Below are 57,671 nucleotides of genomic sequence, written 5' to 3'. Positions count from 1 at the left end.
GTTCAATTTTTCCAGTCGGCAGAGGATTATTACCAGCGTGCTGACATCAGTACGTTGCTGCGTATGCTGCGCTTCTTTTCTTTTTTTATCGCTATGCTTGCGCCAGCAGTATATATTGCGGTAACTACCTTTCATCAAGAGATGATTCCTACAAACTTATTGGTCAGTCTCGCTGCACAAAGAGAAGGCGTACCGTTTCCGGCTTTTGTCGAGGCGATGCTCATGGAAATAACTTATGAAATTTTGCGTGAAGCAGGAGTTCGAATTCCGAAGACCGTCGGGCAAGCCGTATCCATTGTAGGTACACTGGTCATTGGACAAGCAGCCGTGGATGCAGGAGTGGTCTCGGCGGCTATGGTTATTGTTGTATCAATCACAGCGATCTCCAGCTATGTTATTCCGGAAAACGGTCTTTCCATTGCGGTTCGTATTGTTCGCTTCGCCTTAATGATGCTAGCGGCAGCCTTTGGACTTCTGGGAATATTGATGGGGTTAATCGTACTTTTGTTGCACTTAACCAGTCTGCGATCGTTCGGAGTATCTTATATGAGCCCGTTTGGTCCCTATGTGGAAAGCGATATAAAAGATACGCTGTTTCGCCTACCTTGGCCTCGCATGAAGACACGGCCTCAATCCATCTCTATCCAAAATACAATTCGTCAAAAAACGAAAAAAAGACGGATTGGCAATAAATCGAAAACCAGAAGGGATCAGCCATGAAACAGACCATACATTTGTTCTTCGTCTGGGGACTGATTGCATTACTATTAGGTGGTTGCTGGGATCGTAAAGAATTAAACGAGCTGGGCATCGCTATTGGGATCGGAGTGGATATGGAAGGTGACCAGTATCAGGTGACGGCTCAGGTGGTCATTCCTTCGGCAGTAGCTTCCAAATCTTCACCAAGTGCAGGCTCGCCCGTCGTTACTTATGAGGCTACTGCGCCCACAATTCAAGAGGCTATTCAAAAAATGACGGATACAAGCCCGCGAATCATCTATTTATCTCATATTCGTATGCTGATTTTAGGTGAAGAGTATGCGAGAAGAGGAATTTCTGATGCGATTGAAGCCTTGATGCGGGAGCCTTTTACCAGAAGTGACTTTTATATTGCGATAGCCAAAAATAACAAGGCTTCCACGATGTTAAAGATCCCCACTCCACTGGAAAAGTTACCGGCCAATAAAATGTTTGCTTCATTGGATACGTTAACTAAAACATGGGCTCCTGCCACCAAAGTAACCATGGATCAACTGCTGAGCGACTTGGCTAATCCTGACATCCAGCCCACTCTGCCCGCATTGGAAGCTTTGGGAGATACAGAATCGTCCAATGAAAAAGGTGTGGATGACATTAAAAGCATATCTCCTGGAACCACACTGAGGTTCTCCGGTATCGGTGTATTAAAAAAAGACCGCTTGCTGGGCTGGATCAATGAACAAGACAGCAAAGGGTTCAATTACATTCGAAATACAGTGGAATCAACTACAGGACACGTCGACTGTCAGGGAGGAGGTAATATCGCCTTATTAACCTTGAACAGCGAAACCCAAAGAAAAGTGATCATTCGCGATGGAGAACCTGTTATCTCCATATCCGTTACCAACGACAGCACAATACGAGAGGTCAACTGCCAGCATATGAAGTTAAGCAGTATGGCTGACATCAAAGAAATTGAAGCTGCAAGCAATGAAAAAATCGTTGAAATTTTGAGGCATTCTGTAGAGACTGTCCGACGTGAGTTTAAGTCAGACATTTTCGGCTTTGGTCAGCTGATCCACCAGTCCAAACCTGAACTTTGGAAACGACTAAAAGAAGAAAAAGAAAATCCATTTATGGACTTACAAATTGAATATAAAGCAAAGACCACGATCAAAAAAATTGGTTCCTTGTTTGAATCGTTCCAAAAAGAAATGAAGGAGTGAGCTTGGTGGAGGAGAAAGGGCGTATCAGCATTACAAATATAGCCGTACTCGTATTTTTGAGTATTATCGGAGACTGTGTATTGGTATATCCCTCCCTCATTACTAGCATATCCAAACAGGATGCCTGGATCAGCTCATTCCTAAGCATCCCTGCAGGACTGGCTGTACTACTGCTATTCCTGCGGGTACATCAGCTATATCCTGATCTCACCTTTGTTCAGCTATGCGAGCGAATTTTGGGTCCGTGGCTAGGCGCCCTCATTTCAATATGGTATTTGTTCCATTTAATGATGAATTCAGCGATTTATTTAAGAGAAGTCGGAGATTTTATGAACAGCCAAACCTATGTGATGACGCCTCTTCCCGTGATCAATTTACTTTTAATCCTTGTGCTAATGTGGGGCATGTATATGGGATTGGAACCCATTGCGCGTACGGCTCAAATCTTATTTCCATTTTGCTTGGCTTTTGCTTTGTTTTTAATCCTATGCTTGCTTCCCCAATGTGACAGTCAGCAGCTTAAGCCCATTATGGAGCAAGGTATTCCTAAAATTATGGAGGGCAGCCTATTTGCGCTCTCCTACCCATTCGGTGAACTAGCCTTTTTACTCATGATTTTTCCCTATGTGAACAAACAACCGGGTCTAAAAAAATCGGTTTTACTTTCCGGACTTGCTGCCAGCATTCTGTTAAGCGTACTACTCCTAGTTTCTCTCCTGGTGCTGGGCCCTTTTGTAACCGAACATAGCGTGTACACCTCTTATATGCTATCTAAAAAGATCAATATAGGGAATTTCTTACAGAGAATTGAATCCATGATGAGTACTGCCTGGATTATCACTACCTTTGTTAAAACCATTTTACACTTCTATGCCTTTACCTTAGGAATGACTCAGCTACTGCGATTAAATAATGTTCGGACCTTTCTTGGTCCTAGCTTCATGATCCTGTTTGGTCTGATTATCGTGTCGGCGCCTAATATTACTTATTATCTGGATACGATCGTCCACGCCTGGATTTATTGGGATTTGACGGATTCCATTGTCCTTCCTTCGCTGCTGCTTATCGTATACAAGTTAAGATCGAAAGGCCGCCACAGCCTGGGACCCAGTTGATCCACACCCTTAACGGAAGGAGCCTTCACTGTGCTGATCACCACTGTTATTATCTGTATCGGTCTAGCCATTGCTGCCAAAGATTTGCCAGGCTTGTATCGAAAACATCGCTTTAAAGATATGTTCGTGTACATCATTATGCTCGGAATAGGCACATGGCTTAGTGTCCTTGCCGCCAAGTCAGAGGTTACGCCAAGCCCGTTGGTACTGATTGAAATCATCTACAACCCTGTTAACGCTTTTGTGTCACATATATTTGGTTTTTAGAAAGGAGACAGCCACATGTCAAAAAAAGCACGTATTAGCGTTCGGCAAGTGACTGTCCTGATGTTTATGAGCTTAATCGGGGATATGCTCTTAATCTATCCGACTATGATTACACATATTGCTCTTCAGGATGCCTGGATCAGCTCCATACTGTCCATCCCGCTGGGCTTAATTATTATTTACGTGCTTATTCGTGTTCATGAACTCCACCCAAATCTTACACTTATTGAAGCGATTCGCAAAATTATGGGACCCGTGTTAGGAACCGTTGTCTCCTGCTGGTATCTGTTTTATTTTTTAATGAACACCGCTCTTATTGCGAGAGAGGTAGGCGATTTTCTGACTACACAGTTATTAGTACACACCCCTCTGCGTGTTCTACTCGCTATGGGAATATTCTTAATGGTGCTTACTGCGCTAATGGGAATTGAAGCTTTCGGTCGGGTTAGTGAAATGCTATTACCAGCATATATATTAATTTTCTCTGGTCTGATCCTTGCACTCCTGCCACAAGTTCAGCTTTCTAATATACGGCCTGTTTTGGAAAATGGGCTGGCTCCTGTTGCTAAAGGAATGGTTCCAGGCGTGGCAATGCCTTTTGCCGGAATGTCCATTATGCTTATGGTTTTTCCTTATGTAAACAAGAAAGCCCATTTTAAAAAGGACATGTTGCTCGCTTCCCTTATAGGCGGAATCGTGATTAGTCTGTTTCTGCTGCTCTCTCTTCTTGTGATTGGACCCTTTGTGACTAATTACAGTCCATACATTTCTTCTGTACTCACGACAAAAATTAATGAACTGAATTATATTACACGCGTTGAATCGCTTGTTGCTTTAACCTGGGCACTGGCTGCCTATTTCAAGGGAGTTCTTTTCTTCTACGCCTTCACTTTTGGAACCCCCCAGTTGTTCCGAATTTCTAATAGTCGTCCATTCGTCATACCCGCAGGAGCGATTGTGTTTGGTATGACCATTTTGATAACCCCAAATGTGTTTTATTATGTAAGAACTCTTGTTTATCCGATGGCTGCCTGGCATTATACGAACGGCTTGTTCATTCCGCTTCTTTTATGGGTTGTTTACCTCTGTCGGCGAAAGTGGAAGCAGCGGCAAAACATATCTACACATTAACAAAAAACCTTTTGAAACCGAGCTTAAAAAGCATAGCCCGATTCCAAAAGGTTTTTTTCATAACTTATGCCATGTCCTGAATGTATGCCAGTGCTGCATCAATATGCCCTTTTACTCTTAAACCGCGCCATTCATGAACTAAAATGCCATTCTCATCAATAAGGAACGTAGAGCGAACAATGCCCATGTACTGCTTGCCGTACATCTGTTTTTGCTGCCATACACCATATGTTTCAGCCACCTGATGCTCTTCATCAGATAACAACTGAAAAGGTAGACCGTACTTGGCAATAAACTTGTCATGCTGCTTAAGTGGATCGGGGCTTATGCCCAGAATCACGGTGTTCAAACCTTCAAACTCCGCATGTTTATCCCGAAAATCACAAGCCTGGGTCGAGCAGCTAGAGGTTAAGTCCTTGGGATAAAAATACAACAATACTCTACTGCCGCGATAATCCGACAGCTTGACACTCTTGCCCTCACTACCAGGCAATTCAAAGTCTGGTGCAGCTTGTCCAATAACGGTCAATGTCGTGGACATCTTATCATCTCCTATCTTGTAGGGGTTCTTCTATCATCCACCCTATGAGCCAGCCCCCCGGTAACGCCGAATCCCCCAGTTCCAAGCCAGTAAGCCCAATGTCAGAAAAACAATTCCCATCACAGGAGTTAAGAGCGCCATATGGCGCATGTCCTCTCGTTGAAGGAACAGAGAAGCCGGATATACGCCAACAAAAGCAAATGGCAGTATCCAAGTCAGCACAACCTGAATAGCACGGTTATAGATCGTCACCGGATAACGTCCGTAACCCTGAATATTGTACATGAGCGGAATAATTCCTGTGGGCGCATCCGAAAAGAATGAAAGAGAAGTCAATATGGTGTATATACCCGTATAGATCGCCACGGCACTTAGACTCAAAACGATCAGCGCTGGTACGAACCACCACTCCATAGCCAAATCCATCTGTGCGCCGCTGATCCCCATAATAATCAGGCCGATCACTGAGCCGACCAGCGCGGGCGGGTCCACATTTTCAAGGAAAATCTGGAACAGATTATACGCAGGACGGGTCATTACCCGGTCGAGTTCACCTTTTACAATATAACGCTCGCTAAAGTTCCAAAGGTTAACGAAACAACTGAACAGTCCATAAGGAACCATAAAAAATCCGTAAACGAACACAACTTCGCTTTCACTCCAGCCACCCAAGCTGTTCGTATGCATAAAAATAACTAAAATAAAAATAAGATTCGTGGCCTGAAAGAGCAGATCCGAAATGACTTCTACCCAAAAATCGGCACGATAGGTGAGCCGTGATTTCATGTAATTTTTCAAATATTCGCTAATGAGACCCAAATAGTACATCATCGGCTTACCCTCCCTGCACGAACAGACGTCTGCGCGCCAGCCGCCAAATGATGATCATCGGCACGAGCAGAACGACCAGCCAAATGATTTGGATACCCAGCACATTCCATATGCCAACGCCTTTTACACGTCCCGTAAATACAGAGCCCGGCAAATAAGTAATTGCCTGAAACGGCATCCATTGGGAAACTGTCGCCAGCCAGCCCGGAAACAAACTGATTGGCAAGATCAACCCCGAGAACAGGTCTACGACTACGCGCTTCATGCGCATCATGCCCTCATTATTTTCAATAAAAAAGGCCGTCAATCCTGTAATAATATTAATCTGAGTATTAATCAGAAAGCTGAAAAACAGCATGACCAGAAAACCAATCCAGGCTACCGGGTCACTAGGAAGCTTCACGGGAAACAGCAGCATCGCAATCGCCATGCCCGGAATCATAAACAAGAGGAAGCGAAACATCCCCTCACCGAGTCCCTGCATAAACTTAACAAGTACATAGTTATAAGGTCGGATCATCTGAATAGCAATGCTTCCATCCCGAATGTCCGTCGATATTTCGCGATCCAGATTGTTAAAATAAAAGGCTCTCGCCATCCACGATACGGCTACATAGGTTGTCATCTGAGCAGCAGTAAAGCCTCCAATACTACCCGCATCGCCATATATCGCTTTGTATGTGAAATAATACACGCCAATATTCATGGAATAAATAAGTATGCCTGAATAATAGTTCACACGATAAGCAAGCATGGTGAGAAATCGAATACGAATAAAATCGGTATATACGCTAAGCATGAACTTTGGCCTCCACTATCGGATTGCCCTGGCGTTCTGCCGAGCCAGACTGATAGATACTGCGGACGATATCATCCGTGTTGGTTTCAATGATTTTGATATCCGTAATGTCCGTGCGGCCAACTACGTTAGCCAGCACATCCGATACATTAATATGAAGAGGAATCCACACCTTGGCAGCCAAATCGTTATCCATGGTCCACGTCAGCGGCATATCGGCTGTCCATGCCTGCAATTGCTCAAGCTGTGTCGTCGTACCAAATTGAAACCGTACTTCCCTTCCTGTCCCCCAACGATCCTTGAGATCATCCAGTCCACCATCATAAATGATATTCCCATCATCCAACATAATGACGCGCGAGCACAGCGCTTCAATATCCTGCAAATCATGGGTTGTCAGCAAAATAGTGGTCCCGTGTTCACGGTTCATGTCCTTCAAAAACTCGCGAATTTCGGACTTCACCATAATATCAAGTCCAATGGTCGGCTCGTCTAGAAAAACAATGGACGGATTGTGCAGCAAAGCAGCTACCAACTCACAACGCATCCGTTGTCCAAGGCTAAGCTTGCGTACCGGGCGACTTAGCAGATCCTGCAATTGCAGCCTCTCTACCAGCTCATCCAGCCTACGTTTGAAGTCTGTGGCCGGAACCTGATATACTTTGCGCAGCAGTTGAAAAGACTCGATCACACCGATGTCCCACCAAAGCTGGCTGCGCTGACCGAAAACAACGCCAATGTTACCTACAAATTTCTCGCGATCCTCATAAGGGACATATCCTCCCACCTTGAGATGTCCCGATGTCGGCACGAGAATACCTGTCAACATCTTAATCGTGGTGGACTTTCCGGCACCGTTCTCACCAATATAACCGCATATTTCCCCTTGCGGAATACGGAAGGATATATCTTTGACCGCAGCCACCTCGTTGTATTCGCGGGCGAATAAATCAAGGAAGGCACCTTTTAAGCCCTCGCGGTTTTTTTGAACCTTAAATGTTTTGCGCAGATCCTGCACATCAATTGCTAGCATGCTATACCTCTCAATCAGGATTTGTAAAATCCATAGTTAAATTGATTGTGCTCCAAAAAGAAATTATAATGTAATGAACTGAAAAGCGAAAGGGAGAGCATCCATGACAAGCAGAACCAAAAGGACGATATGGTCGGTTCTAGCCGTGGTAATCGTCGCGATTGTCGGCTTTGCCGTGTACTATTTTACATCCATTTATAATCAGCTGGATAATCTGCATAAAGAGGGTGCTAACTCCCCCTTCAAAAATGTAAAGCAGGTCGATCAGGTTCGTACACCAGAACCGCCCAAGTGGGAAGGTACCGATATGGTCAACATTTTGCTGATGGGTGTCGATGGCCGTGGCATCCAGAAAGGGGAAGTCCCCCGATCGGATAGCATGATGGTCGTATCACTGGACCCCGTGAAGAAAAAAATCCACTTGTTCTCTATTTTGCGTGATACGTACGTGGATATTCCCGGCTACGGAAAAAATCGAATCAATACTGCCATTACTCATGGCCCCAATACGGCCATGAAGACGGCTGGCGATCTATTGGGCATCCCAGTGCAATATTATGTGTATACGGATTTCCAAGGCTTTATCAAACTGGTGGACGCTGTAGGCGGCATTGATTTTGAAGTGGAAAAGGATATGCATTATACAAGTAATGCGGATAAGCATGAATACGATATTGATTTGAAAAAGGGTATGCAGCATCTGGACGGCAACACGGCGCTTCAATATGTGCGGTTCCGCCATGATGCCATGTCCGACTTCTCCCGTTCCGGACGGCAACGGGCGTTTTTGGAGGCCGTAGCCCAGAAAATGCAGACCACAACTTCCATTGCTAATCTGCCAAGCATTTTAGAGCAGGTTAACCCGTACATTGATACGAATCTCAGTGTTAACGATATGTGGAAGCTGGCGAATGTAGGGTACCAAAGCAGCTTTGCAGGCAGCGAACAGGTTCCACCGATGAAGCTGCTTGGAGAAGAAAATGTGGGCGGCGCGGCAGTTCTTACCGTCCGTGATCCCGAAGAACTGAAATCATATGTACAGGATATATTTAATAATCCTCCCACACAAACACAGGAACAAATTAAGGATCAGAACGAAACGAAACAGCCAGATAGTGCATCGTCTTCCAAGACGGATAAAGCCTCCTTTACAGGGGGCAGTAAAACCAGTAATGAGGATGCTTCCACACAATCAACAACAAAGACAGGACAAAAAGAGCTATAATGATGTATGCAGGGGCAGCCGTGAACGCTGCCCTTTGGCGTGTGTATACCCTATTTTAATGAACGGAAAGGAAGTTTTGATGATGAAACGGGATAACTCCGAAGCACTATATAAAGAAGCCCTGGAGCATATTGTCGGGGGCGTTAACAGCCCTTCACGCTCCTTTAAAGCTGTAGGCGGCGGCGCTCCAGTATTTATGAAACGCGCCCAAGGTGCTCATTTCTGGGACGAGGATGGCAATAAGTATATAGACTATTTGGCGGCCTACGGCCCTATTATTACCGGACATGCTCACCCCCATATTACCAAGGCCATCAGCGAAGCGGCTGCGAATGGCGTATTGTATGGAACCTCGACGGCATTGGAAATCAAACTGGCCAAGATGCTAAAAGAGGCCATTCCTTCTATGGATAAAGTTCGGTTTGTGAATTCCGGCACAGAAGCGGTCATGACGACGATTCGTGTGGCACGGGCCTATACTGGGCGGAACAAGATCATCAAATTTGCCGGTTGCTACCACGGTCACTCGGATCTGGTACTTGTAGCCGCAGGCTCCGGCCCTTCCACACTGGGCATACCTGACAGCGCAGGCATTACAACCAACATTGCGAGCGAGGTCATTACTGTGCCATTCAATGACCTTGACGCGTTGCGCCAAGCTTTGGAGCGCTGGAGCGACGATGTAGCGGCAGTCATGGTAGAGCCGATTGTCGGTAATTTCGGCATGGTGATGCCGCAGCCGGCTTATCTGGAAGGGCTGTGCTCGATGGCGCGGTCGAATGGCTCCCTCGTCATTTATGACGAGGTCATTACCGCCTTCCGTTTCCACTACGGCTCAACCCAAACGTATGCAGGTTTGGACAACCATGATGCGATTCAGCCGGATTTGACCGCACTGGGCAAAATCATGGGCGGTGGTCTGCCGATTGGTGCCTACGGCGGCAGCAAGCAGATCATGGAGCAGGTTGCCCCCCTCGGCCCAGCCTATCAGGCAGGTACAATGGCGGGCAACCCGGCTTCGATCTCGTCAGGCATCGCCTGTCTTGAAGTTCTTCAAGGGGAAGGCGTGTATGAAGAGATGGAACGTCTGGCTGTGAGACTGACGGACGGTATTCAGTCTTCCGCTGATCGTTATGGCGTGCCATTGACGATCAACCGCATTCGTGGAGCGTTCTCGACGCATTTCTGTGATCATCCGATCACGAATTACGCGCAGGCGCAGGATACGGATAGCGAAGCGTTCGCATCCTTCTTCCGCCACATGCTGGATCGCGGTATTCATCTGGCTCCGTCCAAGTTCGAAGCCTGGTTCCTCACAACAGCGCATACGGACGAAGATGTGGATGCCACGCTGGAAGCGGCGGACGATTCGTTCCGTGCGATGTCACAAGGTAAATAAGCAGAGCAGTAAGGGATAAAATATGAATAGGATGAGAGCTGGAAGTAATCTTAGGGACGGGTATCCGACCTCTGCGACTGCGTTCTGGCTCTTTTTCATTTCATAACTGTACCCGTACAGTTGCAGATTTTATGAATTGTATATGGTTATGCTATCCGGTTATATTGAGAGAACCACAAGTTGAGATCATGATTACGGAGGTTTATTATGCACAGTCGTTCCAGAAATGGGGTCGCCTATCTGGCAGCTCTCAGCTATGCAGCTATACTTGGCTTTTCATTTTTATTTGTAAAATTGACGGTGACAGAGGCAAGCCCGCTGGATGTGATCGCCCACCGCTTTGCGTTGTCATTGATCGCTCTGACCATTCCAGTACTGCTTGGTTGGATCAAAATCAATATCAAGTTGCGTGATATGCTGCGCATTTTACCATTGGCGCTGCTTTCACCTTTACTGTTTTTCCCCTTGCAAGCGTTCGGGCTGATGAGTACTTCTTCATCGGAGGGCGGAATTATTCAAGCTACCGTTCCAATCTTTACGCTTCTGCTAGCCTCCTATTTTCTTAAAGAGCGCACAACAGTGCTTCAAAAGATATCCTTACTGCTATCTGTCTTTGGTGTGGTTTTTATATTTGTGATGAAGAGCGGAGCACCGTTAGCTTCCAATAGCTTTGGCGGTATTTTTCTGCTCGTGCTCTCTGCTATATGCCTATCTGGCTATAACGTGCTGGCTCGTCCATTAACACAAAAGTACAGTCCAATGGAACTGACCTACGTTACCTCCATTTTGGGATGTATCGTTTTTAACTTGGCGGCCTTGGGGTATCATGCCATAGACGGTTCCATGAGTGCTTATACCGTGCCGCTGGTAAAGCCTGATTATTGGATGGCACTGGCTTATCTCGGCATACTATCTACCCTTGTCACCTCGCTGTTGTCCAGCTTTGCCTTGAAGTGGATCGAAGCCTCCAAAATGAGTGTGATTGGTAATTTATCCACCCTTATTTCCATGATGGCAGGTGCTTATATTTTGAATGAACAGCTTGCCTACTATCACATTATTGGTGCTGTGGTGATCATTATCGGTGTGGTGGGCACCAATTTCGGGGGAAGAAAAAGCTTCACGCCGATCAAAACAACATCGGCTAAATCACAATAATGGGCTAAAAGCAGACAGGTGTTAATTTGCCTTCAAAAAAAGAAAACTCCAAGCTGGGTCATTCCAGCCTGGAGTTTTTAACTTCATCGTTTTCGTCGATTAGACTGGGTACGCCATAACACTCATTAACGCCAGCTCGGGCTGTGTCGTGTCCAGTCTGCTATATTGTACAATGATAGGCGCATCGCTAGTGACCGTAATTGCGTAAGGAATACCTGGCGGAATCCGTTCGCCGGACTTTTCCAGCGAGGCTGTTCGGATATGACGGGTTCGTCTTCCTTCCACCACCTCGATCAATCCCTCCAACGGCTCACGGTCTTCAAAATAAATGTCTATGCTCAGCTTTGCCGCACGGTTTCCACAGTTCAGCACGCATATACTCTCATGACTAAGCAGCTCTCCCCGGCTTTCCGGTGGAATATATCCGTCGGGGATGACCCAAAATAGACCGCCTCGCGGCTGATTAGCCACCTTTTCCTGAGAAAGTTCAGGTTCTCCCATGTCATTAGCCTCCTTTCACCTATGTTTACCTCCATACCTCTAGCGCCTTTTTTACCCGTATGGATTCTCCTTGGTACGCAGCAGTTGAGCCAGAAAAGCAAGCGCCAATCCCTGGCCCCATCCCTGAATGCGTTTGTAGGGTACGTTGCGATAGCCATCTATATCGTTCATTACAGCAGTTCCAGCGGATACGCCAGTCACTGTGCCATCCTCTTTAATGCGGGAAAGGATGCCGTCGATCGCCTTTTGCGTATATTTGTTAAACAATCGGCCCTGCATAAGCAAAGCAGTCGCAATCCCTGCAGAGCCGGAGGTTTCCAGATAAGAGGTATCATCATTCAGCACTGTATGCCATAGTCCTTCTGGGGATTGCAGCCGCACTAGTGCATTGAGCTGGTCACGCAGCGAGCCGTCGATGATCATATAGGATGGATGCTGGACCTCCACACATTTCAGCGCCTTGGCCATCGTGAGGGCTGCCCATGAATTGCCGCGCGCCCAGTATATTCCTGACATACGGCTTTGGTTTGCATGATCCCAGCCGTGATAATACAAATTTGTATCCGGGTCCTGCAAAAATTCTTCATGCCCGTGATATTGCCGGATTCCATCCTCCCAATATGTCTTGATGCCCAGCAAATGCCCGATCCGCAGTAAATAATAACCGGCCATAAACATCGTATCCACCCATGCTTGCTGCGGAAATACATCATGTAGTGAATTCACGGTGTGCTGGAAAATGCCGTCGGCAAACCGCTCAGCCTTTTTGACCAAAAATTCTGCCATCTCGATGGCGATATCCAGGTATTTTTGCTCACCTGTAGCCTGATGTAGTGTCAACAAACAATGTCCAACAGAAACGCCGTTTACCGACAGAGGCGGAAGTCCATCCTCGATATTCTCGTCAACCCATTCTTTCAGCTTGGTCAAATACTTTTCATTGCCTGTTGCTTCATAGGCCTCGCATACTCCATAAAAGGCTACTCCACCCGGCCAATCCCAGCTATAGTGCATTTGAAACGTGCGTTCCACTACCCGGTCAATCACCTGTTTAATCTGTTTCTCATCAAAACTCAATGCGGGCATTGCTACGTCTCCTCCTTTGGTAAGCTTCACGTTAGTTGCCCTCCTTGCCACCTGTTCCAAAAAAGGTCATCCGTCAACGTAAGTACATGCGCAGCGGTTGCAAATCCAGTTCCTTCACAGCCGCCGTCACCATATTTGCAATCCGGATCGCACCATTCTCATGAAAATGCGTATTATCCTCCAGGCCGCCGGAAAAGTTCATGTATTCCCCAGGCAGCAGCCACATAAAAAGCTCCTTGCTTTCTTCAGGGCCCAGCTCTTCATATAACTCCTGCGTGCGGGCAGACAAATCAATGAGCGGCACGTTCACTTCTTCCGCCAACTCGCGAACCGCCATTATATAGTCGCCATGTGTATCGGACAGCGTACCATCCTCGTTAAAATAGCGACGATGTACAGGCGTAATCAGCACCGGGGTGCCGCCCTTGCTTCTCGCTCCGTCGATATATAGGCGCAGATGCTCCTTGTAGGTCGTAAAAGGCTCCGTGGCCCGCTGCGGATCAGGCTTCTGATCATTATGACCGAACTGGATGAACAGGAAGTCTCCTGTCTTCATTTCTCCCAAAATAGCATCCAGACGTCCCTCGTCCACGAAGCTTTTGGAGCTTCGTCCCGATACAGCGTGATTATCCACGCAGACATCATGCTTGAACAGGGCTGGCAAAGCCTGACCCCAGCCTGTATAAGGATAGCCGGTCAGCCCTTGATCCGTAACCGTAGAGTCTCCGGCTAGGAATAGCCGGAGACTCTGCAGTGCGGGTGCAATTTCCAGAGCATTGAGCCGTGGCGCAGTGCCAGATACGGTGAGGCGCAATCTGCCGCCTCGGACAGGCACCGTAAACATCGCTTCCGTGAACTGGCCCGGCAGCGTGTGTACCGGGGGCAGCATATGCTTGCCCTCGCCAGCCTGGAATCGCGTGAGCGTTTCCGCCAGTGGATCGCCGACCAGTATAGTGACGAGATACAGCCCGTCTGGCACATCTGCAATAAACGAAGCGTTCAGTGGAATACAAAAGCTGTTTCGCAGCCGTGTGCGTGCATCCTTGGCTGGATTCTGCCTTTGTCGCCCGTACACATGCTCTGTAGTCTCGAAGCCATAGCCCTGTTCAGCTGTATATATGCAATCCGGGGACACTGCCTTGTAGCCATCCGCAGGCTCTCCCGGACCAAAGTCAAATTTCCACATTTTACTCACTCCTCGGTCTTAACCCTTCAGGCCACTCGTGCTCATTCCTTCTACAATTTGCTTTTGGAAAGCGAAGAATACAGCGATAACAGGTAGCAGGCTTAAGATGGACATCGCGAACATTCCTCCCCAGTTGGAGGCTGACTCGCTATCGAGGAACATTTTGAGTGCAATCGATACGGTATATTTCTCTGGAGAGTTCAGATACAATACCGGACCTAACAGATCCTCCCACTTCCAGTAGAAAGAGAAGATGGCCGCCGTTGCTAGCGAGGATTTGAGCAAGGGTAAAATAATTCGAAAATACAACCGGAACTTGCCACATCCATCAATCGTCGCCGCTTCATCCAACTCTGCTGGAATCGTGCGTATAAACTGCACCATCAGGAAGATGAAGAACGGCATCCCGAAAAAGGATGGTACTACCAACGGTAAGATTGTATTGATCCATCCAAGCTTGGTAAAAATGATATATTGCGGTACCAGCACTACATCCCCTGGCAGCATCAGCGTCACCATCATCAGAGCAAACCACAAGTTACGCCCTTTGAATTTTAAGCGTGCGAAGCCAAATGCGATCAATGAGGAGGAAAGCACAGCGCCAATCGTGGAAATCACTACGATCGTGAGCGAATTTAGAATATATGTGCCGAAGTTATAACCCGTCGTGCCTTTCCAGCCTGTTACATAGTTTTTCCAAATCCATTCTGTAGGGAAAAGTGAGGAGGCTGTGACGAATATCGTCCGACTTTCTTTAAATGAGCTGAACAGCATCCAGAACACGGGATACAGCATTAGGAGCGCTAGTGCAGCAACCAGAATGTGATAAATTGGCCATTTGAACGTTTTCCATGCCATTGGTATCAGCGCCCCTTTTCCGTTTCATAGAATACCCAAAATTTGGATGTTATAAATAAAATCGCAGTCAGTATCGCAATCATAATAAGCATGACCCAAGCCATAGCCGCCGCATATCCCATATTGCTGAACATAAACGCCTGCCGGAACAGATACAGTGAATGCAGCATCGTTCCATCCATTGGGCCGCCCTCACCCTTGGAGATAACATAGGCCGGGACGAAGGTCATAAAAGCACTGATCGTCTGCATAATCAAGTTAAATAAAATGATCGGACTTAGCAGCGGCAGCGTAATACTGAAAAATTTCCGTACTGGCGTAGCGCCATCTACACTGGATGCCTCGTACATTTCATGCGGGATGTTTTTCAGTCCTGCCAGAAAAATAAGCATGGATGAACCAAATTGCCATACAGACAAGGTGATTAGCATCATTAGCGAAGCATTCGGATCTCCAAACCATTTCACCGGGGTTGCCCCCAAGGCCGAAAGCAAGCTGTTAACAATGCCCTCATTACTGAAAATATTGCGCCACATGATGGATACTGCAACGCTCCCCCCGATAATAGAAGGCAGATAGTACATCGTCCGATAGGTGCCCACCATGCGTGACTTGGTATTCAAAATCATCGCCACAAACAACGCGAAAATCAGCCGCAATGGTACACCGACCAATACATACGTAAACGTGACTCGGATCGAATTCCAGTATTTAGGATCGCCTGTGAACATTTTTTCGAAGTTACCCAGACCAATCCATTTGGGCGGGGTGAACAGATTGTAGCTGGTAAAGGATAGATACAGCGAAATAAACATTGGAATTAATGTAAATGCCAGAAAGCCCACAATAAACGGGCTGATAAACGCATATCCGGTCATATTGGCTTTCAAGCTCTGATGATTTCGCAAGCTCATCAAGCCTCCCTTCTGTTGCATTTTAAAAATTAGCAAATTTAAATATATATCAATCGTTGTTATGTGAATTTTGTTGCGATATCTACAAAGGTTGCCTCTACGATGGGTTCGTCGGATCAACCGTGCGCAATCATGCTTGGCCCTACGCACGGTTAACCTAACGAAACGTTCCTTCAACCCTGCATTATTACTGCTTGTTATTCGCAAGGATGGTATTCGCATCAGCCCGGAATTTGACCGCTGCGTCTTCAGGCGTCATCTGTCCGAAATTGACTTGCTCAATATAATCGGTCAGAGTAGCAATCACTTCCGGCGATCCAACCGGCGGCGGCGGGCTCATTGGAGAAGCCTTAGGCTCCATGGAAGCCACAAATTCAAACACCTGCTTCGTTGCCTCGCTCAACTCCGGCGCTACAGCTTCTTTGATTTTGGCAGAAATCGGTACGCCGCGTTCGCCTTTGATTAATTTATTCGCTTCTACATCATTCATCCAGAAATCAATAAACTTGGCGGCCTCATCCTTCACCTGTGAACGGGAAGCCACTGCCCAGTACATTGTAGGCTGCATATACACGCCTTTTTCCATATTCGGTCCAAACATCGGAGCAAGCGCCATTGGCCGATTAACGACCTGTTGTAAGCCTACATATTGATTGGACCACTGCCAAATGCCGATGCCTGTTCCTTTAACGATATCCGATTCCTCAAGAATTCCCTTGGTTTGGTTCATGACTTCAGGAGTCGGTGTCGCTCCCTTTTTAATTAGCTCAGCTAAACCGCCGAAGAAATCAACAAACAACTTATCGTCGTCATACCCCAATCCTGTTCCTTCCGTATTGTAGAGAGACTTTCCATGTGTCCGCAAATAGTAGTGGAAGAAAATATCCGCAGCCATTGAGCTGTCAAAGTAAACTTTATTAGAGGCTGCCTTCAAAGCCAGCTCTTTGTATTGATCCCATGTCCAGTCGTCAGGAATTTTGTCTATGCCCGCTTTTTTGAGCAATGCCGGATCATATTGGAAGCCCAACACATTGACACCTGTTGGAATACCATATTGCTTTCCGGCAATGATCCCGGTTTTGAGTACATTTTCGTTCACATCAGCGACTTGGATTTTCTGATTCAAGTAAGGCGCCATATCCTCCAGTTGGCCGTTCTTCGCATATTGGCTAATATACGAAATGTCCATCTGTACGATATCCGGCAGTTGGTTTGCTGCCGCCTGCGGGGCGAGCTTCTTCCAGTAGTCATCAAAAGAGGCATATTCCACATCAATCGTCACATTCGGATTTTTTTGCTTATACAAATCGATAACCTTCTGCGTATATTCGTGGCGCGTATCCGATCCCCACCAAGCGATCCGCAACTTTACTTTCCCGTCTGCACTTGTGCCCGAATTGCCTCCACCGTCTGCTCCACTACATGCCGTCGTCAAAACGAGCAGCATCGCTATGATCAGAAACCATCCCTTTTTGCCCACCTATCTCTCCCCTTTTCGCTGTTCTAGAAAGGAGCCTTATTACAAGTAACAATGTACTTACGCAAATTTGATAGCGTTTACATTTGCTCCTGTAGTTATTTTCCCAAATGCAGAGAAACATTGGAATACACAAATCCGATTTCAAAGGTTCAAAAAACAGAGGGACTCAGCAGCTCATCCCCGTTCGTATGATTTAATGTACTCGGACGGTGTCATACCTGCCCATTTTTTGAACACCTGGCTAAAATATTGCGCATTCCCGCCGAAGCCGAACCATTCTGCCAGCTCAAACACCTTTACGTCTCCCGTCTCCCGAATATGCTCAGCCGCACGTTCGATCCGGTAACGATTGACGTAATGCGAAAAGTTTTCACCCGTCACTTTTTTGAAAATTTTCCCTAAGTAGTCGGAATTCATATAGAGCATTTGCCCCGCCACTCCGTTCAGTGAAAAATCGGATTTTCTATAGTTTTGCTCAATAATTGTGATCATTTTATCCACCGTGGAAGATTGGCGGTATACATTGCTTTTATAATAAATTGCGGTCATTCGTTCGGCAGCTTCCTGTACAAAAGATTTGAGACATGCCAGTGTTTTTTGCTCTGCCAGCACGACCATTCGGCTCGTGAACGCCGCACGCTCTTCTTCAGGACATATACGGATCATGGCAGCATAGAGCTGTAGCACATAGGAACGGGTTACGGAGATTTCCAGCTTCATACGGGACAAGATTCCGAACAGCCGATCCACTTCCTGCGCAACCTCCTCCCTATTTCCAGCCTTGATCAGCAGACCGAACTTCTCCTCGTCCAGCTCCAAATCTGCCATCTCCCGGGTGTCCTCAGCCGCCAAATCCTCCTTCGTAATGAGACTCCCCTCCCCGGTGTAAAAGCGGTGATTCATACAATGCAATGTCTCCCGGTACATCCCCCGCGAATGCTGCATGCTATCCGACTCGCTAACTGCGACGGTCACCTCCAGCTTATAAAAGCGGTGAAATGTCGTACGTACCGCTTCAATCTGTTTCATAAATCGAGATGTGTCATCCTCACTTTCCAGCACAATTAGCAGCTGCCCTTGCACAGTCGTACTGAGCAAGACATGATCCATTAAATCCCCTGCTATATTTTGCAAAGCAAACAAATGCTCCGGCTCGTGGGACTCCTCCACCCGCAGCAGCAGCATTCGAACCTGCTTATCTTGCAACTCCAGACCGAACAAACGCTCATAAAAAGCGATATCACGGCTGCCGTAAGTTTTATAGGAAATAAACTCCTTCAAAAAATGCTCCTTTACATGCGGCAACATACGCTGAAAATCAAGCTTCATCCGGTTCACAAACTGCTTGCGTTCTTCCTGTTCCTCTCGCTCCTGTCCCAACTCTGTCAGAGCGTCATGAATTTGCCGCTCGTTGCAGGGCTTCAACAAGTAGTGCTTCACCCCGTATTGCATAGCCCGACAGGCATAGTCAAAATCTTTGTAACCTGACAACAGAATAAACCGAACGTCTGGAAAATGCTCCGTCGTTTTGGCAACGAGTCCGATACCGTCCAGTCCTGGCATAGAAATATCGCTGATCACAAAATCAGGCGGACTCGCCTGGATCTGATCGTATGCCTCAATCCCATTACGCGCCGTACCTACCAGTTGTGTTCCTGCCTTGCCCCAATCGACCACCTGTGAAATGCCTTCCAAAATCATACGCTCATCATCAACCAGTAGCACCTTGTACACGACCCTGATCCCCTTTCACATATGGAATACAGACATGAATTGACGTTCCTGCTCCTGACTCGCTATGCAGCTCTATCCCCCAAGGTGTACCAAATGTCAGGTTAATCCGTTCTTGAATATTCGCAAGTCCAATACCCCGCCCACGGGTTGTGATCTGTCCGCTCCGCAGCTTTTCCAAGAAATCCGGGGTCATTCCAGGTCCGTCATCTTCAACCCTCAGGAACAGCGCCCCCTCGTTTTCTCTGACCACAATTGTGATCCGACACGGTTCAATACGCGGCTCCAGCGCATAATGGATCGCATTCTCCACCAAGGGCTGAAGTGTTAGCTTCGGAATTTGCGCGTCCATCAATTCTTTCGGGACATCGAGATGGAAAACGAGACGTTCATCAAAACGTGTTTTTTGGATCGTTACGTAGCTTCTCACGATATCCAGCTCTTTTTGAAGCGGAATCAGCTGCTCTTCAAAACTGACCGCGCTGCGTAGTAGAAAAGCAAGGGCTTCCACCATTTCTGAAATCCGGTCCTGCTTGTTGGCCTTGGCGAGCCAGTTCACAGACTCTAATGTATTGTATAGAAAATGTGGATTTATCTGTGCCTGAAGCGCCTTTAGCTCTGTTTCCCGCAGCAGTAGCTGCTTGGCAACATTCTCATTAATAAGCTCACGGATCCGGCGGATCATCTTCTTATACGTCCGATGCAGTAAGCCTACCTCATCCTGTGTGGAAAGGGGGACCGCTCCAAGCGCTTCCTCTTCCAGACGGTCGAGATCACCTTTTTCTATTTTACGCATGTTCTGAATCAACTGAACGATCGGTTGGGTAATGCTGCCCGATAACCTAGCGCCCAGCGCCAGTGCAATAAGCAGCATAATTACAAAAATTGCGCTTACAATTTCTTTGATTATCGTAATACTGCGAAACATATCATCAAAGGGAGTCATATGTAAATACGTCCAGCCCGTATAAGAGGATTTGATTTGAGCAGCAAAAAAGGTCCCGCCTGTATAGGTCGCGATCCCGTAAGGCTGCTTCCGCCCAAGCTCTGCCTGAATATCGCTCTCACTCAAAAGCGGTGTTTCGGGATAAATCATCCGTCTTCCGTCTGTAATCATCAACTGTCCGTCACGGCCGGAGGTCTGCACACGATCCGCTACAATCCGGTCAATTCGCACACGAATCGCAAGCGTTCCGAGCCCGTTCAGCGTAAAATTGGAATCGGTAAAAGATTTGAATTGCCGTGCTGCCAGCAAGGAGGAATGGCCTGCCGCATACCATGCATGGGAGCCGTCATATTCGTCTGCCAACTCCGACAGGGTGGATCGAAGCTCTTGGGGGATACCTTCGCGGTTGCCCGCACTCATCACCTGTCCCTCTTTGTCGATTACCATCATAGAATAGACATAGGTTTCAGAGCCGGCAAAGGCAATAAGCCTATTCGTTATTTTTTTGCGCAGTACCATTTTGACATAAGGTGACGTTTCCTTTTCCAACTGGAGCAAATAACGCTGAAGCTGCTCGTCCGTTATTACCTTAAAAGTAACCTTTTCAACATCCTTCAGTTCATTTTCAATGCCGATTGAAGAAATATTGAGTACCTCGGATGTCTTTTTGTACATTTGATTATCATAAATATGAAATACGTATTTAAGTATGACTGCAACAACCGCAAAATTAACCAGCATGAGCACCGTAATCAGCAGTACCATCTTATGATGGATTCCAGCATTTTTGTAAGCGCTCTTAAAATAGGTAATCAGTACATGTCGCCTCCTTCGCTCATCCTGCCCGGTCCAGCCCAAAATGGAGAAAACTCTATATATTATACAAAATACCCCATGCCTTGGTCATTCGGCAAGAGGTATTTGGGTTTGCTTAGCGTTGATCGTTTGCTTTCGATTTGTCCGCCTTGCTCATATATTCGTCATATCGGTCATCAAGTTCACGTGCCATACTCCGGTATTTTCGCGTCTCTTCGACAATAGGGTCCATTTGAGTCTGAACCCGCACCTCATATTTGGGGCTGAGTCGTTCCCGTTTTTTGGCCTCATTCTCACGAATTTCGCCTTCCGTCAGCAGTTCACTGAGCTGGCGTTCCAATTCTTCGGATTGGCTCATCGCGATTTCCTCCTTCAGGATGATGGTTACGTAGTATTATAACCCGGTTGCGTCCGCTTCTTTCAGCACTTGAATAAGTTGAGAATGAATAGCTGTATTCGTAGCTACAACATGCCGTACACTCAGGTCATAAGGTTGGCCTAATGTGTTCGTAATGGTGCCTCCTGATTCCTGTACCAACAAAGCACCCGCGGCCACATCCCAGGCATTCAAACCGATTTCGCAATAAGCGGACAAACGTCCCGACGCCACATAAGCCAAATGCAAGGCTGCCGAGCCGAGCGCCCGAATGCCCCGTACCTGAGGTGTAAGAACCTGCGTAATTTTCATATTCAACGGTTGTGCATACGTACGATCCGGCGGGAAGCCGATGCACACCAGACTATCTCCCAGCGTTTCTTCTTTCGATGCTTGCATACGATTTCCGTGGACGTATGCGCCTTTTCCCTTTTCCGCTACAAACATTTCATCGCGGGACGGATCATAAATTACACCGACAATTACCTCTCCACGATGAGCCAAGGCAATAGACACACTGTAGTACGGCAGACTGTGCACGAAATTGGTAGTGCCGTCTACCGGATCAATGATCCATAAATATTCCTCTTCACGGGCAGCCTCTAATGCTCGGGCTGAAGCTTCAGCTCCCGGCTCTACCCCTTCTTCACCCAAAATGGCATGATCGGGAAAATGGGTGAGGATGAGTCTGCGAATCATCTGTTCTGCACCTTTATCTACCTCGGTTACTAGATCGGTCGAAGATTGCTTGGTATTCAATTGTTCAACAGTGCCCAGTCTGCTCTTAATCCATTCCCCGGCTTTGGATGCCGCATTAATAGCCACGGCCGTATAGCTTTTTCCTGATACGATATAGGGAACCTTTTCGTTTTCATGTTCGTTCAACGTGTTCACTCTACTTTCTATATCATTGTTACGTGGTTTACGAATCTGCCCTGCAGACAGTCTCTTAACCATCTCTGTTTCAGTACAAGTTTGCTAGTTTACACATTCTAGTATACACAATAAGCTTCATAAAGTTTCTCCATATGGAAGCTTTATCCGCAAAATACTACTTTTTAAGGCGTAATTTCTATGGAAGCCCCATCCAACACTTTGACCCCGTTATCTTCCTGAAGACGCAGTTCATTCATTAATCTGAACAATGCTTCATCCTTAAGTTTGGCTTCAAGCATGACATCAATCCGATCCGTATATCCAGCAATATTACGCAGAAAGGTCAGCAACGGCTCCACCAGAACACCATCTGCATGACCACGAGGGTCTTTTTCACTTTTGGGACTGGAGGCATGAATTTTGGGCGGCAATGGATGATCAGTAGAAGATCCGGCTTGAGCCAATTCCCCTTTCCAGGTATCCAATATATCCGGCCATAGCTCCCACGGCTTTTCCCCCTCGTTATTGACCCATTGATGATGAATATCGAGAACCATCGGCAAGCCCGTTATTTTGCAAGCTTCCAGTGTTTCCACCGCATTGAACGTTTTATCATCATTTTCCAATGTTAACCGTTGTCTTAATGAAAGATCCAGGGCATTCACTTGCTCTACAAAACGCTGACCTGAGGTCACCTTATCTCCGTAGGCACCACCAATATGAATGTTGTTCTTGGCTTCGGCACCAAGTCCCATGGCCTCCAGCATCGCCACGTGGTACTTCAGATCATTAATGGAGCTCTGCAACACTTCAGGACGGGGAGTGCTGAGCACTGTAAAATGATCGGGGTGAAACGATACCCTCATCTTATTCGCCTTGACATAGTCCCCCACCTCTGCAAAATCAGCGGCAAGCGCCTCAAACGGGTCCCAGTCCCACAGATCCTGATGGGTCGCAAGCGGAATCAGCTTGGATGAGAAACGATAGACCTGAATATCACTCGCACGATTATGACGCAGTAGCCTCAATGTATTATGGAGATTTTCGGCTGCAATCCGTTCTAGCTTGCGGATCGCCGCTTCTCGGTCTCCGATCTTGTTAAAGCTGGCCATGGTCATAGTTTTAGAAGGGGATGCATTTTGCACGGTGACTGACATGGCAACATATCCGAACCTTACGATCATAGATGTCCTTCCTTTCAGCAGTTTGCAGTAGATGGCAAGGCCGCCTTCATTCTGTGACCTAAACCCCTTTTCTACTGATCATACCCGGAAAAGCACCTGCTGATTCGGTGTATTGCACAAAACTGTAAGAAACAAACAGCTAGGATTGCTGCTGTGCTCCAAAAAACATTTCATCCGCCAATGCGGTCTGAATTCTTGATTCCTCTTCATTCAGCTTACGAATGAGAGTCATTTCTACCTCGGTCACTTCGTCACCTTGGAAATTGATTTCGGCGATACAGCCCACAATCTGAACGATGGCTACTGCCACGTTGTCCACGCTGTATGCGATGACCTTCTGTCCTGTCGGAAAAACGCGCAGTCCGGATTTAACCATTTTGCCACGTCCATATTCCAGCAGTTCATAAAGTTCTTGTTCGCTCTTGAATTTGCACACCGAGTTAAATTCAGTTTGAAAGCCCATGTCTAGCCGCCACCTTTCATATTTAAGGGTTTGGTAAAATGCTCAAGTACATCAATATATATGAACAAAAAGGAGAGTGATCAGCTCTCCTTCATTTTTTTCGTTTATGAGTTCTCATAGTGCAGTGCCGACCGGCGCTCATAACGCTCCAGTGCAAGAGCAATCATGCGATCCAGTAGACTTACATAGGATACGCCGGTTTCTCTCCACAACAATGGATACATGCTGAACGGTGTAAAGCCAGGCATCGTATTCACTTCATTAATAAGGATATGTCCATCTGAGCGTCTGACGAAGAAATCTGCACGGGAAATCCCACAACCTTCCAGAGCGCGGAAAGCTTGCAATGCGGCTTCACGGATACGATCTGCCACTTCCTCGTCCAGTGGTGCCGGAATGAGCATTTCCGATTGACCATCGGTATATTTGGCAGCATAGTCGTAGTAATCACTCGACGACACAATTTCACCCGGTACCGAGGCAATCGGCTCATCATTACCAAGTACGCTGACCTCAATCTCACGGGCATCGACGTACTCTTCCACGATCACCTTCAGATCAAATTGCAAAGCCAGATCTACAGCCTTTTCCAGTTCTTCTCGGTTACTCGCTTTGGAAATACCGACACTTGATCCCAGATTGGCTGGTTTGACAAAGCAAGGATAACCTAGCTCAGTTTCTATGTTACGCACCAAGTCATGACCGGTTTGTGCCCACTGTGTACTATTAAAATAGCAGTATTTCACTTGCGGCAATCCTGCATGCTCAAACAGCTTCTTCATGACGCCTTTATCCATACCTGCTGCCGAAGCCAGCACTCCTGCCCCGACATAGGGCATATCCGCCATTTCGAACAGACCCTGAATCGTTCCGTCCTCGCCAAAGGTGCCGTGCAGCAGCGGAAACAGTACATCCAGTGTCTGATCTCCATACAGCTTGCCGAACAACGTATCTAATGCCGCCTTGGTGCCGCCCTCAGCATGCTCCAGCTTCAATTGCTCTACAGTAGTCAGAGGCGCATTTAACAGCGTCCCTCTACGCCAATCGCCAGCCTTCGTAATATAAAAAGGAATAATCTCGTATTTCTCATAGTTAAAAGCGTTCATTACCGCATACGCCGTTTGCAGCGATACCTCATGTTCGCCCGATTTACCACCGTACACCAGCCCTACGGTCAATTTTTGATTTGCCATGCCTATCCTCCGCTTTCTTGCTTTCGTCATTGTGCCTGATTTGCTTCACTGTACCTGTTATCCATCATCTCATTTAAAAATAGTCGGCGATGTGATAAAAGCGATATACCGTATTGTCCGTCCACGCATACGAATTTTTATAGTCCCAATAACGATGTCTGGAGCTTACCGTATGTGCATTGACTAGCGGCATGCCGCCAGCATCAAAGGCCGTTACCACCGTGCTGTGCTGGAAAGTTCCGTCACCATCCCAATCATAAAAAATGACGTCCCCCAGCATGAGCTGCTCCGGTCGACTCACCTGCTCTGCGGTCAAACCCCAGGAACTGGAACCCAAATACCGTTCCAGACTGTTGGAAACCGCCCAGCTATAGCTCCACAGCTCACGTCCGGCGACCCGTCCTTTATACCACCAGCCCGATTCTCTTTTACCAGTATAGTGGATCGGTGCACCACCTGCAAAGAGGCACTGCGAGATATAATTGGTGCAATCCACATCAAAAGCCTCAAACTCCGGGTTAAAACTATCCCACCACTGATCTGCATAGGCCGCTGCTTCTTCACGGCGATATCGACTGGGGCGTGCTGATGAACCGAAGCCCAGCACACCACGATTTAGCAGCGGCAGACTTCCTCCCTGATTAAACGACGCTTGTTCGAAAGGAACCTCTCCTCCCGCTGGCTTTCTTTCTGCCGGATCACGCTCAATCCTCGTCACCTGCCAGGCTTCACCCTCGCGTGTAAACGTCAGGCGCTCCCGTTCAATCCGATCCTCCCGGTGAGTCATTCCGCCCTTCTCATAAAAGAGCCGCACATGCAGTTGTACATCGACCACTGCCTCATCCGGAGTATCCTGCACTATTCGTATCGGCTTGGCGCGTGTCTCGCTGCGTAGGGGAACAGCGTCCCGTTCGCTGTACCACTGCTCCAACCTGGCCGCACGTGCTGCCCGCTCCATTCGCTGGCCCACCTCCAGGTACTCATCCGGCTGTGGTACACCATTTACCTCACTGCGATTGTACTGATTCACGTAAGCAAAAAGGGCCTGTTTCCATTCCCGCTCCCCCATCCCTATCCCTCCATTTTTCGTCTTGCTATCCTTATTCGGGGATAACCTCGCCGATATATAACTTCCTTTCTTTCCTCTCTGGTCTGATATGCTCTCTATCTATAAGTATGAATCTCTAAAGCTTGGTATGAACATCGAAAAACGCGGGGGAACGGAACGTTTTATTTTCCAGTCTGACACGCATAATTTAGGTCAAAAAAACTTTACGGAACCGTCTGAAAACGGTATACTTAATCCAAAAGCAATCATTTTGAAATCATGTTTCATCTAATGAAACGAATTACATTCATCTCAACCTCTTAACTTACGATGAACCACTGAAGATGAAATTGAGAACGCAACCAATTAAAACCAAATGTGCAAGACGTCGAAAAAAGACATCCCTATTTTCCCGCAAGCATCCACTTCAAGGAGGTAATACTTATGTCAGGAAAAGATCAATTCTCCATTGCCCGTAGCTTGGAAGTTAACGGGAAGCCTTATCGCTACTACAGTCTTAAGGCACTGGAGGAACAAGGAAAAAGCGGTGTTGCCAAGCTGCCTTTCTCCATTAAAGTGTTGCTGGAAGCTGCGGTTCGCCAGTTTGACGGACGCGCCATTACTGAGGAACATGTGCAGCAACTGACAGGCTGGGCTGAGGATCGTGACACCAACAAGGAAATCCCGTTCATTCCTGCACGTATCGTGCTTCAGGATTTTACAGGCGTCCCGGTGGTTGTCGATTTGGCGGCCATGCGTGATACGGTGAAAAAAGCGGGCGGCGATCCGAAACAAATCAACCCGCTCGTTCCCGTCGATCTCGTAATCGACCACTCGGTTATGGTTGATGCATTCGGTACCAGTGACGCGCTGGACTACAATATTAATGTAGAGTTTGAACGCAACGAAGAACGGTATCGTTTTCTGCGCTGGGCGCAAACGGCATTCAATAACTTCCGTGCGGTGCCGCCGTCCACTGGTATCGTTCATCAGGTTAATCTAGAGTATCTCGCCTCCGTAGCCGCGACCAAAACCATCGACGACGAAACCGTGGTCTTCCCAGATTCCCTCGTGGGAACGGACTCCCATACGACGATGATTAACGGGCTGGGTGTTGTGGGCTGGGGTGTCGGCGGGATTGAGGCAGAGGCCGGTATGCTGGGGCAGCCGTTGTATTTTGTCACTCCCGATGTGATCGGCTTCAAACTGACAGGCAGTCTGTCAGAAGGTGCTACCGCTACGGACCTGGCGCTAACAGTTACGCAAATGCTGCGTAAAAAAGGCGTGGTCGGGAAATTCGTAGAATTTTACGGCCCAGGTCTGGCCAACATCAGCTTGGCTGACCGTGCGACTGTGGCCAACATGGCACCGGAATACGGCGCAACGATCGGCTTTTTCCCGGTTGATGCCGAAACGCTGGCTTACCTGCGCAGCACCGGACGTTCCGATGAGCAAGTCAGCCTCGTAGAGGAATATTACAAAGCTCAAGGCATGTTCCGCACAGCCGATACCCCAGACCCTGTGTTCAGCGATACGATTGAGCTGGATCTGGCTTCGGTTGTACCGAGTCTCGCCGGACCCAAACGTCCGCAGGACCGTGTTGAGCTCAGCCGCATGAAAGAAACCTTCGAAGGCATTATCCGTACCCCGGTAGACAAAGGCGGCTATGGACTGAGCGATGAAAAGATCGCACAGAAGGTTCCACTGACCCATCCAGACGGCTCCACCAGCGAGCTGGGCACTGGCTCAGTCGTGATTGCAGCGATTACAAGCTGCACGAACACCTCCAACCCAAGCGTTATGCTAGGCGCGGGCTTGCTCGCCAAAAAGGCAGTACAACGCGGGCTCAAAAAGCCAGGCTATGTTAAAACAAGCTTGACACCAGGTTCCCTTGTCGTAACAGAATACCTGCAAAAAGCCGGGCTGATCGAACCACTCGAAGCCCTCGGCTTCCATGTTGCAGGCTACGGCTGCGCGACCTGTATCGGTAACTCCGGTCCACTTCCTGACGAAGTGAGCCAGGCCATTACAGACCATGATCTGACCGTCGGCGCAGTCATTTCCGGTAACCGGAACTTTGAAGGACGTGTGCATGCGCAGGTCAAAGCCAACTATCTTGGTTCGCCGCCACTGGTTGTCGCTTACGCGCTGGCAGGTACGGTGAACATTGATTTGGTGAACGATCCACTCGGTTACGATCAGGACAATCAGCCTGTCTACCTGAAAGATATCTGGCCTTCTTCCGAAGAAATTAAAGAAGCGATCAGCCTGTCTCTCAGCCCGGATATGTTCCGCCGCAAATACGAAAATGTATTTACAGCCAACGAGAAATGGAATTCCATTCCGGTTCCTGAAGGCGAATTGTATGAATGGGATGAAAACTCAACTTATATTCAAAATCCGCCGTTCTTTGAAGGACTTCAAGATGGTGTACAGGATATCAAGGAAATCCGTAATGCCCGTGTACTTGCCCTGCTGAATGATTCGGTCACGACTGACCACATCTCGCCAGCAGGCAACATCGCCCCTTCCAGCCCGGCAGGACTGTACTTGAAGGAGCATGGTGTAGAGCGTAAGGACTTCAACTCCTACGGCTCCCGTCGTGGTAACCATGAAGTCATGATGCGCGGTACATTCGCCAACATCCGTATCCGCAATAATGTAGCTCCAGGCACCGAGGGCGGTGTAACCAAGTACTTGCCAACAGATGAGGAAATGTCCATCTATGATGCGTCCATGAAATATCAGGCAGCCGATCAGAACCTGATCGTCATTGCCGGCAAGGAATACGGTACAGGTAGCTCCCGTGACTGGGCGGCCAAAGGTACACTGTTGTTAGGTGTTAAAGCCGTCATTGCTGAAAGCTTCGAGCGGATTCACCGCAGCAACCTTGTCGGCATGGGTGTACTGCCGCTGCAATTCCAGGAAGGCTATGGCTGGTCCAGCTTAGGTCTCAATGGTCGCGAAACCTTCGATATTCTCGGCATTGACAATGACGTGAAACCAGGTCAAGAACTTACGGTTGTAGCCAAACGCGAGGATGGCACCAAGTTCGAATTCCCGGTCACTGCCCGTCTGGACAGTACCGTCGACATCGACTACTACCACAACGGTGGTATTTTGCAAACCGTACTGCGTCAAATGATTCAAGCGTAATGATCGATTGAATCATGAAAATCCCCTCCCAAATGCGGTGTAAACTGCAATTGAGAGGGGATTTCTTACATTCTTCAAGCCTCTAAAAGGAAACGTATGCCAAGGATTGAGAACACAAGGGTTATAAGAAGCGTGAAGAGACCAGGCAGGCTTTCCATGATTGTAGAACTTTCTTCGCTCTTGAACTGACGTCTGAGAAAAGGCTGGAGAAAAAGCATAATCATAAAAGCTATGAAGCTAAGTGCACACAACAACCATACCTCAGGGGATGACTTGTCAACAAAATGGTCAGCCACATCATTGATATTATAGTGGATTGCTACATTTCTGGGCATTGTCGGATACATGAAAAGGTAGATGACGAAAGGCACAATAGAAAGAAGAAAGGAAAATAAATTTAAAATATTTAATCTACTTCGCATGAAAATCCTCCTTATTAGAGCTAAACGATTTATATGATACACAGATCAGCAGTCTATATTTTTACTTCCCTGGCTTAGTAAGAGAGAAATAATAAAACTAATCATCGTGGGCAAAAAAGAGGCGAGTACCATATACACATTAACTTCTTAATCCTATGGAAATCCCTATTAAGCCAAAGGCTATCCAAATATAAGCAGAGATGCGATGTGTCTTCTTCCATGCCTTTTCATTCGAAAGCAGCCAAGGAAACTTTAATCCGATTAGACGATTGGGTGTTATTGTAGCAAAAGATATTCCTATTGCTAAATGCAAAATAGCCGATAAAAATAAAGCTAATTTTAATGTGCTGAATAGAAATCCACCCGAATATTTGAACATGAGTGCAAGGAAAATCAAATCAAGTACAATAAACACACTTGCACAAATCTTACGATAAGAAGCGAGCATACGTTCAGAAAAGGTGTCTCTATGCTTTAAATACCTTGGATTCAGTACTACGATAGCCAGTGTTAAAACCATAGTAACTAATGGAAAATACAACAATGCTATACGATCCTTAGCGGAATGAAACGAGGAGGAAAACAAAGAAAAATTTATAACATGCAGCACAATAAAGAAAATAGACACATGCATCCACGGCTTCTTGAATTCTTCTTTTACATCATAGTTGCTTTTACTCTCCATCCCGCTTACACCCTCCATATAACAGAAATTGAGTGACTCCACTTTATTATGCATATTTCCCAACACTAAAAATGAAATAAACATCACAACAACAAAAAAAGCCGACCCACTCAGGACCGGCTTCCAACCATGTTCTCTTATTCTCTTACCTTCGCTTGCCAATTACTTCGAGATATCCAAGAAGCCCTCTCCGAATACGTCCCGTACGTCATGAATGGTGATAAACGCTGCTGTATCGATGGCTTTTACAATCTTTTTAAGCGCGGACACCTCTTGTTTACTAATGACGATATATAGGACTTCTTTCGGATTTTTAGTGTAATATCCGTGGCCTGACAGGACGGTAACTCCACGGTCCATTTGCGTGATGACCATCTCGGCAATTTTGTCTTGGTGCTCCGAAATGATCATGACCGCTTTTTTCGGGTTCAGTCCTTCAATCATGAAGTCCATCACCTTCGTACCAACGTACAAAATAACGATAGTCAGCATCAATTTTTCCGGACCAATAATAAAATAGGAAGAGAATGCAACAATCAGATCAAAAAACAACAAGGCATAGCTGATATTCCAATCCAGATATTTGTTGGCGATCCGGGCTAATATGACGGTTCCCGCCGTTGTACCACCGACCCGTACAATTAAGCCAATTCCAACCCCTACCAAAACTCCGGCAAATACAGCATTAATCGTCGGCTCATGCGAATCAATCCGCCAGTTGACCGTTAAATGCAAAAACAATGAGTTAAATGCGACCGCAATTATAGTGTACAAGGTCGTTCTCTTGTCCAAAAATTTATATCCCACAATCAGCAGCAAGCCATTAATCACCAGATTGACGATCGAGGGAGACCACTGAAACAGGTAGTACAAGATGATCGTGACCCCTGTAACGCCCCCCTCGCCAAACTCATTCGGGATCACATACAGATTAACAGCCAGCGCGAAAAAAAACGCACCCAGAATAATAAATACGATATCTGCAATACTTTTTTTCATATATGCTCTAATCCTCTCTCTAACATTTCAACGGATGAATTGCCAGATGGATTGGCTGACTCTTCTTGCCAAAATACGCTGACAACCAGTTCATGGTATCTACTACCTAACATAAAGTCAATACAACTTTGACACTTTAATTCGCCACCAGACTGCCTTAGTCCAAGCTTAGAATTCCGCAAAATTCCGCTAATACAAGGTTATTCGACAAAAAAACACAATCCCGACTACTAAACTAAGAAAACGGGCCTCTAGCCCTTGTTTAGGCCCTAGGCACATTTTCCCCTAAAATGACCATCCTCCTAATACACATTTTGGACACATACGACCATCTTCCTGTTTTATGGCAAAAGCGTTTTACTTTGGATAAATGCGGGTATAATGATTGAAACCTTACCAAGCAACCTACACGGCATTACGACATCAAGTACATATAAATAGTCCTATACAGTTGTCCTAAGCAACTCAATCTGAATTTGACAATATGGAATTGGAGGAATGACCCACATGAATACAATGAACTTAACTGTCCACACCCTGATGCCCTTTCACCACCAATACCAACGTGCCAACGCGGTGAGTATGCAGAAGAAAGAAGATAGCTCGGAGAAGAAGCTCAGCTTTCAGGACATTTTGAATGAAAAAATGGGTAAAAAATAAAGCTCCGTTAATCCGGTGCATATCTCGCTTTACATAAGCTGAAAAGCCGTAGTTTTCTACATCGACTGTAGAGAACCACGGCTTTTTGCTATCTCACGCGTTTCTAAACCTAAACTCATACATTCATGGAAATAAACCTCTGACGAGCTTAACTGTACTATTTGTTGAGGCTTCCCAGTTGATTGACTTTTGTATCGCTACCGATTTATCGCTCCCCATCCCGATACTGCTCTGCCTTCTCACGCATCCCGGCGGCGACGGCTTCCTCGGTATTCAGTCCCTTATCTGCCGCATAGGCACGAATGTCCTGTGTGATACGCATACTGCAAAACTTAGGACCGCACATCGAGCAAAAGTGTGCTTCTTTGGCCCCCTCTGCCGGTAGCGTTTCATCATGGTAGGACAAGGCCCGCTCAGGGTCAAGCGAAAGATTGAACTGATCGCGCCAGCGGAATTCAAAACGCGCCTTGGACAAAGCATCGTCCCGCTGCTGTGCACGTGGATGACCCTTCGCCAGATCAGCAGCATGTGCAGCAATTTTGTAGGTAATAACTCCCTCGCGGACATCATCCTTGTTCGGCAGACCCAAGTGCTCCTTCGGCGTAACATAGCACAGCATGGACGTCCCGAACCAACCGATCATGGCCGCCCCGATAGCTGAGGTAATATGATCATATCCTGGTGCGATATCCGTCGTCAGCGGCCCTAAAGTATAAAAGGGAGCCTCCTTACAAATTTCCATTTGTAAATCCACATTCTCCTTGATTTTGTGCATAGGGACATGTCCCGGCCCTTCAATCATGACCTGGACATCATGCTTCCATGCGATTTGCGTTAGCTCGCCCAACGTCTCCAGCTCTGCAAATTGTGCTTCATCATTCGCATCATAGATACTACCCGGACGCAGACCATCCCCGAGAGAAAAGGCCACATCGTAGGTTTTCATAATTTCACAGATTTCTTCAAAATGCGTATATAAAAAGTTCTCCTGATGGTGCGCAAGGCACCAGGCTGCCATAATCGACCCGCCCCGGGATACAATTCCCGTCATTCTATTCGCCGTCATCGGTATATATCGCAGCAATACACCCGCATGAATTGTAAAATAGTCCACTCCTTGCTCCGCCTGCTCAATCAGTGTATCTCGATACAACTCCCACGTCAGCTTTTCTGCTTCGCCGTTCACCTTTTCCAGTGCCTGATATAGCGGCACCGTCCCAATCGGTACGGGTGAATTCCTAATAATCCATTCGCGTGTCGTATGGATATTACGACCTGTGGACAGGTCCATGACGGTGTCTGAGCCCCAGCGTACAGCCCAGGTCATCTTCTCCACTTCCTCCTCGATGGAGGACGTAACCGCGGAATTTCCAATGTTTGCATTGATCTTCACGTGAAAATGGCGCCCTATGACCATGGGCTCGCTTTCCGGGTGATTGATATTTGAAGGTAAAATGGCTCGTCCAGCCGCCAACTCCTGCCGCACAAACTCGGGCTCCACTCCTTCACGGATCGCCGCAAATTCCATTTCAGGCGTAATGATCCCTTGCCGCGCATAATGCATTTGCGTCACAGTGCGCCCTTGCGAAGCCCGAAGCGGACGGTTAGTCACGCCGGGAAATTCCACTGTTTCCCGTTTGGAGCCGGGTTTCAGTCCATTATCCTCCGGCTTGACGGCGCGGCCCGCGTAAGCCTCCACATCCCCCCGTTCCAGTGCCCAAGCTCGCCGTAATGGTGGCAAGCCCTGACGAATATCCACCTGATAGGCTTCATCTGTCATCGGACCGCTGGTATCGTACACACGCAGTGGCTCATGATACTCTATCCCCTGCGGCGTATGTGTGGGATGCAGCGCGATTTCACGCTCTGGCACGGCAATGTCCGGCCGAGAACCTTGAATATACACCTTGCGGCTCCCCGGGAAAGAATTAACCCTACTGGATTGCTCCGCACTTGTCTTCTCTACTGCTGTTGATTTCATTCCTGTTTCTTTTGTTCCTTCGGTTTCTGTCGGTTTCATGATCCATTCCTCCCGTATCGTTGAAATGACACACCGATCCGGAACCATTCCGAGGGTGGCGCTGATCTATGCAAAAAAGCCGGTTCCCTAGGGAACCGGCTAATCAAACGAGGCAGCTATCCAGATAGCACGCACATGGAATAAAACCCTATGCGTCACCGCAGACAGCAGCTGCGTATACATTTCAATGGCCGATTACTTCCCTACGCTGGTATGATCCAGATCAGGTGCAAAGGGTCCGGAATCTTGCCCGATTCCATCTCAGCCCGCATTACAGGCTCCCCCAGTAACTGTGATACTTTCTATTCACATGAATTGGCGGCTATAACAGACAACCCGCCATCTCTATCAGACTACTTTAAATTTATAGCTTTGGCAACCCTTGTATGATTTCCTTTTGTATTGATTACTGTTACGGGAGCATAAGCCCCATTTCCTTAGCTGCTTCGATCAAAACCGGAGCAAAATCATGCAGCGTCTCAGGTGCAAGTCGACTGACCGGGCCGGATACAGATAAAGCCGCCGCGACCTGTCCCTTTCGGTTCACAATAGGCGCGGCCACAGCCGCAGCTCCTGGCTCACGTTCTTCATAGCTAGTCGCATACCCCTTCTCACGAATGTCCTGCAGCTGGGCTTTATATACCTCAGGATCTACCGAGGGAGGCCATTCTTCACTGCTTAGCAGTACCTCCAGCTCCTGTGGCGGCATAAAGGCCGCCAGCACCTTGCTGGAGGCTCCCACAGCCAGCGGCATACGCGCTCCCACGGGAGCAACCCTGCGGATCGCCTGATTGCTCTGCACGGCTTGTATGCGAATACGCATGCTTCCATCCCGCAGGTACAAGCTGACCGTCTCCCCTAAGCGATCACGCAGTCCTTCCATTGCAGGCTGTAACAACACCGCCGGCTCATCGCTTTGGGACAGATGCGTCGACAGCTCCCATATGCGAAAACCAAGCCGATATTTTTCCGTTTCGGCATTCCGAACGACAAATCCCCGATCCTCTAGCGTAGTCAAAAGACGATGAACGGTGCTTTTATGTAGACCAATTTGGGAGGCAATCTCCGTTAGACCAAGATCAGATTCTGCGGTAAAACACAGCAGTATATCAAGTGCACGCTCTACAGCGCGGACGGTTAATTTACGGTCTTCCATCATGAACCGCTCCTCTTGTATCCATATTCGTTTCACACTATGAAACATGGTTACATAAATTATATAGAATAGTCGCGGCTACTGTAAACCGATGTTTTTGTGACAACCATATTACAGAACAAGAACAAACATCGACAATTCTTTGCATCATTTTTACTTTTCCGGTTCAGACGTTGACTTTGGATAATACCCATCATACGATAATAGGTATCTATACGGACATACCCTACTATTTTCAAGTGGAATTATACCTAAATTTTATGATTCGAAGATCAATTCTATATAAGGAGGCTCTTACATGATTTCGACATCCCAGCGCAACGCTCAGCTACAGACCGCTGTTCAGGAGCCGTCCACCCCACTCTTTAATCCCCGTATGCTGCGGTTCAAGCACGTTGTGATTGCTCTGCTGCTGTCGGTCGTATTTTTTCTGTTGTTTTGTTTTATTGCCTTGCATGCTTACATCGCCTGGGTGCTTACGAATCCCACCGTCGCGCCATTATACTCTAATCCGATGCAGGCCAAAGGTATGCCTTATGAGGAAGTCAGCTTCCCAGCCAAGGATGGTAGCCGCATGGTACAAGGCTGGTATATCCCGGCAGATCAATCGCGGAAAACCATTATTTTCAGTCATGGCTATGGAGCCAACCGTGAAGAAAGCTGGATTCCCATGTATGATCTGGCGCATTATGCCCATAGCTTGAACTTTAATGTGGTCATGTTCGATTACGGATTTGCGTCACAAAACAGCAAGGCCGTCGCAACCGGAGGCAAGGCAGAATCCCAACAGCTTCTTGGGGCCATCCAGCTTGCAAAACAACGCGGCTCGTCGGAAATTATTGTATGGGGCTTCTCTATGGGAGCAGGAACCGCTCTTCAGGCGGGTTTGCAAACCAAAGATGTGGACGCGATGATTTTGGACAGCACCTTCCTACTGGAACCGGATACGCTGTACCATAACATTCACAATCAAATTAATTTGCCGAGACATCCATCTTTGGAAATACTGGAGTTGCTGTTTCCAGTCTTGAACGGCACCAGTTTGCATCAGATTCCATATCAGGAGGTAAAAAAGGAGGACTATCCGTTTCCAATCATGTTTGTGCATGGTACACAGGATGAAAAGGCCCCTTACCCCATTGCGGAAAAGCTCGCTGCCAATCAGACCAACCCGCTTTCCAGTGTATGGATTGTCAAAAACGGGATACATGAGCTTATTTTCAGAGAGCACCCTCGTGAATATTTGCGGCGGGTATCGACGTTTTTAAGCAATGTGCAGGAGCTGGAGGACAAGAAAACCACGGCTGCTGCCCATAAACAAACGACTACGCAGTAAAGAATTATTTTCGAAATAAGCATTCATCGCCTTGAAGAAGCCTGCCTATGGACACTTAACCCGTGCCGTAGACAGGCTTCTTTTTTTATTTTCCACGATTAATTATTGTTCTGCACAACAGGTATAACCTGATGAAGGAAGTTCATAGACATATTCCCGATGAGACGGCGAATATACTGGGTACATATGCATCCAGGACAGATCTGCTAGATCTGCCGGATAGCCATAGTGGGATACGGGAGGTAAAAACGATGCTGAGTACTTATGGGTCTTTCCTGCCCTTACGTGTGCTGGAGGAAATCCGTCATTGGAAGCAGCAGGAAAGTTGGCATGTGGAAGTGATTAAATCCGCTACTGAAGGGCTAGAACCTGCTTATGTGCGGCTGCTGGATGATTGGCGAACCGTATTTGAACAAACGGAACGGGCCGCCATAGAGTTGCTTGAAGAGCAACGGAGCGCGCTTGATCCGGCAGAACAGGCATGGCAACATCAGGAGAAAAAAGCGTCGTCTGCCCCCCAAGCTCATACACACCAGCTGGATAAACCATCAGCACTTTCAAGGGGATCAGACGCATCAGCAACTGGAGAGAAAGCGTTGTCCGATTCAGGCTTGAATTCACAGCCTGCCTCTCAAGAATTAAATCGTCGACTGGACGATTTGCTGCAAACTGCGAACCGTCAATCACAAGAATATGTACGGCAGCTAGGTTTGCTGACCGAGCACAGTCATGCATTGCGTCAACAGCCAAAATCCGCCGGAGTTGTAATACACGCAGCACATGAAAGTCAATATTTCCTGATTTCGACAACTCCCTTTCAAGAGCCCGGCTCCATCGCACGAGCCGCTGGGTTGTATCATGTAGCGGCAGAGGGTGAGGATTACCCGGAGCAAGCGTTTCGAGAGAGGCATGCCAGCATGAGAGGAGAAGGTTCTGGGGCTACTAAAGGCGTCCAGTCCGGTCAGACGCAACCTTCAGCAGCGGAAAAATCCTTAATCGGTCGCCCGGTCCCTATTGGGGGACATCGGCTCCCTCCGCTTCCTTACCCTTATAATGCGCTTGAACCGTACATTGATGAAAAAACGATGCGTATTCACCATAACAAGCATCATTTGAGCTATGTGAATGATCTGAATAAAGCGGAAAAGAAACTGGAAGAAGCCCGAAAAACAGGTGATTTTGACCTCGTAAAGCATTGGGAACGTGAACTGGCATTTAACGGTGCAGGTCATTATCTGCATACTCTTTTTTGGACGATCATGAGCCCTCAAGGCGGTGGAAACCCAAGCGGACCGCTGGCTGAACAGATTAAAAAGGATTTTGGCAGCTACGATGCCTTCAAAAAGCAATTTAGTTCGGCAGCCGAAAAGGTCGAGGGCGGCGGCTGGGCTATCCTGGTATGGAGCCCGCGCGCCGGGCGGCTTGAAATTTTGCAGGCCGAAAAGCACCAGAACCTGACTCAATGGGAGTCTATTCCGCTGCTGGCGATCGATGTGTGGGAACACGCATATTACTTAAAGCATCAGGCCGAACGTAATAAATACATCGAAGATTGGTGGCATGTCGTCAACTGGCCTGAGGTGGAGGCGCGCTATGCTCAAGCCTCCAAGCTAAGATGGCAACCATTCTAAGCTAAAACAAACTACACCTGCAAATCGTACCGCTCTCTCAGCGCTGCCATCTGTTCTGCCAATCCTTCCGGTTGCACCAGCGAGCCATCGGCAGGCAAAATGGCAGCCCGGCTCTCAACTACACGGCGTAGCGATGCTGTATACGCCTCGACAGACGGCACACCAGCCAGCTCTGCCAGGCTGCCCATCGTTGCCGGATTCACCTGGGGATAATCCGGCTGCTGCACGCCTGTCGGCGTATCCCCGGCCGCCTCTCGATAAAACTGCTGCACCGCCTGTGCGCGCTCTGCTCCGCGGCCCTCAATCATCACAAAGGCCGTGATGATATACGCCTTGGCTTGACGCCGCTGCGCAATGCCACAAAACTTGCGCCCTCGGACGCTTACATCATAATCCCCGGGACAGAAGGACCCGATGATTTCTCCGGTCTGCGCCTCGACAGACCACGGGGCCAGCGCATCGGCAATCAGCCCTGCCATGAGCCGAAAATCCTCATGCAGGCTGATGGCCCGCTGCGGATTCGGCAGGATCAAGGACAGGTTCAGTACCCCCCTGTCCAGCATGACGGCTGCTCCGCCTGAAGGACGCACACATACCGACGTTCCTGAGCTGCGCACCCGCTCCATCGCCTGTGGGGCGTTGGGAAGCCTGCGGTCCCGGTGACCAATCACAAGCGCCCCCGGATGCCGCCATAAATGCAAAATGGGCGCAGCTCCTTTCCCTACTTGCCGACAAGCTAGCTCCTCCCAAGCCAGCGGAAACAATACGTCTTCCTGCGTAGTCGTCAGTGGCGCTTCCAACCATTGCAACGCAGGCAATGCTGTTGTTATTTCTGTTGAGCTATGTATATGATCCATACGTTATCCCCTATCTTAAAAATAACTGTTATCCATAGGCTAATCGTAACTTTCAAGCAGCTATGCTGCCATTTTTTTATTTCATTCTTCACAGCAACGATCTATTTTCTCTATTTCTGATGTTAACAAAAAAAGGCGGCTACGCCTATGCGTAGACCACCCTTTTTTTCATCCTATCACGCCGTGTTCAATCATTCCTTAATCAGGGACAAGAACTCTGCGCGTTGTGCTGCATTATCACGGAACGTGCCGCGCACTGCAGACGTTACCGTTTTGCTGCCAGGCTTTTTGACGCCTCTGGCACACATGCATAAGTGCTCGCCTTCCACGACCACCATAACTCCGTGAGCGGAGACCGCTTCATTTAGAATATCAGCGATCTGCGATGTAATACGCTCCTGTACTTGTAATCGGCGAGTCACCGCCTCCACCAAGCGGGCAAGCTTGCTTAGTCCTACAATTTTACCGCTGGGTACATAGCCGATATGCACTTTTCCGAAGAAAGGAGCCATATGGTGTTCACACTGACTGTAATAGACAATATCCTTCACGATTACAAGCTCCTCGTGATTCTCGTCAAATGTCACACCCAGCGCATCCCGTGGATCAACCTCATAACCCGCAAATATTTCCTCATACATGCGCGCAACGCGTGCCGGTGTTTCCAACAAACCTTCACGCTTGGGGTCCTCACCGATCAGTTTTAAAATTTGCTCCACATGGTACTCGATTTTATCCCGGTTATCCGCAGCTTTGCGGTTAATATAATCTTTTACGCCAGCCACAGTAATCCTCCTCTATGCAGCAACCTCATGCGGCATCCGTGCTCACGTTGCTCATTATTTCCGACGGCCCTGATTTTTACGCGCACCAGGCTGATTTTTGGAGAACTGTTGGTTCTTCATCATCTGCTGGGCTTTTTGCATCTGTTTCCCATTCAGGTTGTAGCCCATCTGTTTGGCCATTTTTTGCAGCGTTTCAGGGTCGTTTTGCATCTTTTCAAGCTGTTTGCGAAGATAATAAGCACCGATGAAAAATCCCCCGACCAAGCCAACAATCAGGGTAATAATCGGAATGACAATATTCCACACCACGAAGTCGTCACCTCTGTATATTTATATGAAACATCTTGAATTACACGAACCTATCATAGCAAAACATGGGACAGCTAGCAAATTACTTTTTGCAAACATATGTCCTTATTCCTTCTCCAATTCCAGCAGCTTCATCTTGACTGGTAAGCCTCCGGCATAGCCGACCAAACTTCCATTTGCACCTGATACCCTGTGACATGGAAACAGGATTGGCAATGGATTTTTGTTATTGGCTCCGCCGACAGCACGTACCGCCTTGGCTCGTCCGATCGATTCTGCAATATCTTGATAGGACACACTTTGTCCGTACGGAATATTTTGCAGTGCGCGCCATACCTGCTCTTGAAAAGGAGTGCCTCTTAAATCATAGGCTATACTGAATTCCCGTCGTTCTCCCGCAAAATATTCACGTAGTTGTTCTGCAGCTTCGCGCAGCTTTTCCGGCTCCTGTACATAGACATATTCCCCGACCCATGTCCGGGCCCATTGCTGAAGCAATGCTTCCTTCGCATAAAAAGAGCCATAGTCAATTCGACATAGCCCACGATCCGTAGCACACAGCGTCAGAGTGCCCACAGGTGTCTCCATCTCATCATAATAAATCGTAGTTGGACCCTGTGAATCCTCCGCCTTTAATTCAGCAGAAGTTTGCTGCTCTGCCTGCTCTTGTTCCTCTAGCTTGGAATGCGCCTGTGCGATCATTTCGCGTACTTGCTCATGTTGTTCTTTCTCTGATGCTTGCTTGATCGCTGTCATAGCGTTTTCCCCTCCTATTCGACTCAAAGCCCACGCCGCCGTGCCTCGCAGCTCGGGACGCGGATCATCCAATAAAACCTCCGTCAATTTGGGCACCGCGCTAACATCCTTGAAATTGCCAAGACCAATGACTGCATTGCGTTGAATCGGCTTCTTCCCCCGCCAGGCCGCCGCACTTTGACCAAATCGGTCTTTGAATTCGCGATTGCTCAAATCCAGTAACGGTAACAGCAACGGCTTCACAATTTCAGGATCGGGTGTAAGCTCGGGATGATGATCCCAGTTAAGGCCTCGATTTTTGGGACATACGATTTGGCACGTATCACATCCATACAGCCGATTCCCTATTTTCAGCATAAACTCCTCGTCCAAAAAGCCCTTGGTTTGCGTCAAAAAGGACACACACCGCTGGGCATTCAGTTGTCCCGGACCTACAAGCGCGCCTGTAGGACATGCATCCAAACATTTGGTGCACTCTCCGCAACCATCCGTAACCGGTTCATCTGGCTGGAAAGGAATGTTCGTCAACAGCTCCCCCAGATAAATCCATGATCCCAGTGTCGGTGAAATCATCATCGTATTTTTGCCGCTAAAGCCAATTCCTGCGCGTTCCGCAACAGCTCGATCCGACAGCTCTCCGGTATCCACCATGTTTTTTAAAATTGCATCAGGTACCCGCTCACTTATAAAAGCCTCAAGCTTTTCCATCGCTTCGCGCAATACCAGATGATAATCTTTGCCCCAGGCTGAACGCGCCAAAATACCACGGTACTTGCCCTTGTCCGACTTCGGCGGGTCCTTCATTTTGGAAGGATACGCCACTGCAATGGCAATCAGAGATGCAGGCTGCGAACCATACAACTCCGGATAGATCCGCTTATCAATATCGGGCTCTTCAAAGCCGGACTCATAGCCTTTAGCACGATGCTCTTCCAATATAGCTTTCAGAGACAGAAAGGGATCGGCGGATGCGAACCCGATGGAGTCGATACCCAGCCCTGGAGCTGCCTCAATAATTTCCTGCTTGAGCGAAGCCCAAGTCGAAGCCGTTCCGGTAGCCGTCCGAGTTAATTCGCGTTGCATCCGATACTCACCTCTCTTCTACTTTTATCATTACGGATATGAGAATGTTGCAACATTCTCATATCTCAAATTTCAACAGAAAACAGCAACAGATGCTACCGTAAATTTTTAACAGCACTTGTCGCCAGAAAATCACAGCGATTATTTAGTTCGTTGTCACTGTGACCTTTCACCTTCACATATTCAACCTCATGCTTACCCATCAGTTCCCACAGTTCTTCCCATAGTTCCTTGTTCTCCACCGGCTGATTTTTACTGTTTCGCCAGCCATTACGGAGCCAATTCTTAATCCAGCCTTGTTTGAAGCAATTGACGACATAGGCAGAGTCACTGTGTACTTTTACACGGCACGGCTCCTTGAGCAGCTTCAGCGCTTCAATCACCGATTTGATCTCCATACGGTTGTTTGTCGTCATCTTTTCGGCACCCGACAGCTCCTTACGATGCTCTCCATACAGCAAAACGATCCCCCAGCCCCCTGGGCCCGGGTTCCCCGAACAAGCACCGTCGGTATAAACCATCACTTCTTTCATCGTTCTCTTCCTTTCCTGATTGGGAACCGCTGACCGTTATAACTCTGATCGGTTCGCACGTATTCCGCATTGATTTCAGACTATCGTTGCTCATAGCCACTTCCACTCCGAGATCGGCCAAAATATAAACTCTGCACGTCCCAGTAAATCTTCAGACTTAACGCTGCCAAAATACCGGCTATCCTTGCTTGCAGCAGTATGGCGATTATCGCCCATAACAAAAAAGTGTTCCAGCTCCACTGTAAAAGGACCGTAATCACCATCCTCCACGTCCGAGTTGGTGTACGGCTCATTTAGCAGCTCACCGTTTACATACAAATGATTATGCTCAATCCGAATGACATCTCCGGGAATACCTATGACTCTTTTCACTAAAAATCTTGGGTTGGACAGTTTGGAATCGGGATCTTTTAAAATCACAATGTCCCCTCTCCCCGGATCATGAAAATTATAAACCAGCTTATTAACGAACAAATGCTGGCTTTCCGTTAGCGTCGGTTGCATCGAATGTCCTCTGACCGTGGACAAGTTAAATACAAACAGGTTTAGAAGCAACAAGACGACCATTGCAATCAGCAGAGTAACTAACCAATCGCGTATGTAACCAGAGCGACCTGCCTGTTTGGACGTTTCCGGTGAAGGAAGCAGGTCTGACGAAGGAGTCAAAGCATCCATAATTAACCTCCTCAACCCTGTTATAAATAGAAAAGCATATCCCGTACCCGATTGCAACGGTTACTCAGATATGCTCTAAATGTAAATATTATACTTCATTTCTGTATATCGATTGCCGATTAATGAGGTGCCAAAATACTCAGCTTCTGAAACGCCTGTAAAATCTGGCTTGCTCCGTAGCCCATAGCTTCGTACAACGGCATGGCCGCACTGTTATGCTTGTCCCCGGCTACCCAAATACGGCTAACCTTACGTTGCTGAAAACGTTGCTCCATGGACTCCACAAGCGATTTCCCAATTCCCATCCGACGATGATCCGGGTGAATAGCAATACGATAGTAACAACCATGATTCTGATCAATCGTGCCAATCAGGGCACCAACGATCTCTCCCTCTTCTTCGGCAACGACGATCAAACCGGAATCCCACGAAAGCTGACGGGCAAAAGCACCCACCGTCTCTTTGTAGCACTCCTCTGACAAGGCAATTTGCATGAGTTCCGTAACTGAATTCACATCACTTAATTGAAAGGAACGAACGTGCATAAGTAATATCTCCCTTTTCGTAAGCATAATAAAAAAATTGAGACAGCACCGTCATTTTTACATAAATCCATAAAGCGCTTATCATGGTGTTAATCACAAGGCATTATGATAAAAATGCATACGATCTGCTATATATGAAATGAAGAACAGGAAAAGGGTGTATGCCCTCAAGTTCGTCATGTCATAGACATGACAGCTTATAGCAGACGACAAAAAAGCCGAAAATTCTGCTTCCTTGACCATTAAACCATACTTTTTGACGGAATACATCCCTTTTTCTCATGTAAGCGCTATATATAAAGCGTTTACATTTTTGAAGGTCAAATTTACCTCTTTTTACCTATGTATTACGTATTCCAATCGGGTTTTTGGACATGCTAGCTACCAGGCCCTATTGCTCAGTTTGGTATTTTACAAACAAAAATGTTGAAAAAATAGGCTGAATGCGGTTTAATATAACTATCGAGGGTATTATTACATAGGAACACTTACCCAACCATATAACCAGGAGGGATTTTATTATGGCATTTCAATTACCAGAACTTCCTTACGCAAAAGACGCACTGGAACCACACTTTGATGCACTGACAATGGAAATTCACCATGATCGTCACCATAACACATATGTTACGAACTTAAATGCAGCTCTGGAGAGCGCTCCTGAACTGCAAAGCAAAAGCTTGGAGGATCTGATCTCCAATCTGGACAGCGTTCCTGAAAGCATCCGCACTGCGGTTCGCAATAACGGTGGTGGACACCACAACCACAGCCTGTTCTGGGAAGTTATCGGTCCTAACGGCGGTGGACAGCCAACAGGTGCAATTGCTGAAGCAATCAACAACGAACTGGGTGGCTATGACAAATTTAAAGAAGACTTCACTAAAGCAGCTACAACTCGTTTTGGTAGCGGCTGGGCTTGGCTGGTTGTCGGCAAAGACGGCAAACTGGCAATCACTAGCACTCCAAACCAAGATAGCCCGCTGTTCGAAGGTCTGACTCCGGTACTTGGACTGGACGTTTGGGAGCATGCTTACTACCTGAAATATCAAAACAAACGCCCAGATTACATTGCAGCTTTCTACAATGTAATCAACTGGGATGAAGTTAACAAACGTTACGCGGCTGCAAAGAAATAAGCCAGTAGCAACATTCTTATCCTAAATCATGAAGGGCTGTCTCAAAAGTAGATTTTCTACGAATGAGATAGTCCTTTTGGCATTCTGTGGTAAACTGGTGGAAATCATTCTTTATTACAGTCCCAGGAGGGTAATGGATGCAGACTTTTTTTCGTTATAACTGGATGGTTCGAGAACAATGGTATCGCTGGTGTGAAGAGGTGACGCAGGAGGAACTGCTGAAAGAACGTATTGGCGGGGCTGGCGGCATTCTAAAAACGCTCTTTCATATCGTTGATGTAGAATGGAGCTGGGTTCAAATCATTCAAGGCAAACCTGATTTCCAGGAGGACTTCTCTCAGTATAATACGCTGGCTAAAGTCCGCGAGCTGGACGCGAAGTTTCGACTCGATGTGGAGCCGTTCGTCCTCGCCTGGCATGAAGGTCTGGAACGAAAAAGGTTTGAAGATCACCTCCCGGACGGCAGAATTGCAATCGATGCCTGGGGAGAGGTGATGCGCCATGTCATTGCCCACCAAATTCATCATATCGGACAGTTGTCCGTATGGTCGCGTGAGCTCGGCAAGGTCCCGGTTTCAGCCAATGTAATTGGCAAAGGGCTGATTGAGAGCGATCCATCCATATAGGTATAATATCCGCAATTAAAAATGAGTAGAAAAGAGCCTTCAAGCTCCTTCTACTCCTTTTTATGCATACACTTCGACTCATTTCTTAAAGTATTGCTTTTGACCTCTTGCTCTTGATAACACCATAAGCCAATGTAAATAATGCTCCACATATCAGGGCAATAAGATGAGCGACAAGATAATTGATATGACCGTGGTTATCTGACGCTGCAATTGCAAAGCCAGGAAGAGCCGTGGTTCCGAATCCTATGGCTGTCAGCTTGCTTAAATATACATATGCTCCGGCAACCATTCCTCCGAGACATCCAGCAACCAGAGGGAACTTATACTTCAAAGTGACCCCGAAGATCGCGGGTTCCGAGATTCCAAAAAGTACAGACCCGAATGCAGAGTAACCCAGTTCTTTAACCTTGGTGTCTTTGCGATTCAAAAGAATATACCCCAATACGGCGCCCCCTTGAGCCATCAAAGCTACCGATGCCAATGGATTGATAAAATTTCTGCCTGTGTCAGTTAACAGCTGTGCTTCTACCGCGCCCATAACATGGTGCAAACCTGTAATAACGATGATCTGCTGAATACCTGCAAAAAACATAAAGCCGAATATTCCCAGGTTTTGCGTCATCCAAAGCAACGAAACAGTCACCAGACTGGCTAGCTCCCGCCCAAGAGGGCCGATAATCGTAAACAATAGCAGAGAAGAAACAAAGACCGTCAGCAAAGGAGCCAAAAATAGTTTAATCATGTCTGGAACCTTTTTGTTAAAAAACTGATCCAACTTGGCTACCACATATCCCATCATCAGAGCAATAATAATACCGCCCTGAAAGCCTACCAACTGTACGGGAAGGCCGAAAAGACTGATCGATTCCGGATGTTGGCTCCCTTTAGCTACCTCAAAGGCATCCGCCAAGGCTGGATGAAGCATAATCGCACCCAGCACAAGCCCCAGAATCGGACGGCCGCCATATCTCTTGGTTGCAGAATAAACAACAAGCAGCGGCAGGATGGTGAAAATACCTGTGGAAACGATTTGAACAAAGCGATTGATCCCTTGGAAAATTGGATACATCTCCACAATCGACTTAGGACCAAATAGCCCTTTCTGACCTAACAGACCGGTTATCCCCATTAACAATGCGGCGGCAAGAATTCCAGGCATGATCTCAATGAAGACATCTGATAGCGATTTAATAGCTTTTTGAAAAGGATTTTGCTTTTGTGCGGACTTCGATTTGACATCACTTAATGACATATCTTCTGTTCCGGTCAGTTTGGAGAACACGGCATAGATATTATTGACCAACCCAGCTCCAAAAATGATCTGCAGTTGATCCCCCGCTATGAACACACCTTTAACCAGATCAACTTCTTCAATCTTTTTTAATTCTGCTTTTTCATTGTCCTCAAGTACAATTCTTAATCTTGTGGCACAATGGGCCACACCGATAATGTTCTCTTCACCACCGATATATTTTAAAATTTCTTGAGAAATTTGCTTATACTGCTTTTCTTTTGCTTCCATCTAGTAAAACCTCCTCTAGCTGAATCAGATGATGTCTTCTTTAACAAATCTCCAGAACAGACCTAAAAAGTCCTGCTTCACCCTGGTCAGCGTTATGCCTACATGCATTAATTCATCACCGCCAAACAGCTCACCAGTTTCTATATTTCTGTAAATGTAGTCTGGATTCAGACCTTTGAATTTTAACGTTTTAATCGCGGCAGCTGGTTGGGATAAAACCTTGAAATAGCTGGCCGCCATTTCCGTTTGATCTTCTGACACAAAGCTCCATGCGGCTTCATTTTCATCAAACGGATTAATAATTCTGTAAAAGTTTCCAAACTGAATGAGCGATCTCATTTCCTTATATAGAGCTATCTGCTTTTTCACCACTTCTTTTTCTTCAACAGTTAATGTCGTCAAATCCAGCTCATATCCTAAATTCCCGGCCATGGCGACATAACCTCTGGTCTCCAACGGAGTTATTCTTCCCACTTGATGGTTAGGTACCGTGGAGACGTGTGCGCCCATCGTAATCGGAGGGTAGACAAGACTTGTCCCCCATTGAATTTTCAGTCGGCAAATGGCATCCGTATTATCACTCGTCCAGGTCTGAGGCATGTAATAGAGCATACCGGCATCAAAACGGCCTCCTCCACTAGAACAGCTTTCGAATAAGACATGGGGAAACTTCGATGTAAGCTCTTCCATAATACTGTAGAGTCCCAGGATATAACGATGCGCCGTCTCCCTTTGTCTCTCAGGTAGCAAGGCGGCCGAACCCACATCTGTCATGTGACGATTCATGTCCCATTTTACATAAGTAATTGGAACGTTCGATAAAATATCGGAAACCGACTTAACGATGTACTCACACACTTCCTTCCTCGATAAATCCAACATAAGCTGATTTCTTCCCAGCGTATACGGACGGTCAGGGACATGGATACACCAATCGGGATGCCTTCTGTATAAATCACTGTCTATGGATACCATCTCAGGTTCAAACCACAAACCAAACTCCATACCCAGATTTCGAATGCGATTGGCAAGATCCGGCAATCCATCTGGAAGTTTGCGACGGTCCACCACCCAATCGCCTAATGAAGTATTGTCATCATCTCGTTTCCCAAACCACCCATCATCCAATACAAACAGCTCCACTCCTACACTTTGAGCTTCCTTCGCCAACTGCTCAATCTTGTCAGCATCAAAGTTAAAGTAGGTGGCTTCCCAGTTATTAATCAGGATCGGCCGTTCCTTGTCACGAAATGGTCCACGACATAATCTGTTCCTGTATAAATCATGATAAATTCTCGACATGCCGCCCAAGCCATTTTCGGTGTATACCATGACCACTTCAGGCGTTTGGAACGACTCCTCCGGTCCAAGCAGCCATGTGAAATCAAAAGGATTAATCCCCATCGTGACTCTAGTGTTCCGATAGGAATCTACCTGCGTCTGGGCCGTAAAGTTCCCGCTGTACACCAGATTAAAGGCGTATACTTCGCCCTGATCTTCATCTGTCCCTTCTCTTACAAGTGCCATAAAGGGTGCCTGATGAGGGCTGCTAGCGCCACGGCAGCTGTCTACCATTTGAATTCCGGGTAAAATTTTTCTCCTTGCTATATTTTTTTCATTGTTATGCGCACCGTACAAGGTAATGAGTTCATATTCATCATCTCGAAAATCCACACTGGCACTTAACGCTCTAAGCAGTTTTAGCTGCTGCTGGCCTTCATTATCAAAACGGACAGAACGGGTAATGACATCCCACTTTTGATATAGGCTATAGGATAGTACAATCTTTACATCAATTAATGGATCTTCAAGGATGATTTCCAGTGTTTCTACTTCGCCATCATCCTCCGCATACGTAGAAGGAAGCCCTTTCAATTTTGCTTTGCCTTGGTAAACCCGATGTTCTTTATACCGAAAATCTGTCACTGTAGAACCATTCTCCAATTGAAGCTGATACGCAGGAATCCTGAAATCACTATTTCCAAATGACGGATATTCCTGCGGGATGGTATCCAGTGAAAAAGCTCGATCCGCCCCATCCGGATTGGGTGAAAATCCTCTATCCATAAAGATGATTTTATTGCTTCCCCGATAGTTCTGAATTTTCTTTCCCCAATACAGATGGACTAAATAACCATCTTGTATAACCTGCATGACATAACTGGTATTGCTGCCTTGTAAATGGAATAAAAGCTTCTCTTTATCGATGATTATAGCCATAGTGACCCCCTTGTAGCGCCAATAGTAATATTTTCAAAAAGTATAAATTATGTTGTTTCCTTGTTTCTTACACCCTAATCATAATGGAATAGTTTTAATAATTATATGGAATAATGTAGACTCTATATGAAACGGTGTGATAATATGCAGAGATGAATTAAGAGGTGAAAACAAATGAGTTCGCATTTTTCCAATCATTCCTATAACAACTTGGATCTCAATCTATACACATGTGGCAAAGAAAGCTGTACCAGCAAACACTCTTATGGTCCAGCCATTCGAAGCGGGTATATGGTGCATTTTATTTTAAAAGGAAAAGGGATCTTTAAAGTCAACGATAAAATCTATCATTTGGAGAAAAACGATGCTTTCTTTATTGAGCCGAAGGTTCTAATTTACTACGAAGCGGATGAAGTCGACCCATGGGAATATGCCTGGATCGGTTTTAATGGGGTGCAAGCAAAAGAATATCTAAGCCGGACCTGTATCCATAGGGACAATCCCATTTTCCGGTTTGAAGCAGAGGGCAATCTTGCTCGCTGTATGGAAAGTATCGTCGTTTCTTCTACGCTGAAATCCAACAAAGACCTGTTGCTTACATCCAAGCTGTATGAATTCCTGTATCTGATGTTTGAACTTTATCCTAATCAGGAAGTCAACAATGAGGTAAGACAGCAGCGTTATATTAAAGAAGCGCTTCTCTTTATTCAACAAAACTATTCACACTTCATTACCGTAAGTGACATTGCCAAGTACATTTCAATTGACCGTTCGTATTTGCATCGTTTATTTAAACAGCAACTCAATAAGTCACCGCAGGAATTTTTATTGCATTTGAGGATTGAAAAATCTTGCTCCCTCTTAAAAAATACTTCCCTGAAAATCGGAGATATTGCTCGGTCTGTAGGGTATAAAGATGTACTCCTATTCTCTAAGATGTTCAAAACGGTCAACAAATTGACCCCATCCGAATACCGAAAAAATCACCAAAAATAACACGCTTTGACGTTCTACCTCGGCTGCCCATAATAAACCTCTTACGAACAAAGAGGTCAACCAGTAAAAACTGGCTGACCTCATAATACGAACGGACAGGATAGCTTGGTTGTTCGCGAAAAATAATAACTCCTTTAATTCCGGAGAGCCAGAGCGGCCGTAACAGCAGCTGGATCTCCACCGTACGTCTCAAGCTGATCGATTACGATTTATCATTAGGCCGGCCTTATCATTACTCATGTTATATCTTCTTTAAAGTGACGACAAAGAAATTTATAAAATTATGCTACTCAAGTCTCAAGACCCATTCACCAAATAATTTTAAAATTGATTAGATTATTTCACAATCAACATTAATATGCGGCGAAGAGGGAATTTAATCGACCAGAAGAGGGCAGTTGTTCTCTCTCCTATTCAGACACCTTACAAAAGAAAAGCACGTTAAATTACTCAGTCGGAGGAATCACTATTTTGAGAAAGCTATCATTTTTTATTGCCATTATCATGTTAGGTACAATGTTGTCCGCTTGTTCTGCCATTACATCCAACGTGGATCAAGCGCCTGCAGGCGTTACGTCCGGCGAGAGCAAAGAAATCGAAAAATACAATGCGTATGTGAGGCTGAATAACTTGATGACAGGCAGAATCAATGAGGTTCTGGTTCATTATTTCGAGAAGTTCGGAGGTGATACACAGCCTGTAATCGAGAAGAACTTCAGCTTCATCATGCTCGGCGTTGCTGAAACTGAGCGGGAAATTGTTGATAAAGCGAACGGCTATACCGCAAGCCAACCTGCTTTTGCGAACGCAGACCCCGTAGTGATCAAACTGACACCAGTCATCAATGATCTGTTGTCCGTCCTGGACGAAATGAAAGCCTACTACGATACAAAAGGCTACGTGGATGATGATTTCGCAAAAGGAAAACAGCTGCATACCAAGCTTGTAAGTGCCAATCTCGCTTACGAGACTGTCGCCAAACAATACTTCACGGCTTTGCAAAAATTGGGTAACGAGCAGCGTCTGGCTGAACTGCAAAAACTCAAGGATTCAGACCAGCAGATTAGGTATAATGCCTTGAAGTTTATGATAGATGCTGAGGCTACGGCCATTGAAATGGATGAGCAGGGAATCACCGCCGACAATGTGCTCCAGCTTGATATGACGAAGTTTAAAGCCAAATACGACATTATGACCGCAGATCTGAGTACGCTCATGACAATCTCAAAAGACAAGAAACGAGTTCAAAAAGAAGGGATTAACAGCTTCAGTATCGAGAGCTATGTTGATTCAGCCACTGAGGCAAAAGCGGCCGCTTCGAAAATCATTGAACGCATCAATAAGAAGGAACCTGTATCTGATTCTGATCTGAACGGCCAGTTCCTGAACACTACAGATGGCACACCTGAGAATTTCAATTATAAGCTAAGCAAGGCAGTCGAACGATATAATGAAATAAATTAAGCGTATCGTGGATAAGGCTGTAGCAACGATTCTAGGGAAAGAAAAGCAATGGTGGAGAGGTGAAGAGGTTAACAAGATTCGTCGGGATTGCGAAACAGAACGGCACGGTTCCCCCCATGGCATTGTGGTAGGTTCCTTTACCCACTCATCGACAAACGGCTTCAAGCGCTCGTAATATTCGGCATCGACATCGTGGACGTGGAACTCGAGGATGACAGTGTGATTGTCGGCCGCCACTGCCGAACATATACAAAAACACTACTGACAACAGTATGTAAGTAGCGTTTATGAAGAAACCATAGGGAAAGAGTGATATGACTGAACTAACAGGATACGTTAGTTCAATGGAACAGCGACAGTCTAGGACTTTATTTCGTATTATTAGGTCAACCAAAAATTTGGTTGGCCTATTTTAATAGGTGTTTTAAGATGACGATAGCCGGGAAGAACTAGGTGGTTTTAGGGAAATAAATAACCCCGTCAAGAAAACTGTTCTCCCACTATCACCAACGACCATGTTTGAGCTGGTTGGGGCATGCGATCCCGTATAACAAGCGAAGCTATGAGGTTGGAATCATCGTGGGCTCGTTTCATTTCTCATACGAGAAGAAATTGAACATCTCATTGTGAATCCCTTGCAATCTAAGCGAGCACGCGGGACTACGTTACGCAAAGTTAAAACAGATGCAGCAGACGCTTGGCACTTAGCTGAAATGTTCTACCGCGGCGATTTAAAGCCGCACCGGGCATGGGATGAAGCTCATACAAGCTTGCCTTCATGGTAAGGTCAAAAATGCCTCTCAATCTTTGTTTGAACATGCCAGGCTCTCTCACTCTAGGAAGTGGATTAACGATAGAGCAGAGCTGCTAGACATAGCGCTGAAGCAAAAAGCCAAGGTCAACCGAAGCATCTCTCAACATTACGTTTTAGAAGGAATGATTACCTTATTACTTGCTTTTCAGTCTCAACTCGAAATATTAGAGACACAAATGGAGGAAATTTCCGTAAATCAGCTTATACATACATATACGCCATACTTAGTAAAAACGAGCCCTGTTGTCTGTAAAATCACCATATTACCATATTAATCCAGGACTTTCTGTAGGAGCAGAGGGTTTAGTCATGCCTCTAAATGGGGTCCAGCCAATATTTTAACGAAAATATACGCTAAGGGAGCATAAAAAACGGGCTTTTCTTACTCTAAGTCGTTGTTACTATACATCATTAGCGGTCATCAGTATGCCGAAAAACGGTTCGTTACGTCCGCTAAGGTCATCAGGAACGACGAAAATGCATGTCCGATAAAGCTAAGCATAAAAACGGTCAAAATGTTGGCGCTACCCCTTATACCAAAACTGGTCCTCTATAAATTCTAAAGCATCCCGGTTTTGGACAGTAAACCGGGCACTCATAGAATGAATCGTGTTGATACGTTTACATAGATCATCCGGATTCCAGCGTGAGAGTAAGATCTTTGGATCACCACGCATGCCTCCAAGAGGATTCGCACGATAAATGCCTGAAAACGCCAGACGGTTGACCAAGAGCAGACTCCATGCAGCCTCGAACATCATCTATGTTCATATTTTCACCCCCCCTATTTATTGTCATTTTAGGGGTGAATGACCAATTACATTATGAACGTTCCCCATCTAGGTTTCCCCTTATACAGAAGATCATGGAAATGAGAAGAAGCACCAATGGTACTGCCGCGCATATGATCATTCCAAAATACCCCGTTACTGTATCAAAGTTATCTATTTGAATAAAATTTTGAGGATAGATGCTGACGGCAAATATGATAATTAACGGAAGATAAAAAATGTATCCGTTCCACTTTTGGGTGAGCTGGCTGATCCCGGCTACAAGATAGAAATAATAATTTGAGGCGGTCATGAAAATTTTGATTGTCCACAAAATGATAAAAAATATTTCAAACCGTTCCAGGAACGAACCGGGGAATTCAATTTGCTGCGCAAAAGAAACAACCGGCCATTGCAATCGGGAAACTTCTTCTACCGACATACAGCCAACGACCATCGTTACCATCATGACATACAAAGCCATTGCAATCGAGTAGCCGATCCCCCCCGCTTTCCATGCTTTTTGTGGATTGACCATAAAATTAGTTAATATGAGCATGGATTCAAAACCCAGCGTCGAAAAAGGTACAACTTTAAGAGATTTGAGGATCGGCCCCCACCCTTGATGGAAAACAGGGCGCAAATTATCAATGTCAAAATGATTGATATTGAGAATGATCAGCAATAAATAAACAATAAAGGTTAAGGGAAAGAAAAGCTCGACCAAGCGAACCATCGCATGAAGACCGCCCGAGGTCAAATAACCAATGAGCAGAAGAAACGGCAAGAGAATCATGCTTACCGGAGTTCTCTCCAATGCAAGGGCTTTGAGGAATTCTGCCATCATTCTGGATACAAGAGAGCAGATCATTACGCAATATACCATGAACGCAATATTGATGAAAAGGCTGATAAATTTACCTGCGATCACAGAATTGAGCTCATAGAACGTCTTCCCTGGAAATCGCCGACACAATTTCACGTTGATAAAAACGACGCCGACACCAAACAGACTTGCCAGCAAAAGCCCCTGCCACACGTCAGGAGTTTGCGTCTGTTCCGTGATGGTTCGTGGTAAACTGACAATTCCCACAGCGTACACGGTCGAAGTTACTGTTAATAGAGCTTGTATAGTAGAAATTTCATCCTGTTTCATGGAAGGTGTGTTGGGCATTACGCTCCCTCTCCTTTTGTATAAGCACCTGTTCGTTCAATCTGTACTTCAACCCGAACGTCGATCGGTATTTCACTGAATGTATCCTGCCAATTGTCTTTTACACGATCCCAGTAGGCGGGATAGTTCACTTTTACCTTTGAACCGAAGCCGGCTACGTCTGCTTTCATTTCTTTCTGGAGCTTGCTTAATGATTGGAGCACGATCTTTTTGATTTCATCTTGCACCGTTTCTTTAGCGGTTCGGATGAACAGTTCCTTCAAGAACTCCGAAGAAATAACCGAGTTTTCGTTTAGTTTGACAGCTGTTTTGATACGAACCGTGAATGAGAGAGCCTCCCCTTTGACGTGAGGGATAAGTTTGCTATGGGTATCCTCAACTTCATCCTGATAACACTTCTATCACACACGCCTCAAGATCTGTTCCTTCTTTCGCATTGATGTAAAAGCCGCCTGCTGTACCAATTCTTCCTTCAGTTGTTCCAGATTAACCTGAGAGCGGCCTTCACAGATTCCCGTTTGTCCCACATCCATTTTTTTGAAGACGACATCAGGAAGATGATCCAGGATCTTTTTTAGATGATCTAATTTCGCCTCGAGTAATCTTGCCATAACGATGACGGTCCCCCTTCAAAAAACTTAAATCATGATATACATGTAATATGTGTAAAATAGTGATAAATATTCATGGGGAAGAACAGGGGTCTATCGTGTTCGGCGATGAGTGGATACTAGAACCAGAGGGACTCTCTTTGAGTATCAGTAAGCAAAAAAACGAACACCAGATGGTGTCCGTTGTTATGGAGGCGAGGGTACTCTCGTCGAGCGATTCCGTGAAGCTAATCCCTTTTAGTTGCTCATTAAATTCCCGAATTGTTCTGTCGTTCCGTTTGGTTCAACAGTAGGATTTCTGTTTAATGCAATTGGCAAACATTTTGATTTTTGGCGAGTAACACAATCACAAAAGATGCATCCTTTTCAACCTAGCCTAGTCTTTCGACTTGCGGGTCACTGCTTTTTTGAGTGGGAGTCAAATAAATGGAATTTGATACTCGACCTATTAGACGATCCTTTATTTTTTGCTGACAGTTATATTATTAACATCAGTTCTCTTTTTGCTTTGCATAATATTCGTTGATCAGATCAAGGAACACCTTGGGAAACGCCAAGGTGGACATATCTGCTCCGCTGATCCAGCGGTACCCCGCCGGCAGCGCATTATGTGCGTGCTCCACCTGCTCAGCCAGCGCAATCAACGCACCTGGCTTCGCCGCGGCGCTGTAGCTGGCCCGCTGCTCGGCAGCCAGCGGCTGTTCGCCCGCCTCCCCGGCAGGGACGGCGACCTCTTCATACTGGAACACACGCAGGTTCCAGTGAATGTGGCTGAACGTGTGCTCTGCCTCACGTACGAACCGCACCGGGCGAGCATGCACGCCCTCTGCCAACAAATGAGCTGCCAGGTGATCCATGGCTGGCTCATCCGGCACCGGACCGTTGTAGCCCTCCGGCCCGGCAAGCTCGTGCGGCAGCTCCCACATACGGGCCAACAGGCCCTTGGCCGGGCGCTGGCGCACAAGCAGGCGGCCTGCGTTGGCACCGCTACCCTCGATAAGGGCGACGGAGCGAGGCTCCAGCCGCGGCGGCTTCGCTTTTGTTTTGACTGGCAGCGTCTCCTCGCGGCCTGCCAGCCTGCCCGAGCAATGCTCCATGACCGGACAGGTCAGACAATGAGGCGACTTTGGCGTGCAGACCAGCGCCCCCAGCTCCATCAGCGCCTGATTAAAATCGGAGGCTCTTCCTTCGGGAATCAGCTCCCTGACCAGACTTTCCATATGCGCTCGCGTGCTGCCCTTCATGATATCCTCTTCAATGAGAAAATAACGCGACAGCACACGCATCACATTCCCGTCTACAGCAGGCTCTGGCCGATTAAAGGCAATGCTCATAATCGCCCCCGTCGTATACGGACCTACTCCTTTCAGTGCAGCAACAGCCTGCGTATCATCTGGCACCTGCCCACCGTGAAGCTCAACTACCTGTTTCGCCGCCGTTTGCAAATTCCGGGCCCGCGAATAATACCCCAGCCCTTCCCACAGCTTGAGAACATCCTCCTCGGGCGCTTCCGCCAGCGCTTCAATCGTCGGAAAACGTGCAATAAAGCGATTAAAATACGGAATGACCGTATCGACACGTGTCTGCTGAAGCATAATTTCCGAAATCCAGATATAAAAAGGATTGCGATGGCGGCGCCACGGCAAGTCGCGTTTGTTACGTGTATACCAATTCAACAGTTCAAAACTGAAGTAACGCTTTTGTTCCAATGTATTTGTAGTCATCACATCACGTCTCCTTATATTCGACAATCACAAAAGCAGAGGCAATGTTAGGCTGATGTGTAATACTCAAGTGAATGCTGTAATTCGAGTCACCCGTATTCGGTAATCTCAGTCGATCCCACGCAGACGAAGACAAATAAACTACGGGCTTCCCCCCCGGTTCAGGTAAAATTTCCATATCGCTGAACCCGATGATTTGTCCAATTCCACAGCCAAAGGCTTTCGTTATGGCTTCCTTGGCAGCAAAGCGCCCTGCTACGAACTCCGCTAGCCTTCCCTTGCGTTCCACTGCAAGCTCGCGTTCTGCCGGGGTCAACACCCGATTCAAAAATGCATCTGCATATTTACCTGCCAAAATATGAGCCATACGGCTTATTTCCAGCACATCATGTCCAATTCCGTAGATCATTTGGGTATTCCCCGCCCTTTTTTTACTTTACTGGATCTATTGTAACAGTGCGTCCACACCCTGGCGAGTCGTAAAGGCGTAAAAGCGTCACCAAAATATGTTAAAATGAGAGAGGCAATCAGTGAATGCTTTAAATTCGCGGATATGCCGGTTAAAAAACTCCCGTAGAAAGGAAGGATAGGATGTCAGAAACGATTGTGGTTGAAGCTGGTACTGATGCAGGAACAGATGCGGTGATCCGGGCCTCATGGTTTCCCGCTAAAAATACGGCCAAGAGCCTGCTCATCATCGCTCATGGCTACAAAGGATTTAAGGATTGGGGTATGTTCCCCTTTATTGCAGAAGCATTGAGTATGGATAACCACGTAGTAACCTTCAATTTTTCACATAATGGCATAGGTGAGGATCTGGAGAATTTTACCGAGCTGGAAAAGTTCGCACGCAACACCTATAGCCGCGAACAAGAGGATTTGGAACTATTGCTGTCCAATTTGAGATCACGCCATGAATTC

55 protein-coding genes, 3 pseudogenes and 1 riboswitch (2 of these 59 running past the window's edge) are annotated in these 57,671 nt (G+C 46.8%); of the genes and pseudogenes, 18 read left to right on the top strand and 40 right to left on the bottom strand.

Features of this window, described 5'->3' with window-relative positions:
- The 5 genes in view from ACU1JV_RS24825 to ACU1JV_RS24805 are tightly spaced (at most 30 nt apart) and all read left to right on the top strand, a layout consistent with a single transcriptional unit that may run on beyond the window.
- On the top strand, positions 1-720 hold the 3' end of the coding sequence (locus tag ACU1JV_RS24825) for a spore germination protein (RefSeq protein ID WP_413985577.1). It extends 822 nt beyond the left edge of the window; the window shows 720 of its 1,542 coding nt (coding positions 823-1,542); its start codon lies beyond the left edge, outside the window; it ends in the stop codon at positions 718-720.
- Complete coding sequence (locus ACU1JV_RS24820; RefSeq protein WP_013369449.1) at positions 717-1,925, top strand: Ger(x)C family spore germination protein; 1,209 nt, start codon at positions 717-719, stop codon at positions 1,923-1,925. Before ACU1JV_RS24825 ends, ACU1JV_RS24820 begins: the two co-directional genes overlap by 4 nt.
- A gap of 5 nt (positions 1,926-1,930) precedes the next feature.
- Entirely contained in the window at positions 1,931-3,040 is a 1,110-nt protein-coding gene (locus tag ACU1JV_RS24815) for a GerAB/ArcD/ProY family transporter (RefSeq protein ID WP_330706948.1), read from the top strand.
- Between the two features lie 30 nt (positions 3,041-3,070).
- On the top strand, positions 3,071-3,307 hold the full coding sequence (locus tag ACU1JV_RS24810; protein ID WP_013369447.1) for a hypothetical protein: 237 nt from the start codon (positions 3,071-3,073) through the stop codon (positions 3,305-3,307).
- Positions 3,308-3,322: 15 nt separating this feature from the next.
- On the top strand, positions 3,323-4,438 hold the full coding sequence (locus tag ACU1JV_RS24805; RefSeq protein WP_216976522.1) for a GerAB/ArcD/ProY family transporter: 1,116 nt from the start codon (positions 3,323-3,325) through the stop codon (positions 4,436-4,438).
- Between the two features lie 64 nt (positions 4,439-4,502).
- On the opposite strand, the gene bcp is transcribed toward ACU1JV_RS24805, so the two are convergent.
- From bcp to ACU1JV_RS24785, 4 genes are read right to left on the bottom strand one after another with little or no spacing between them, the layout of a single operon-like run.
- Positions 4,503-4,979: a thioredoxin-dependent thiol peroxidase gene (gene bcp / locus ACU1JV_RS24800; protein WP_013369445.1), complete on the bottom strand. Its 477-nt coding sequence runs from the start codon at positions 4,977-4,979 to the stop codon at positions 4,503-4,505.
- 42 nt (positions 4,980-5,021) lie between these two features.
- Complete coding sequence (locus ACU1JV_RS24795; RefSeq protein ID WP_013369444.1) at positions 5,022-5,810, bottom strand: ABC transporter permease; 789 nt, start codon at positions 5,808-5,810, stop codon at positions 5,022-5,024.
- Positions 5,811-5,814: 4 nt separating this feature from the next.
- On the bottom strand, positions 5,815-6,609 hold the full coding sequence (locus ACU1JV_RS24790; protein ID WP_013369443.1) for an ABC transporter permease: 795 nt from the start codon (positions 6,607-6,609) through the stop codon (positions 5,815-5,817).
- Positions 6,602-7,642 (bottom strand): ABC transporter ATP-binding protein, encoded by a 1,041-nt coding sequence (locus ACU1JV_RS24785; protein ID WP_013369442.1) that lies wholly within the window; start codon positions 7,640-7,642, stop codon positions 6,602-6,604. The genes ACU1JV_RS24790 and ACU1JV_RS24785 overlap by 8 nt, the downstream gene beginning before the upstream one ends.
- 103 nt (positions 7,643-7,745) lie before the next feature.
- On the opposite strand from ACU1JV_RS24785, the gene ACU1JV_RS24780 reads away from it, so the two are divergent.
- The 3 genes from ACU1JV_RS24780 (at position 7,746) to ACU1JV_RS24770 (ending at position 11,424) form a co-directional block, all read left to right on the top strand.
- Positions 7,746-8,867 (top strand): LCP family protein, encoded by a 1,122-nt coding sequence (locus ACU1JV_RS24780; RefSeq protein WP_413985576.1) that lies wholly within the window; start codon positions 7,746-7,748, stop codon positions 8,865-8,867.
- An 82-nt stretch (positions 8,868-8,949) separates the two neighbouring features.
- The gene (locus ACU1JV_RS24775) at positions 8,950-10,266 is read left to right on the top strand and encodes a glutamate-1-semialdehyde 2,1-aminomutase (RefSeq protein ID WP_413987546.1); all 1,317 of its coding nucleotides are present in this window, start codon (positions 8,950-8,952) and stop codon (positions 10,264-10,266) included.
- Positions 10,267-10,473: 207 nt separating this feature from the next.
- A complete protein-coding gene (locus tag ACU1JV_RS24770) occupies positions 10,474-11,424 on the top strand; it encodes a DMT family transporter (protein WP_413985575.1) in 951 nt (316 codons plus the stop codon).
- Positions 11,425-11,523: 99 nt separating this feature from the next.
- Here the strand turns inward: ACU1JV_RS24770 and ACU1JV_RS24765 are convergent, their stop codons facing one another.
- The 14 genes from ACU1JV_RS24765 to ACU1JV_RS24700 all read right to left on the bottom strand — a co-directional run bounded on the left by ACU1JV_RS24765 (position 11,524) and on the right by ACU1JV_RS24700 (position 26,103).
- Entirely contained in the window at positions 11,524-11,925 is a 402-nt protein-coding gene (locus ACU1JV_RS24765; protein WP_413985574.1) for a sensory rhodopsin transducer, read from the bottom strand.
- Between the two features lie 51 nt (positions 11,926-11,976).
- Complete coding sequence (locus ACU1JV_RS24760; protein ID WP_413987545.1) at positions 11,977-13,011, bottom strand: glycoside hydrolase family 88/105 protein; 1,035 nt, start codon at positions 13,009-13,011, stop codon at positions 11,977-11,979.
- 73 nt (positions 13,012-13,084) lie between these two features.
- Positions 13,085-14,197, bottom strand: coding sequence for a rhamnogalacturonan acetylesterase (locus tag ACU1JV_RS24755; RefSeq protein WP_346835219.1), 1,113 nt, complete (start codon positions 14,195-14,197; stop codon positions 13,085-13,087).
- 18 nt (positions 14,198-14,215) lie between these two features.
- Positions 14,216-15,055 carry a carbohydrate ABC transporter permease gene (locus tag ACU1JV_RS24750; RefSeq protein WP_413985573.1) on the bottom strand — a complete coding sequence of 280 codons (840 nt, stop codon included), beginning with the start codon at positions 15,053-15,055 and terminating at the stop codon, positions 14,216-14,218.
- Between the two features lie 5 nt (positions 15,056-15,060).
- Positions 15,061-15,969 (bottom strand): carbohydrate ABC transporter permease, encoded by a 909-nt coding sequence (locus ACU1JV_RS24745; protein ID WP_058831218.1) that lies wholly within the window; start codon positions 15,967-15,969, stop codon positions 15,061-15,063.
- A 187-nt stretch (positions 15,970-16,156) separates the two neighbouring features.
- On the bottom strand, positions 16,157-17,449 hold the full coding sequence (locus tag ACU1JV_RS24740; protein ID WP_013369433.1) for an ABC transporter substrate-binding protein: 1,293 nt from the start codon (positions 17,447-17,449) through the stop codon (positions 16,157-16,159).
- Between the two features lie 174 nt (positions 17,450-17,623).
- Positions 17,624-19,183, bottom strand: a complete 1,560-nt coding sequence (locus tag ACU1JV_RS24735) for a response regulator transcription factor (protein ID WP_413985572.1) — start codon at positions 19,181-19,183, stop codon at positions 17,624-17,626.
- Positions 19,161-20,891, bottom strand: a complete 1,731-nt coding sequence (locus tag ACU1JV_RS24730) for a sensor histidine kinase (RefSeq protein WP_413987544.1) — start codon at positions 20,889-20,891, stop codon at positions 19,161-19,163. Before ACU1JV_RS24730 ends, ACU1JV_RS24735 begins: the two co-directional genes overlap by 23 nt.
- A 166-nt stretch (positions 20,892-21,057) precedes the next feature.
- Complete coding sequence (locus tag ACU1JV_RS24725; protein WP_013369430.1) at positions 21,058-21,300, bottom strand: hypothetical protein; 243 nt, start codon at positions 21,298-21,300, stop codon at positions 21,058-21,060.
- Between the two features lie 36 nt (positions 21,301-21,336).
- Positions 21,337-22,203 carry an inositol monophosphatase family protein gene (locus ACU1JV_RS24720; RefSeq protein ID WP_017428433.1) on the bottom strand — a complete coding sequence of 289 codons (867 nt, stop codon included), beginning with the start codon at positions 22,201-22,203 and terminating at the stop codon, positions 21,337-21,339.
- Between the two features lie 173 nt (positions 22,204-22,376).
- Positions 22,377-23,378 carry a UV DNA damage repair endonuclease UvsE gene (gene uvsE / locus ACU1JV_RS24715; protein WP_090736895.1) on the bottom strand — a complete coding sequence of 334 codons (1,002 nt, stop codon included), beginning with the start codon at positions 23,376-23,378 and terminating at the stop codon, positions 22,377-22,379.
- 139 nt (positions 23,379-23,517) lie between these two features.
- On the bottom strand, positions 23,518-23,841 hold the full coding sequence (locus ACU1JV_RS24710) for a hypothetical protein (protein WP_016819326.1): 324 nt from the start codon (positions 23,839-23,841) through the stop codon (positions 23,518-23,520).
- Positions 23,842-23,945: 104 nt separating this feature from the next.
- Positions 23,946-25,034: a D-alanine--D-alanine ligase gene (locus tag ACU1JV_RS24705; protein ID WP_113050150.1), complete on the bottom strand. Its 1,089-nt coding sequence runs from the start codon at positions 25,032-25,034 to the stop codon at positions 23,946-23,948.
- 73 nt (positions 25,035-25,107) lie between these two features.
- Entirely contained in the window at positions 25,108-26,103 is a 996-nt protein-coding gene (locus tag ACU1JV_RS24700; protein ID WP_013369425.1) for an amidase domain-containing protein, read from the bottom strand.
- Positions 26,104-26,526: 423 nt separating this feature from the next.
- Here ACU1JV_RS24700 and acnA point away from each other — a divergent pair, with 423 nt between their 5' ends.
- Complete coding sequence (gene acnA / locus ACU1JV_RS24695; protein ID WP_413985571.1) at positions 26,527-29,238, top strand: aconitate hydratase AcnA; 2,712 nt, start codon at positions 26,527-26,529, stop codon at positions 29,236-29,238.
- Positions 29,239-29,312: 74 nt separating this feature from the next.
- Here the strand turns inward: acnA and ACU1JV_RS24690 are convergent, their stop codons facing one another.
- The 3 genes from ACU1JV_RS24690 to ACU1JV_RS24680 form a co-directional block, all read right to left on the bottom strand.
- Positions 29,313-29,660 (bottom strand): DUF1648 domain-containing protein, encoded by a 348-nt coding sequence (locus ACU1JV_RS24690; RefSeq protein ID WP_413985570.1) that lies wholly within the window; start codon positions 29,658-29,660, stop codon positions 29,313-29,315.
- A 139-nt stretch (positions 29,661-29,799) separates the two neighbouring features.
- Positions 29,800-30,507, bottom strand: coding sequence for an SdpI family protein (locus ACU1JV_RS24685; protein ID WP_413985569.1), 708 nt, complete (start codon positions 30,505-30,507; stop codon positions 29,800-29,802).
- A complete protein-coding gene (locus tag ACU1JV_RS24680; protein ID WP_013369422.1) occupies positions 30,508-31,344 on the bottom strand; it encodes a YitT family protein in 837 nt (278 codons plus the stop codon).
- Positions 31,345-31,851: 507 nt separating this feature from the next.
- On the opposite strand from ACU1JV_RS24680, the gene ACU1JV_RS24675 reads away from it, so the two are divergent.
- Positions 31,852-32,004 (top strand): hypothetical protein, encoded by a 153-nt coding sequence (locus tag ACU1JV_RS24675; RefSeq protein ID WP_010348453.1) that lies wholly within the window; start codon positions 31,852-31,854, stop codon positions 32,002-32,004.
- A 205-nt stretch (positions 32,005-32,209) separates the two neighbouring features.
- Here ACU1JV_RS24675 and thiC read toward each other — a convergent pair whose 3' ends face one another.
- Together thiC and ACU1JV_RS24665 are read right to left on the bottom strand one after the other, a co-directional pair.
- Entirely contained in the window at positions 32,210-34,024 is a 1,815-nt protein-coding gene (gene thiC / locus ACU1JV_RS24670; RefSeq protein ID WP_413985568.1) for a phosphomethylpyrimidine synthase ThiC, read from the bottom strand.
- 183 nt (positions 34,025-34,207) lie between these two features.
- Positions 34,208-34,319, bottom strand: a riboswitch (TPP riboswitch).
- Between the two features lie 117 nt (positions 34,320-34,436).
- Positions 34,437-35,180, bottom strand: a complete 744-nt coding sequence (locus ACU1JV_RS24665; RefSeq protein WP_013369419.1) for an IclR family transcriptional regulator — start codon at positions 35,178-35,180, stop codon at positions 34,437-34,439.
- Between the two features lie 298 nt (positions 35,181-35,478).
- Here ACU1JV_RS24665 and ACU1JV_RS24660 point away from each other — a divergent pair, with 298 nt between their 5' ends.
- Together ACU1JV_RS24660 and ACU1JV_RS24655 are read left to right on the top strand one after the other, a co-directional pair.
- Positions 35,479-36,516 (top strand): alpha/beta hydrolase, encoded by a 1,038-nt coding sequence (locus tag ACU1JV_RS24660; RefSeq protein WP_413985567.1) that lies wholly within the window; start codon positions 35,479-35,481, stop codon positions 36,514-36,516.
- A gap of 251 nt (positions 36,517-36,767) precedes the next feature.
- Positions 36,768-38,147 carry a Fe-Mn family superoxide dismutase gene (locus ACU1JV_RS24655; RefSeq protein ID WP_413987543.1) on the top strand — a complete coding sequence of 460 codons (1,380 nt, stop codon included), beginning with the start codon at positions 36,768-36,770 and terminating at the stop codon, positions 38,145-38,147.
- An 11-nt stretch (positions 38,148-38,158) separates the two neighbouring features.
- On the opposite strand, the gene ACU1JV_RS24650 is transcribed toward ACU1JV_RS24655, so the two are convergent.
- The 7 genes from ACU1JV_RS24650 to ACU1JV_RS24620 all read right to left on the bottom strand — a co-directional run bounded on the left by ACU1JV_RS24650 (position 38,159) and on the right by ACU1JV_RS24620 (position 43,690).
- The gene (locus ACU1JV_RS24650) at positions 38,159-39,004 is read right to left on the bottom strand and encodes a lipoate--protein ligase family protein (RefSeq protein ID WP_413985566.1); all 846 of its coding nucleotides are present in this window, start codon (positions 39,002-39,004) and stop codon (positions 38,159-38,161) included.
- Positions 39,005-39,195: 191 nt separating this feature from the next.
- A complete protein-coding gene (gene folE, locus ACU1JV_RS24645) occupies positions 39,196-39,789 on the bottom strand; it encodes a GTP cyclohydrolase I FolE (protein WP_013369415.1) in 594 nt (197 codons plus the stop codon).
- 54 nt (positions 39,790-39,843) lie between these two features.
- On the bottom strand, positions 39,844-40,098 hold the full coding sequence (locus ACU1JV_RS24640; protein ID WP_013369414.1) for a YneF family protein: 255 nt from the start codon (positions 40,096-40,098) through the stop codon (positions 39,844-39,846).
- Positions 40,099-40,203: 105 nt separating this feature from the next.
- Entirely contained in the window at positions 40,204-41,937 is a 1,734-nt protein-coding gene (gene queG / locus ACU1JV_RS24635) for a tRNA epoxyqueuosine(34) reductase QueG (protein WP_330706955.1), read from the bottom strand.
- 95 nt (positions 41,938-42,032) lie between these two features.
- Complete coding sequence (gene rnhA, locus ACU1JV_RS24630; RefSeq protein ID WP_019686138.1) at positions 42,033-42,470, bottom strand: ribonuclease HI; 438 nt, start codon at positions 42,468-42,470, stop codon at positions 42,033-42,035.
- Positions 42,471-42,560: 90 nt separating this feature from the next.
- On the bottom strand, positions 42,561-43,145 hold the full coding sequence (gene lepB / locus ACU1JV_RS24625; protein WP_413985565.1) for a signal peptidase I: 585 nt from the start codon (positions 43,143-43,145) through the stop codon (positions 42,561-42,563).
- 119 nt (positions 43,146-43,264) lie between these two features.
- Positions 43,265-43,690: a GNAT family N-acetyltransferase gene (locus ACU1JV_RS24620; protein ID WP_013369410.1), complete on the bottom strand. Its 426-nt coding sequence runs from the start codon at positions 43,688-43,690 to the stop codon at positions 43,265-43,267.
- 521 nt (positions 43,691-44,211) lie between these two features.
- Here ACU1JV_RS24620 and ACU1JV_RS24615 point away from each other — a divergent pair.
- Together ACU1JV_RS24615 and ACU1JV_RS24610 are read left to right on the top strand one after the other, a co-directional pair.
- On the top strand, positions 44,212-44,826 hold the full coding sequence (locus ACU1JV_RS24615; RefSeq protein ID WP_013369407.1) for a superoxide dismutase: 615 nt from the start codon (positions 44,212-44,214) through the stop codon (positions 44,824-44,826).
- A 137-nt stretch (positions 44,827-44,963) separates the two neighbouring features.
- Positions 44,964-45,452 (top strand): DinB family protein, encoded by a 489-nt coding sequence (locus tag ACU1JV_RS24610; protein ID WP_413985564.1) that lies wholly within the window; start codon positions 44,964-44,966, stop codon positions 45,450-45,452.
- 85 nt (positions 45,453-45,537) lie between these two features.
- Here ACU1JV_RS24610 and ACU1JV_RS24605 read toward each other — a convergent pair whose 3' ends face one another.
- Entirely contained in the window at positions 45,538-46,977 is a 1,440-nt protein-coding gene (locus tag ACU1JV_RS24605; RefSeq protein ID WP_413985563.1) for a PTS transporter subunit EIIC, read from the bottom strand.
- Between the two features lie 24 nt (positions 46,978-47,001).
- Positions 47,002-49,197, bottom strand: a complete 2,196-nt coding sequence (locus ACU1JV_RS24600) for an alpha-galactosidase (RefSeq protein WP_413985562.1) — start codon at positions 49,195-49,197, stop codon at positions 47,002-47,004.
- A 174-nt stretch (positions 49,198-49,371) separates the two neighbouring features.
- On the opposite strand from ACU1JV_RS24600, the gene ACU1JV_RS24595 reads away from it, so the two are divergent.
- Positions 49,372-50,193, top strand: a complete 822-nt coding sequence (locus ACU1JV_RS24595) for an AraC family transcriptional regulator (protein WP_090736916.1) — start codon at positions 49,372-49,374, stop codon at positions 50,191-50,193.
- A gap of 471 nt (positions 50,194-50,664) precedes the next feature.
- Positions 50,665-51,657 carry a YiiG family protein gene (locus ACU1JV_RS24590; RefSeq protein WP_413985561.1) on the top strand — a complete coding sequence of 331 codons (993 nt, stop codon included), beginning with the start codon at positions 50,665-50,667 and terminating at the stop codon, positions 51,655-51,657.
- A gap of 31 nt (positions 51,658-51,688) precedes the next feature.
- On the opposite strand, the pseudogene ACU1JV_RS24585 reads toward ACU1JV_RS24590, so the two are convergent.
- Positions 51,689-51,900 (bottom strand): annotated as a pseudogene (locus ACU1JV_RS24585) (VOC family protein); the annotation flags it as partial.
- Positions 51,901-52,283: 383 nt separating this feature from the next.
- On the opposite strand from ACU1JV_RS24585, the pseudogene ACU1JV_RS24580 reads away from it, so the two are divergent.
- Positions 52,284-52,370: pseudogene (locus ACU1JV_RS24580) on the top strand (hypothetical protein); the annotation flags it as partial.
- On the opposite strand, the gene ACU1JV_RS24575 reads toward ACU1JV_RS24580, so the two are convergent.
- From ACU1JV_RS24575 to acpS, 7 genes and pseudogenes are all read right to left on the bottom strand, one after another.
- Positions 52,333-52,476, bottom strand: a complete 144-nt coding sequence (locus ACU1JV_RS24575; RefSeq protein WP_413985560.1) for a hypothetical protein — start codon at positions 52,474-52,476, stop codon at positions 52,333-52,335. The pseudogene ACU1JV_RS24580 and the gene ACU1JV_RS24575 overlap by 38 nt on opposite strands.
- A gap of 519 nt (positions 52,477-52,995) precedes the next feature.
- Positions 52,996-53,232: a hypothetical protein gene (locus tag ACU1JV_RS24570; protein WP_264217922.1), complete on the bottom strand. Its 237-nt coding sequence runs from the start codon at positions 53,230-53,232 to the stop codon at positions 52,996-52,998.
- A gap of 61 nt (positions 53,233-53,293) precedes the next feature.
- A complete protein-coding gene (locus tag ACU1JV_RS24565) occupies positions 53,294-54,415 on the bottom strand; it encodes a GerAB/ArcD/ProY family transporter (RefSeq protein WP_413985559.1) in 1,122 nt (373 codons plus the stop codon).
- Positions 54,415-54,783 (bottom strand): annotated as a pseudogene (locus tag ACU1JV_RS24560) (Ger(x)C family spore germination C-terminal domain-containing protein); the annotation flags it as partial. The pseudogene ACU1JV_RS24560 and the gene ACU1JV_RS24565, both read right to left, overlap by 1 nt.
- 33 nt (positions 54,784-54,816) lie before the next feature.
- Positions 54,817-55,026, bottom strand: coding sequence for a hypothetical protein (locus tag ACU1JV_RS24555; protein WP_413985558.1), 210 nt, complete (start codon positions 55,024-55,026; stop codon positions 54,817-54,819).
- Between the two features lie 491 nt (positions 55,027-55,517).
- Entirely contained in the window at positions 55,518-56,750 is a 1,233-nt protein-coding gene (gene mutY, locus ACU1JV_RS24550; RefSeq protein WP_413985557.1) for an A/G-specific adenine glycosylase, read from the bottom strand.
- Positions 56,751-56,754: 4 nt separating this feature from the next.
- Positions 56,755-57,159 (bottom strand): holo-ACP synthase, encoded by a 405-nt coding sequence (acpS, locus tag ACU1JV_RS24545; protein WP_013369392.1) that lies wholly within the window; start codon positions 57,157-57,159, stop codon positions 56,755-56,757.
- A 182-nt stretch (positions 57,160-57,341) separates the two neighbouring features.
- On the opposite strand from acpS, the gene ACU1JV_RS24540 reads away from it, so the two are divergent.
- A protein-coding gene (locus ACU1JV_RS24540) for an alpha/beta hydrolase family protein (RefSeq protein WP_058710687.1) crosses the window boundary here: on the top strand, positions 57,342-57,671 show its 5' end (the start). It continues 498 nt past the right edge of the window; the window shows 330 of its 828 coding nt (coding positions 1-330); its start codon is at positions 57,342-57,344; its stop codon lies beyond the right edge, outside the window.

The sequence above is a fragment of the Paenibacillus sp. T2-29 genome, from assembly GCF_052921365.1.
The sequence above is the reverse complement of the archived record's forward strand: the minus strand, read 5'-3'. Positions and strand labels throughout refer to the sequence as shown.

What these genes read in the sequence shown, in the direction of transcription:
- ACU1JV_RS24820 (WP_013369449.1), top strand. Translation starts at nt 717, where the DNA reads ATGAAACAGACCATACATTTGTTCTTCGTCTGGGGACTGATTGCATTA.
- ACU1JV_RS24805 (WP_216976522.1), top strand. Translation starts at nt 3,323, where the DNA reads ATGTCAAAAAAAGCACGTATTAGCGTTCGGCAAGTGACTGTCCTGATG.
- bcp (WP_013369445.1), bottom strand. Translation starts at nt 4,979, where the DNA reads ATGTCCACGACATTGACCGTTATTGGACAAGCTGCACCAGACTTTGAA.
- ACU1JV_RS24795 (WP_013369444.1), bottom strand. Translation starts at nt 5,810, where the DNA reads ATGATGTACTATTTGGGTCTCATTAGCGAATATTTGAAAAATTACATG.
- ACU1JV_RS24790 (WP_013369443.1), bottom strand. Translation starts at nt 6,609, where the DNA reads ATGCTTAGCGTATATACCGATTTTATTCGTATTCGATTTCTCACCATG.
- ACU1JV_RS24785 (WP_013369442.1), bottom strand. Translation starts at nt 7,642, where the DNA reads ATGCTAGCAATTGATGTGCAGGATCTGCGCAAAACATTTAAGGTTCAA.
- ACU1JV_RS24780 (WP_413985576.1), top strand. Translation starts at nt 7,746, where the DNA reads ATGACAAGCAGAACCAAAAGGACGATATGGTCGGTTCTAGCCGTGGTA.
- ACU1JV_RS24775 (WP_413987546.1), top strand. Translation starts at nt 8,950, where the DNA reads ATGAAACGGGATAACTCCGAAGCACTATATAAAGAAGCCCTGGAGCAT.
- ACU1JV_RS24770 (WP_413985575.1), top strand. Translation starts at nt 10,474, where the DNA reads ATGCACAGTCGTTCCAGAAATGGGGTCGCCTATCTGGCAGCTCTCAGC.
- ACU1JV_RS24765 (WP_413985574.1), bottom strand. Translation starts at nt 11,925, where the DNA reads ATGGGAGAACCTGAACTTTCTCAGGAAAAGGTGGCTAATCAGCCGCGA.
- ACU1JV_RS24760 (WP_413987545.1), bottom strand. Translation starts at nt 13,011, where the DNA reads ATGCCCGCATTGAGTTTTGATGAGAAACAGATTAAACAGGTGATTGAC.
- ACU1JV_RS24755 (WP_346835219.1), bottom strand. Translation starts at nt 14,197, where the DNA reads ATGTGGAAATTTGACTTTGGTCCGGGAGAGCCTGCGGATGGCTACAAG.
- ACU1JV_RS24750 (WP_413985573.1), bottom strand. Translation starts at nt 15,055, where the DNA reads ATGGCATGGAAAACGTTCAAATGGCCAATTTATCACATTCTGGTTGCT.
- ACU1JV_RS24745 (WP_058831218.1), bottom strand. Translation starts at nt 15,969, where the DNA reads ATGAGCTTGCGAAATCATCAGAGCTTGAAAGCCAATATGACCGGATAT.
- ACU1JV_RS24730 (WP_413987544.1), bottom strand. Translation starts at nt 20,891, where the DNA reads ATGGTACTGCTGATTACGGTGCTCATGCTGGTTAATTTTGCGGTTGTT.
- ACU1JV_RS24725 (WP_013369430.1), bottom strand. Translation starts at nt 21,300, where the DNA reads ATGAGCCAATCCGAAGAATTGGAACGCCAGCTCAGTGAACTGCTGACG.
- uvsE (WP_090736895.1), bottom strand. Translation starts at nt 23,378, where the DNA reads ATGATCGTAAGGTTCGGATATGTTGCCATGTCAGTCACCGTGCAAAAT.
- ACU1JV_RS24710 (WP_016819326.1), bottom strand. Translation starts at nt 23,841, where the DNA reads ATGGGCTTTCAAACTGAATTTAACTCGGTGTGCAAATTCAAGAGCGAA.
- ACU1JV_RS24705 (WP_113050150.1), bottom strand. Translation starts at nt 25,034, where the DNA reads ATGGCAAATCAAAAATTGACCGTAGGGCTGGTGTACGGTGGTAAATCG.
- ACU1JV_RS24700 (WP_013369425.1), bottom strand. Translation starts at nt 26,103, where the DNA reads ATGGGGGAGCGGGAATGGAAACAGGCCCTTTTTGCTTACGTGAATCAG.
- acnA (WP_413985571.1), top strand. Translation starts at nt 26,527, where the DNA reads ATGTCAGGAAAAGATCAATTCTCCATTGCCCGTAGCTTGGAAGTTAAC.
- ACU1JV_RS24690 (WP_413985570.1), bottom strand. Translation starts at nt 29,660, where the DNA reads ATGCGAAGTAGATTAAATATTTTAAATTTATTTTCCTTTCTTCTTTCT.
- ACU1JV_RS24680 (WP_013369422.1), bottom strand. Translation starts at nt 31,344, where the DNA reads ATGAAAAAAAGTATTGCAGATATCGTATTTATTATTCTGGGTGCGTTT.
- ACU1JV_RS24675 (WP_010348453.1), top strand. Translation starts at nt 31,852, where the DNA reads ATGAATACAATGAACTTAACTGTCCACACCCTGATGCCCTTTCACCAC.
- thiC (WP_413985568.1), bottom strand. Translation starts at nt 34,024, where the DNA reads ATGAAACCGACAGAAACCGAAGGAACAAAAGAAACAGGAATGAAATCA.
- ACU1JV_RS24665 (WP_013369419.1), bottom strand. Translation starts at nt 35,180, where the DNA reads ATGGAAGACCGTAAATTAACCGTCCGCGCTGTAGAGCGTGCACTTGAT.
- ACU1JV_RS24660 (WP_413985567.1), top strand. Translation starts at nt 35,479, where the DNA reads ATGATTTCGACATCCCAGCGCAACGCTCAGCTACAGACCGCTGTTCAG.
- ACU1JV_RS24655 (WP_413987543.1), top strand. Translation starts at nt 36,768, where the DNA reads ATGCTGAGTACTTATGGGTCTTTCCTGCCCTTACGTGTGCTGGAGGAA.
- ACU1JV_RS24650 (WP_413985566.1), bottom strand. Translation starts at nt 39,004, where the DNA reads ATGGATCATATACATAGCTCAACAGAAATAACAACAGCATTGCCTGCG.
- queG (WP_330706955.1), bottom strand. Translation starts at nt 41,937, where the DNA reads ATGCAACGCGAATTAACTCGGACGGCTACCGGAACGGCTTCGACTTGG.
- rnhA (WP_019686138.1), bottom strand. Translation starts at nt 42,470, where the DNA reads ATGAAAGAAGTGATGGTTTATACCGACGGTGCTTGTTCGGGGAACCCG.
- lepB (WP_413985565.1), bottom strand. Translation starts at nt 43,145, where the DNA reads ATGGATGCTTTGACTCCTTCGTCAGACCTGCTTCCTTCACCGGAAACG.
- ACU1JV_RS24620 (WP_013369410.1), bottom strand. Translation starts at nt 43,690, where the DNA reads ATGCACGTTCGTTCCTTTCAATTAAGTGATGTGAATTCAGTTACGGAA.
- ACU1JV_RS24615 (WP_013369407.1), top strand. Translation starts at nt 44,212, where the DNA reads ATGGCATTTCAATTACCAGAACTTCCTTACGCAAAAGACGCACTGGAA.
- ACU1JV_RS24610 (WP_413985564.1), top strand. Translation starts at nt 44,964, where the DNA reads ATGCAGACTTTTTTTCGTTATAACTGGATGGTTCGAGAACAATGGTAT.
- ACU1JV_RS24605 (WP_413985563.1), bottom strand. Translation starts at nt 46,977, where the DNA reads ATGGAAGCAAAAGAAAAGCAGTATAAGCAAATTTCTCAAGAAATTTTA.
- ACU1JV_RS24600 (WP_413985562.1), bottom strand. Translation starts at nt 49,197, where the DNA reads ATGGCTATAATCATCGATAAAGAGAAGCTTTTATTCCATTTACAAGGC.
- ACU1JV_RS24595 (WP_090736916.1), top strand. Translation starts at nt 49,372, where the DNA reads ATGAGTTCGCATTTTTCCAATCATTCCTATAACAACTTGGATCTCAAT.
- ACU1JV_RS24575 (WP_413985560.1), bottom strand. Translation starts at nt 52,476, where the DNA reads ATGTTCAAACAAAGATTGAGAGGCATTTTTGACCTTACCATGAAGGCA.
- ACU1JV_RS24570 (WP_264217922.1), bottom strand. Translation starts at nt 53,232, where the DNA reads ATGATGTTCGAGGCTGCATGGAGTCTGCTCTTGGTCAACCGTCTGGCG.
- ACU1JV_RS24565 (WP_413985559.1), bottom strand. Translation starts at nt 54,415, where the DNA reads ATGCCCAACACACCTTCCATGAAACAGGATGAAATTTCTACTATACAA.
- ACU1JV_RS24555 (WP_413985558.1), bottom strand. Translation starts at nt 55,026, where the DNA reads ATGGCAAGATTACTCGAGGCGAAATTAGATCATCTAAAAAAGATCCTG.
- mutY (WP_413985557.1), bottom strand. Translation starts at nt 56,750, where the DNA reads ATGACTACAAATACATTGGAACAAAAGCGTTACTTCAGTTTTGAACTG.
- acpS (WP_013369392.1), bottom strand. Translation starts at nt 57,159, where the DNA reads ATGATCTACGGAATTGGACATGATGTGCTGGAAATAAGCCGTATGGCT.